Raw genomic sequence first — 56,695 nt, 5'->3', positions numbered from 1 at the left:
CGAGAGCGATGTCGAGCGCTCCGAGGCGGCGCGCGCCGGCGAAGACATGGTGGTGCTGCTGGTGCGCGCGCTTGGCGGCGAGGCCGACAAGCTGGCCATGCTGCGGCGCGCCGAGCACGATCTGCGCGAGCTTCACCTGCTCTACGAAGTCGGCCAGTCGCTGGCCACCAACCTCGAGCTGCACAGCCTGCTCGAAGAGATCAAGCGCCAGGTGCCGGCGGTGATGGGCGCCGAGCGCTGCTCGATCATGCTGCTCGACGAGGCCACCCACGAGCTGATCCTGCACACCACCGACACGCACACCGGCGAGCCACGCGAGTTTCGCATCCCCACCGACCGCGGCATCGCCGGGTGGGTGGCGACCAATGGCATCGGCCAGATTGTCAATGATGTCGAGCAGGATCCGCGCTGGTTCGACGGCGTGGCGCGCGATATCGACTTCGTCACCCGCTCGATCCTGTGCGCGCCCATCCGCCACGGCGAGCGCGTTGTGGGCGTGATGCAGGTGCTGAACAAGCGCAGCGGCGAGCCGTTCAACGAGCAGGATCTGCGCCTGCTGACGACGCTGGCGAGCCAGGCGGCGATCGCCGTGGAGAATGCCCGGCTGGTGCGCAGCCTGAAAGAAGAGCGCGACCGGCTGCTGGCCAAAGAGGCCGAGGTGCGCGCGGCGATCGCGCGCGACCTGCACGACGGCCCGACACAGAGCGTGGCGGCGATCGCCATGAACATCGAGTTCGTCAAAAAGCTGCTGCGCGCCATGCCCGAGCGCGTCGAGAGCGAGCTGAGCGTGCTCGCCGAGCTCGTGCAGAAGACCTCGCAAGACATCCGCACGCTGCTGTTCGAGCTGCGGCCGCTCGGCCTCGAGACCCAAGGGCTGCTCTCGACGCTGCAGCAGTATGTCGGCCGCTTCCGCGACCCCAGCGGGTTCACCCGGCTGCGGATCGAGGCGCCTGCCAGCATCCCGCGCCTGCCCGTCGAGATCGAGGGCGCGATCTTCATTATTGTGCAAGAGGCTGTCAACAACGCCCGCAAGCACGCGCGCTCGCCCGAGGTCGTGATCTACCTGTATGTCGAGGAAGGCCAGCTGGTGGCCAGCGTGCGCGACCGCGGCGAGGGCTTCAACCTGGGCGCGGTCGAGTCGAGCTACAACACTCGCGGCTCGCTCGGCTTGCTGAATATGCGCGAGCGCGCCCAGCTGATCGGCGGCGAGTGCCGCATCCGCTCGGCCGAGGGCGAGGGCACCACCGTCGAGGTGCGCGTGCCGCTGCCGCTATAGCGGCACGCCCCAGATCAGCCGTAGGCCCACCAGCAGCATCACAAAGCACAGCAGCGTTAGCCCCAGGCCAACTCGCGCGAAGTCGCTAAACTTGTAGCCGCCTGGCCCCATCATCAGCACGTTCACCGGGTGGGCAAACGGCGACAGAAATGCCACCGAGCAGGCCATTGCCACCGCCACGCCGGCCGCGGCCGGGTCGATCCGCAGGTTTACCGCCGCGCTCACCGCGAGCGGCCCAACCGTCAGCGCGGCCACCTGCCCGCCCACGAACTGCGTAAGCGCCACTGTGAACAGATACAGCCCGGCGATCAGCGCCAGCGGCCCGGCGCCAGCCAGCTCGTTGCTGAACAGCAGGCCGATCCGGCCGGCTAGGCCAGTGGCCGCCAGGGCGGTGCCAATCGGCAGCATGCCGGCGATCAGCACAACCACGCGCCACTCGATCGCCCGGTAGGCATCCTCCATTGTAAGGCAGCGCGTGAGCACCAGCGCCGCCGCGCCCGCCAGCATCGCCTCGGCCGTTGGCACGAGCCCCAGTGCCGAGAGCAGCAGCACCAGCACGGTGATCAGCACCGCCCAGCGCGCGCGCACTGGGTCGGGCGCGTGGGCGGTGTAGCCCTGGTCGAGCACGATATAGCCCGGCTCGTCGGATAGTGTGCGGACGGCCGAGTTTGGGCCGACCATCAGCAGCGCGTCGCCGGCCTGCAGCACGAAGTCGCCCACGTCGGTACGGTAGCTGCGGCCCTCGCGCCAGAGCGCCACGGTGGTGAGCCCGAACTTGCTGCGGAAGCGCAGATCTTTCAGCGTCTGGCCGATCGCCGGCGAGCGCGGCGCGATCAGCACCTCGGTCAGGTGCACTGGCAGGCCCAGCCGGCGATCGTGCGGCTGCACCGTGCGGCCGATCGTCGTGCCCTGGCTGGCGAGCTGGCGCACCCGGTCTTCGCGGCCCAGCACCAGCAGAATATCATTCGCGGCGATCATGTCGTTGGGCGCGGGCGGGATGCGCGCCTCGCGGCCGTGCCAGATCGCCAGCACCGTGGCGCCAAGCTGCGCGCCGATCACCGAGTTGGACAGCGGCTGGCGCACCAGCGGCGAGTCGGGCTGTACGCGCACTTCCCACAGCCGCTCGGCCAGCTGGTATGTCTGGCTCAGGTCGGCGATCGGCATGGTCGAGCGCACGACCGACTCGCGATCAGGCAGCAGGCGGCGGCCAACCGTCAGCATATAGCCGGCGCCTGCCAGCGCCGTGAGGCCGCCGATCGGCAGGAAGTCGAGCATGGTCAGCGCGCGCTGGCCCTGGGCCTGCAGGCTGCCGCTGATCACGATATTGGCGGTGGTGAACAGCGTGGCCATGCCGCCGAGCAGCGTGCCGAAGGCCAGCGGTATCAGCAGCCGCGCCGGCCGCACTTGCGCGCGGCGCGCCACGCTTACCGCCGCCGGAAGCAGCACTGCCCCGGCGGCGATGTTGTTCATCGCCAGCGAGAGCAGCGCGCCCGCCAGCATGAACACGGCGGTCATGCGCGCTTCGCCGCCGCCGCCAAGCCGCGCGAGCCTGCCGGCCAGCCACTGCACCACGCCGGTGCGCTCGAGCGCTGCGGTGATCGCGAACAGCCCGACGATCGTGATCACCGCGGGCTGGCTGAACCCGGCCAGCGCCTGGTCGGGGCGAATGATTCCGCTGAGCCCGAGCGATAGCAGCACCAGCAGCGCTACCAGGTCGGGGCGCACGCGGTTGCTGACGATCAGCGCCAGCGTGCAGCCGACAATTACCAGCAGCGCGATCTCGTTCGATGTGAGTGTGGGCATCGATCCGCCTTTACATTCGTGGCCGCCCTGCGGCTCACCGGCGCTCCTGCGCCTGCCGGGTATTGTAGCACGCGCGCCGCGCGGCCATGCCATTTGACGCAGCCCCAATTTGCCGCTACAATAAGCAGGTTCAAGCGCGCGTTTCGCCGCTTTTTTGTGTCTAGCAGTAAACGATTGCTATGTTCGAAAGCCTTTCCGACCGCTTACAGACGGTCTTTCAGAAATTGGGTGGCAAGGGCAAGCTCACCGAAGACGATGTCCGCGAGGGCATGAAACAGGTGCGCCTGGCGCTGCTCGAAGCCGACGTCAACTTCAAAGTTGTCAAGGATTTTGTCGCCAAAGTCACCGAGCAGGCGATCGGCGAAGAGGTCACCAAGAGCCTCACGCCAGCGCAGCAGGTGGTCAAGATCGTCCACCAGGAGCTGATCACACTGCTGGGCAGCGCGAATGTGCCGCTGATCGAGGCTAAGCCCGGCCCAACGGTGCTGATGATGGTCGGCCTGCAGGGCTCGGGCAAGACGACGCTCTCGGCCAAGCTGGCGTTGTTTCTGCGCAAAAAGGGCAAGCGCCCGCTGCTGGTGGCCGCCGACGTGTACCGCCCGGCCGCGATCACCCAGCTCGAGTCGCTCGGCAAGCAGCTGAACATCCCGGTGCACTCCGAGGGCACGCAGGCGCGGCCGCCCGAGATCGCGCGCAACGCGCTCCAGCGCGCGCGGGCCGAGGGCCTGAACTATGTGATCGTCGACACCGCCGGCCGCCTGCAGATCGACGACCGCCTGATGGAAGAGCTTGAGGATATTGTCGCGGCGGTGAACCCGGCCGAGAAGCTGCTGGTGGTCGACGCCATGATCGGCCAGGAGGCGGTGAAGGTCGCCGAGGAGTTCAACCGGCGCGTGGCGCTCAGCGGCGTGGTGATGACGAAAGTCGACGGCGACGCGCGCGGCGGCGCGGCCCTGTCGGTGCGCGCCGTCACCGGCGTGCCGATCAAGTTTCTCGGCACCGGCGAGAAGATCGATGCCAATACGCTCGAGCCGTTCTACCCCGAGCGTCTGGCCTCGCGCATCCTAGGAATGGGCGACGTGCTCTCGCTGATCGAGCGCGCCGAGCAGGTGTACGACGAAGAGCAAGCCAAGAAGATGCAGAAGAAGCTCGTCAAGGGCTCCTTCGACTTCGAAGATTTCTTGGGCGCCATGCAGCAGATGCGCAAGCTTGGGCCGCTCCAGCAGATCCTGGCGATGATCCCGGGCATGAGCCAGCTCGCGCGCGACGAAGAGCTTGTCAGCGAGAAGGACATGAAGAAGATCGAGGCGATCATCTTCTCGATGACCAAGCAAGAGCGCCGCAACCCCGATCTGATCAAAGGCCGCCGCAAAGAGCGCATCGCCAAAGGCAGCGGCACGCAGCTGCAGGATGTCACCGCGCTGGTCAGCCAGTTCAAGCAGATGCAGCGCATGATGAAGAAAATCGGCGGCGGCGGCAAGGGCATCGACCCGCGCGAGCTGATGCGAAGAATGCGGTAATGTCTGTACACGGCAATTGCAGATCGCTCTGCAAGCTACAAGCAATTAGGGAGGCAAACACACAATATGGTAGTCATTCGTCTCCGGCGCACTGGTAAAACCAAGCAGCCTAGCTATCGCCTGGTAGTCACCGACAAGCGCTCGCCGCGCGACGGCAAGTTTATCGAGATCGTCGGCCACTACAACCCGGTGCGCCAGCCGAAAGAGCTGGTGGTGAAGAACGAACGCGTGCGCTACTGGCTTGGCGTTGGTGCGCAGCCATCGGATACGGTGGTGCGTCTGCTGAAGCAGGTTAATGTGCTCGACGCCGCCGGCAAGGTTGTGGCCGAGGCTCCTGCCGAGGGCTAGCGCCGCTCGATCCCCGCGACCGGGCGCTCATTATCGAGGTTCTATGAAAGCACTGCTGGAGTACATGGCCCGCAACTTGGTCGATAACCCCGAGGCTGTGCAGATCCGCGAGCGCGTCGGGCGCTATACCGTCACCTACGAGCTGACGGTGGCGCCGGACGAGACGGGCAAGGTGATCGGGCGCAGCGGGCGGGTGGCCAAGTCGATCCGCGATCTCATGAGCGTCGCGGCGGCGCGCCAGAACAAGCGCGTGCACGTCGATATCGAGTAAAAGGCTTTACGCCCTGCCTGCGACAGCTCGGTGATTGGGTATTGGCGTTGTGCGCCAACTTGATCATCGTGTGTGCGGTTTTTCTGCGCTGTGCGCGGAAAAGCCGCACACGTCCAGAAGGCTGAGCACGCCAACTGCGTAAGCCCTTAGATGCAACAGAAATACCGCTCTGCCGAAGTGTGTCGTTTACACTATACGCTTTGCGAAGCGCACAGTGTAAATCTGCTATGACCGAACAAACCCCCACACCCGACAACACCATCCTGGTTGGCCAGATCGTCGCGGCGTTTGGCGTGCGCGGCCAGGTGAAGATGAAAGCGATCACCGACCAGGTCGACCACCTGCGCCGGCGCATTGGCACGCTCTACCTTGGCCCGAAGCTGCAGGCTTACCAGCTCAAGCGCCTGCTCGAGCATAAGCCGGGTCTGCTGGTGCTGACGCTCGGCGGCGTGACGACGCGCGAGCAGGCCGAGGATCTGCGCGGCCAAGAGGTGGCGATCCTCGAGTCGCAGGCCGCGCCGCTCGCCGAGGGCGAGTACTTCATCCACCAGCTGTATGGCCTGAAAGTGCTGACCGAAGCCGGCGACGAGATCGGCACGGTCGGCGAGGTGCTCGAGACCGGTGCGAACGATGTGCTGGTGGTCAAGCGCCCCGGCCAATCCGATGGCCTCATCCCGATGATCCACGATGTCGTGCGCGAGCTGGACACTGCCGGCGGGCGCGTTGTGATCCATCTGCTGCCCGGCTTGCTCGACTAGCCTGCCTGCTCCGAATACTACATCCGGCCGATCACTTGCTTTATGCAAGCTTTCGGGGGCAGCTTCGCCGCCCCCGAAAGCTCGCATTTCAATGCCCTGCGAATCCGGCAAAGCATTGCAAAGCGAAAGCGATCAAACGGTTTCGCCATCATGCTACGAGCGCCGTCAGCAGCCCGCTCGCCCCCAGCGCGATGCTGAATGCCAGCGCCGCGAGCGCCAGCAGCGTGTAGTAGACGCGCTCACCAGCGGACCAGTAGCGGCGCTGCCAGGCCAGCACAGCCCCTGCCAGCACCACCAGCGTCAGCGCGCCGATCAGCGGCGCTAGCGCCAGTGCCGGCAGCGCCGCGCGCGGGAAGCCCAGGTACAGCCTCACCAGGCCGTCGAGGCCGCCCGCAAACAGCGCCATCGCCAGCCCGATCACCAACACTAGCCCGAGCAGCGCCACCAGCGCCAGCGCGGTACTGGCGAGGCGCGCCAGCCCTGGCCGGGGCGCAGGCCGCCGGCCCGCGATCAGCCGGATCAGCCATATGAGCGGCCAGATCAGAAAGAGCGACAGCAGCACCACCAGCGCGACGCCCAGCACAATCGGCCACTGCAGGTTGCGGCCGTTCAGCCAATCGAGCACGCTGGCTGCAGCTGGCGTCATAACTGTGTTCGCGCTGGTCACAAAAGCCGGCGGGCCGAGCGTGGCGATGCAGTTTGCATCGGGGGCACGCGTGGGGTCGCGCCAGAACGCATCGGCGATCGTGCGGGCGCAATCGGCGGAGTTTAGCGCGCCGTGGCCGGTGTTTGGAAAAGTAAAGCTGTAGCTGTGCGGCAGCGTGCTCGCGGCGGCCGCGGCATATGCCGGCGGAGTGATCGGGTCGAAGCGGCCTGAAAGGACCAGCGTGGGAATTGCGCTGTTCACAGGCGCATCAACCGAAGGCCCCAGGTCGCGCACGCCCCAGCTGCCGCACACCTGCTGGGCAAAAGCTGCGTCGGTGCGCGCGTCTTTGGCGAAGATCGGCCGCAGATCGTCGGTCTTGATATCTTCGACACGGTAATCGGCATCCTCGGCGCAGAGCACCGAGTAGTACATCCCGGTGCTCACGGTGCGATCGAACACAAACAGCGGCATGAGCTTCGAGAAGAACGTGAAATCGTCGCGGCGTGCGGCGTCGATCGCCGCCGGCAGCATAGGCACCAGCTCGGTGGCGTAGATCATCTGGAACAGCGCGCCCTCGAGCGTATCACCGTCGAATACCGAGCTGTAGGTCTTGTGCGTGTCGGGGTCGGTCAGCGGCACGCGCGCGGGTGTCTGGTTCAGGCGCTCGATCTGCTGGCTAAGCATCTGCTCGAGGTTCGGGTAGCTGCTGTTGCAGGCCGGTTCGGCCGCGCAGGCTGCGAACAGCTCGCCAAAGGCGCGGTTGGCCGAGCGCGCTACGTCGGGCACGAAATTAATGCTGGTCGGCACCACGGCGTCGATCACGACGCTGCGCAGGCCCTGCGGGTGCTCGCGCATGACGTGCTGGGCCAGCAGCGTGCCATACGATACACCGTACAGGTTGATCTGATCGTAGCCGAGCGCCACGCGCAGGTCGTCGACGTCGGCGGCATTCTCGATGCTGTTGTAGGCCGCCAGGTTCACGCCGCTGTTGCGCAGGCGGTCGCGGCAGGCGGTGAGCATCTCGAGGGTCAGCTGGTTGCTTTCGGTGCGGCTCAGGCGCTGCTCAAGCGTGCGGTCGAGCAGATCGTGCTCTTCGGTGCAGGCCAGCGTGGGTTTCGAGTACAGCGTGCCGCGCTGGTCGAACAGCACGACATCGCGGTTGGCGTGCAGGCTTTGCGCGGTGGTGAGCACGATCTGGGCGTAGGTATCGATCGTCGACCCGCCGGGGCCGCCCTGAAGCATCACGATCGGGTCGGGCTGCCGATCGGCGCTGGTGCTGCGGATGATCATCACCGCCAGCTGGATGGTCGGGCCGGTGGGGTTCTGGTGCAGCTCGGGCACCCTGACGTAGCCGCACTCGACATCGCGGCCTTCGGCCGCGCCATACTGGGCTACATTGACCATACACGGCGCGCTGCTAAATGCCGCCGTGCGCGCCTGAGCCCGCGCCGGTGGCGTATTTCCAAACAGCAGGCCCAGCAGCACGCATACACACATGAGTTGACGCATATATTCCTCTATGTACCCTCGCTCAGCGGCATTATACCAGGGGATCGCGCGGATCGGGGCTTGGTTGATTTTTGCCTCGGCGCGTGCTAGAATCGACGGTGCAGGCGTGAGCCTCGCACGCCCGCTCTTGATCTGCCAGCCTATTCTCACGACCGCCAGCTTCGCGAGAACAACCAGAAGAAAACGCATGCCTCAGCACACCCCTTCTTCCGTGCGTAAAGCCAAACTGCCAGGGTTCGACTCGGAGGCTACCCCGGTTCTCGGGTTTGGGCTGGGCCTGACGGGGCTGCTGCTCGGGCTGAAGCCGCGCCTGGCCGCCTGGCCGCTGGCGCTGACGGCCGTAGCAGCGCTGCTGTACCGCGACCCCGAGCGCACCACACCGGCCGAGGCCCGGCAGGTGTTCGCGCCAGCCGACGGCAGCGTCATCGGCGTGGAAGAGCTCTACGAGCATCGCTTTTTGCACACCGACGCGGTGCGGATCGCGATCGCCGCCTCGCCGTTCGACGTGCCGGTGCACCGCAGCCCGCTCGCCGGCACGATCGCGTACCTGGAGCACGTGCACGGCGAGAACCGGCCGATCTGGGATCTGCGCGCCGCCGATCAGAACGAGCGCCAGTATATTGGCATCAAGAGCGAGTGGGGCCCGATCATGGTGCAGATCATCGGCGGGCCGCTGGCGCGCCGGATCACCCCGCAGGTGGCGCTGAACCAGCGCGTGCGCGCCGGCGAGCGCCTCGGTGTGGCGCGCTTTGGCGCGCGCGCCGACCTGCTGCTGCCCTACGAGCTGATCCAGCAGCTGCCCCCGGTCGGCGCGCGCGTGAGCGCCGGCCTTTCGCCGATTGGGCGCATCGCGGAGCCCTGAGCCGGCCGAGTGAGGCCGCTGCATCACTCGCCTGGCTCAGCGCGCTTGCGCATTGGCGCGCCAGAATTCGGCGACGCGCCGGCCGAGGGCGCGGTCGCGCCAGCGCCGCCACACGCCCACCGGGTAGCCGCTCATTTTCGCCAGATCCCCGACGAGCCGAATCACCGGGATGAGCGCTGCGGCGCGGGCTACCTCACCCCCGCTGAGCGCGGGCGCGCGGCGCAGCAGCCGGCGCAGTGGCGCGCGCGTGTAGGCCAGCGCGCCCGGCAGCAGCAGCGCCGCCAGGGTTGGCCGCCGCCGCGCGGCCAGCAGCAGCACGGCCGCGCCGGCATACGTGCCGTAGCGCAGCGCGTGACGGCGCGGCCACAGCCCGGCCACGCCGTCGCCGCGCGCGTAGAGGAAATACTGCCGGGCAAACGCCGCCAGCGACTCGCGCGGGCGAAAGCGCACCAGCGCCTCGGGCGCGAACGCGAAGCGCGCTGCCTGGCCGCGTAGCGCCAGGTCGAACAGAATATCTTCGCAGTGGCTGGCCCACTCGGGGTAGCCGCCGGCGCGCTCCCAGGCAGCCTTGCGAAACGCCACCGACTGGCCGAACGGCATGAACGTCGCCGGGTCGGTCTCGGCTGCGTCGCGGTAGTTGGTGGCCGCCAGCGCCAGCTCGAACAAGCTGCGCGGCGCGGGCCGGAAGAAGCCACCGACCACATCGGCCTCGCCGCGCTCGATCGGGGCGACGATCCGCGCCAGCCACTCGCGGTCGAGCGTCAGGCCCGCGTCGGTGCAGGCGATGATCGCGCCGCGGGCGTGGCGGATGGCGTTGTTGCGGCCCGAGGGGATGTTGTGGCCGCCACGCACCAGCCGGATGGCGTGGCCGGCCGCGATATAGCGCTCAACAATCGCCGGCGTCTCGTCGCGGCTGTCGCAGTCGTTTACTACAATCTCGTCGGGCGGGCGCGTCTGCGCCAGCATCGAGTCGAGCAGCTCTGCGATATTATCGGCCTCGTCGCGCACCGTGCAGACGAGCGAGACAGCAAAGGCATCCAGCATTGCAGGAAGCTCCGTTATACTATTAGGGCTTACGTGGCGCAGGCAGCCGCGTAGCTCGTAAAGGCCGGTTGTAGCTTGTTGAAAGGAAACCGTATGCTCCGCTCGATCGCGGCGCGCCTGTGGCTGTTCGCGCTGCTGGCGCTGCTTGCCGCATGTGGCAGCGCCTCGGCGCCGCAGGCAGCAGCGCCCACGCCGCTGCGCGCCAAAGCAACCGCCGCGCCCGCCCCTACTGCCGGCCAGGTGGCCACGCCCGCCGGCGTGCCCGAGGGCCTGACACCCGAAGGCTACCACGTGCGTGGCAAGGCCGACGCCCCGGTGACGCTGACGATGTACTCCGACTTCCTCTGAACGGCGTGCGCTTTCCACGTTGTGGAAACCGAACCGCAGATCATCAAGAATTATATCGCCACCGGCAAAGTCAAGCTCGTCTACCGGCACCTGCTGCAGCTCGGCGATGGCTCGGTGCGTACGGCCGAAGCCTCGGAGTGCGCCGCCGATCAGGGCGCGTTCTGGCCAATGCACGATACGCTCTACGCACAGCAGAACGCGGTGTATGGCGCAAGCGACCTCGACGCGACGCTGGCCGGGTTCGCCAAGCAGCTTGGGCTCGACACCGGCACATTCGAGAGCTGCATGCGCGACCATACGCACCTGCAATTCGTGCAGGACGATTATAACGCCAGCAAGCGCGCGGGTGTGCAGTTCCGCCCGGTGTTCGACGTGGCCGGCACGCGGCTCACCGGCGCGCAGCCGTTCGCGGTATTTCAGCAGCAGATCGAGGCGGCGCTGCCCAAATAGACGCGATATTGTGAGCCGGTTGTCATGGTTTCGTCAGGCCGCGCCTTGACGGATGTGGTATAGTCTAGCCTGAAATCGCGCTGGGCGGCCTGCCGCCCGCGCGCCTACGGGCAGGATGCGGGGATGGGGTGCGCCGAGCGGCCGAAAGCCATCTTGCCAGCTTAAAGGAGCTAGGATGTCCCGGCAATCGATCCACAGCCCTCTCAGCATTTTGCTTGCCGGCGTCATTGTGATTGTGGTGCTGCTGGCGGGAGCTGGAGCGAGTACTGGCGCGGTTACGCGCGCGCAAGGCTCGACGCCCACCTGGACGCCTTGCCCCGACGACGAGGAGGATGCCTCGCTGGACTGCCTCGACTTTCGCGACGACCTGACTACTACGGCCGAGGCGGCGACCGACGCCGCCACAGCCACGCCTACCGACGCGGCCTACCCGTACCCATCGCCGAAAACGCCGACGACGACCACGCGCGCCGGCTCGGTTACGCCAACCACTACCGCGCGCGCCGGCGCGGCCACGCCTACGCGCACGCCCGCGAACAGCGGCGCCAGCGCCACCAGTACGCCGCGGGCTACTATCGCGCTCACACCGTTCGAGCAGAATGGCGATGCGACCGAGATCCCGCCAACCGCCACGCCGACGCCGAGCGACGCAATAACCTGCCCGCCCGGCATCCCGGTGCCGATCAGCGGCAGTGGGCCGGCGCACGCGCCGCTGCTGCTGTTCTTCAACCAGCGCGCGGTGGCCGGTGGTAGCGCCGAGGCCGACGGCTCGTTCGCGCTCACGCTGATGATCGAGCGCGAGCGCCCCGGCCAGTACCCGGTGGAAGTGCGCGTGCGCGGCTCGGTGCAGGTGCTGCGCAAGCTCACGTGCACCGTGCCTAATGTGACGCCGACCTCGCAGCCGCTGGCGCGCCAGTAGCTGCGGCAATAGCGCAGCAGATCTACGACAGACCGGCGTAGCCGCTTGCACGGCGCGCCGGTCTGTGCTATGTTCTACAGTAATGAAGGCGCGGGCGGCGCGCTGCTAGCGGGAGCAAATCGGAGTGCCGGCGAATGGTACTGCATGGTTCGAGTGGGCGCCGCTGATCGAGGCGGCCTTACGGCCGGGGGCGCCCGTGCCGCACGAGGATCTCCTGCTGGTGCGCGACAGCGCCGGCCAGCTTGTTCGTCGCTTCGACCCGCCGCCGGGCCTCCAGCCGCGCCTGGGGGCAGTGCTGCTGCTGCTCTACCCCGACGGCGCCGATCTGCGGCTGCCGCTGACGGTGCGCAGCGACCGGTTGCCAAGCCACCGTGGCGAGGTCTCGCTGCCGGGTGGCGCGATCGACCCGGGCGATGCCGGCCCTGAAGACGCAGCGCTGCGCGAATGCTACGAGGAGCTTGGCGTCGACCCGCGCGCTGTGCGCGTGTGGGGCACGCTTTCATCATTCTACATCCAGCCAAGCAATTTTCAGATCACCCCGGTGGTTGGCTTTGCCGAGCAGCCGCCGGTGCTACGCCCGAACGACCAGGAGGTCAGCTCGGTGTTGAGCGTGACTGTGCGCGAGCTGCTTGACCCGGCGCTGGTGGTGACGGAGCAGTGGAACCTGCGCGGCCTGGACGTGATGGTGCCGTTTTTCGCGATCGAGGGGTATAAAGTCTGGGGCGCTACGGCGGTGGTTCTGAGCGAGTTTGTCGCGCGGATCCGCCGGGCGCTGGCTGCTCGTGGCGGCGCACACCCGAGCGGCTGAGCCTGCGCCCCCAAGCGCCGTACGTTGATATGAAATAACATGAGGAGCTGAGCAATGACGATTGACGATGCGATTGCCGACCTCAAAGAGCGTATTCAGGCTGCGAGCTCTGGCGCGGTGATTCGCGTCAAGCGCCGGTCGGCCGAAGAGGCCACTATTCGCGTGTACGCGCCTGCCGACCACGAGGACGCGATCAAGACCGCCACCCAGGAACAGACCTTGCGCCTGCTTACCGAAGATGGCCTCGACGTACAGGTGCTGGTGTACGATATTGCGACGTCGCTGCCGCCCGATCAATAGTGCGGCTCAGGCGCTCGGCGTTTTCGCCTTCGCGCCGACATCGGGGCGCAGAAGCTTGTACGTCCGTGCTTATAGAGGGTGACTATGCCTTCGGTTCGCAAGATAGGCGCGGCCGCTGGCCTGGCGTTGGCGGGGCTGGCGAGCCTGGCCGGGCTGGCCGCGACGGCGGTGCGCCGGCCGCTGCCGCGCGTCTCTGGCCGGCTGAAGCTGCCAGGGCTGGCCGAGCCAGTGCAGGTGCTGCGCGACCGCTGGGGCGTGCCGCATATCTACGCTGCCAGCGCGCGCGATCTGTTTATGGCCCAGGGCTATGTGCATGCCCAGGATCGCCTGTGGCAGATGGAGCTGCAGCGCCGCACCGGCCACGGGCGGCTGGCCGAGCTGTTCGGCGAGATAGCGCTCGACACCGACCGCTTCGTGCGGGTGATGGGCTTTGCCCGCGTGGCGCGCCGCGAGATCGGCACGCTTGGCGACGAGGCGCGCCAGCAGGTCGAGGCCTACGTGGCTGGAGTCAACGCGTATATCGAGCAGAACCGCAAGCGCCTGCCGATTGAGTTCACGATCCTGCGCGCGCGGCCCGAGCTGTGGCAGCCGATCGACGTGGTGGTGTGGGGCAAGATGATGGCCCAGAACCTCGCGCGCGGCTGGATCACCGAGGCGCTGCGCGCCCAGCTGGTGGCGGCGGTTGGCCCCGAGCGCGCCGCCGCGCTCGAGCCGGAGTACCTGGCCGGGCATCCGCTGACGCTGCCGCGCGGCATGCGCTACTCGCGCGACCTGGCCGCCGGCGCGCTGCGTGTCGCCGGCGCGACCAGCCGCTTTATCGGCAGCGGCGAGCTGGGCCAAGGCAGCAACGCCTGGGTGGTGGGCGGCGCGCGCTCGGCCAGCGGCAAGCCGCTGCTGGCCAACGACCCGCACCTGATGCTCCAGATGCCCTCGGTGTGGTACGAGAACCACCTGAGCGGCGGCGACTACCACGTGACCGGCGTGAGCCTGCCGGGCACGCCCGGCGTGGTGATCGGCCACAACGAGCGCATCGCCTGGGGCATCACCAACGGCGAAAACGACGTGCAGGATCTGTTCGTCGAGCGCTTCGACCCGGCTGACCCGGCGCGCTACCAGTTCCGCGGCGAGTGGCTGGCGGCCGAGATTGTGCGCGAGGAGATCGTGGTGAAGGGCCGCGCCGCGCCGCATGTCGAAGAGGTGCGCATCACCCGGCACGGGCCGATTATCTCGGCGCTCATGCCCGCCGACGGCAGCCAGCCGCCTTCGGCGAGCGGCGGCGCTCCTGCCGATGGGCAGCCGGCCGCCAACGAGCAGCTGGCGCTGCGCTGGACCGCGCTCGAGCCGGGCCAGACGCTCGACGCCGCGCTGATGCTCAACCGCGCGCGCGACTGGGCCGAGTTCCGCGCCGCGCTAGCGCGCTGGACATCGCCAACCCTGAACTTCGTGTATGCCGACGTGGCCGGGCACTTCGGCTACGCCTTCGCCGGCCATATGCCGCTGCGCGCCCAGGGCGACGGGCGCCTGCCATCGCCGGGCTGGACCGGCGAGCACGAGTGGACCGGGCTGATCCCTGCCGATGAGCTGCCGCGCGCGCTCGACCCGGCCGAGGGCTTCGTGGTGACGGCGAATAACCGGATCATTGGCGACGACTACCCCTACCCAATGCCCTCGGAGTATTTGCCGGGCTACCGCGCCGCGCGGATCACGCAGCTGATCGAGCAGACCGAGCGCCACGACGCGCGCTCGTTTGGGCGCATCCAGGGCGACCAGCGCAGCTTGCCGGGGCTCGAGCTGGCGGCGCTGGCCGGGCGCCTGCCCGCCGAGACGCCGCTGGCGCGCGCCGCGCGCGACGCGCTTGCGGGCTGGGATGGCGAGCTGACCGCCGACAGCCTGGCTGGCGCGATCTACGCGCGGCTGCGCGAGCACCTGCTGGCGCAGTCCTATGCCGAGGTCGCCGGCCCGCTAGCTCGTACGGCAGGGCTGGGCGCCTTCGCGGGCCTGCTGGGCGAGACATACCTGTGGCGGGCGCTGCCGCTCTTGCTGGCGCGCCTGGCCGCGCGCGACGACGCCTGGCTGCCGGCCGGGCGTAGCGGCGACGACCTGCTGAGCGATGCGTGGGACGCGACGCTGGCCGATCTACGCGCCGAGCTGGGCGAGCAGGTGAGCGAATGGCGCTACGGCCGGCTGCACACGCTGACGCTGCGCCACCCGCTGAGCGCGGTGCCGGCGCTGGCGCGGCTGTTTAACCGTGGCCCGTTCGCGATTGGCGGCGATGCCGACACCGTGCGGATGGGCTTCGCGCCGCGCCATTACGCCGCGCAGCCGTCCTACACGGCGCCGTCGTACCGCCAGATCTGCGATGTAGGCCACTGGGACGCGAGCCAGAGCATTCTGCCGAGCGGGCAATCGGGGCAGCCCGGCAGCCGCCACTACGCCGACCTGGTGCAGCCCTACCTGAAGATGCAGTACCACCCAATGCCCTGGAGCCGCACGCGCGTCGAAGATGCGACCGTGGCACGGCTCATGCTCGTACCGGAGTAGCGCCGCAAACGGCAGCGGCGTGCCACAGCCTAGCGTGACGGAGCGCAGCAATGCCCCCAAAACATATACCCGCGCCTGGCCCCGGCCAGGAATCGGTCTGGTCGTACCCGCGCCCGCCGCGGCTGGAAGACTCTTCCAAGCACATCCAGGTGCTGTTCAACGGCGTGCTGATTGCCGACACCCGCCGCGCCAAGCGCGTGCTCGAGACCAGCCACCCGCCGGTGTACTACATCCCGCCCGCCGACGCGCGCATGGAGTTTTTCTCCCCGGTGACGGGCACAACCTTCTGCGAGTTCAAGGGCGAGGCGGCGTACTATACCATCAGCGTCGGCGAGCGCAGCGCGCCTGGCGCGGCCTGGTACTACCCGCGCCCGGCGCCGCCGTACGCCGCCATGGCCGGCTACATCGCGGTGTACCCTGGCCGCATGGACGCCTGCTACGTCGACGGCGAGCGCGTCACGGCGCAGCCCGGCGACTTCTACGGCGGCTGGATCACCAGCGATATTGTCGGGCCGTTCAAGGGCGCGCCGGGCACCTGGGGCTGGTAGCTCGCTGCGCCGCAGATGCTCGCGGCGCGCTACTCCGAACTCTGCCGGCGACTTGAGTGTGCTCAAGTCGCTGCTGGCGCAGCCTGGCGCCGGCTAGGCACCCGCGCTCTCCCCGGCCAGTTCGCCGGCCACCTGGCGCAGCTGCGCCTGCGCGCCGCTGTTCACCACCCCGCCGTGATAGCAGACGATCGTTTGCACGCCGAGCGCGGCAAGTTTGGCGACCGACTGGCCGGCTGTGGGCATGTCGGGGGTGGCGGCCGGGTTTGGCCCGTGCAGCTGCCCCGAACTGGCGGTCAGCGCGTCGCCGGCGATGATCGACTGGCTCGCCTCGTGGTAAAGGCAAATGTGCCCCGGCGTATGCCCGGGCGTGAAGATTACCCGCACTCCGCCGGCCAGGCCGAGCGTCGCGCCATCTTCCAGCCGCTCGTCTACCGGCGTTGGCTGGAAGCGCTCGGCGGCGGCGCGCAGCTGCGGGTTTTGCGCTAGCGCCTCGGGCCGCGCGAAGCGCGGCGGCTGCGTGCCGTCGATGAACGGCGCCTCGACCGCGTGCGCCAGCACGCGCGCCCCGCTGGCCCGCGCCAGCTCGTGCAGCGACCCGACGTGGTCGATATCCTGGTGCGTCAGAATGATCCGCTTCAGCTCCTCGACCGCCACGCCAGCCTCGGCTAGCAGGCCGGCGATTGCCGCGAATTGCCCTGGCAGGCCGGTATCGACCAGCGTTGGGCCGTGCGTGCTGTCGAGGATCAGGCTGAGGTTGAGGAATGTTGTCTGGCCATCGCGGATGATCGGCACGGGGAGAACGTGAAGCGAGTCGTTCAGCTTCATACAAGCACCTGCTGTTGTTCATCTGCGCCAGCGGCAGCCCGGCGCCACAGCTGTCGCAGATGCAAGAACCAGGCCGGGCAGCCTGGCGTGCGCTACCTGGCGATCGGGCCTACATTCCCGCCAGAATACCTTTCAGCAGCGCGGCGAACTTGGGCTTGGCCGCCTCGCCAGCCTCGAGCACCTCGATATGGTTGGCGGGCGGGCCATCGGGCAGGGCGATATTGGTGATCAGCGAGATGCCCAGCACGCGCATGCCGCCGTGGCGCGCCACCACCACCTCGGGCGCGGTCGACATCCCGACCGCATCGGCAAAGGTGCGGCAGAAGCGCAGCTCGCCGGCGCTCTCGAATGTCGGCCCGGTGAGCATAAAGTAGCAGCCGGCGTGCAGCGTGGTGCCCTGCTCGCGGGCGACGGTATGCGCCAGGGCGGCCAGCTCAGTGTCGAAGGCGTCGACCATGGCCGGGAAGCGCAGGCCGAGCCGATCATCGTTGGGGCCGACGAGCGGGTGATGGCCGGCCATGCCGGGGAAAAAGATCTGATCGGCGATCTGCATCAAATCGCCCACGGCCCAGTCGGCGCGCAGGCCGCCGGCGGCATTGGTGACGATCAGCGTCTCGCAGCCAAGCGCCTTCATGACCCGCACCGGGAAGGTCACCTGCTGCATGCTGTAGCCTTCGTAGAAATGGAAGCGCCCGCGCAGCACCATCACCGGCTGGCCGGCGAGCTGCCCGATCGCCAGCTCGCCACGGTGGCCGTGCACCGTCGAGCGCGGGAAGCCGGGGATCTCGGCGTAGGGGATGACCGTGGCGTTTTCGATCTCGTCGGCGAGGCCGCCCAGGCCCGAGCCGAGGATCATGCCGACGCGCGGTGTGATGCTGGTGCGGCCGGCGATCGCCGCGCGGGCGGTTTCGATCTGGCTGAACAGATCTTCCATGGAGTGCTCCAATTCTATTGAACCTACGCAGTTGCGCTGTTCGGCTTCCTGAAGACGTGCATGGTGCCTGCGGCAGCACGGTGCTTGTCGATCATCGTGTGTCCATTGTCCGCGCGCAGTGCGGACAATGGACACGTCCAAAAGGAGGGGACCGCTCTGCCGAAGGCAGAGCACGCCAACTGCGTTGTCCTATTCTAAACAAGCAACAGCTCAGGAGCCGGCCGGGCGTGAGCAGCTCAAATGCGGTTGAGCAGCTCGCGCTTTTTGGCCTCGAACTCATCGACCGAGAGCAGCCCCTGGTCGCGCAGGTCGGCGAGCTTCTGGAGCGTCTGCTGCAGATCGCCCGAGCCTGCGGCGGGCTGCGTGTAGGCCGTGACGGCGGCAGGGTCGAGGTAGCCGAAGCCGCGCGCGAAGTTGTGCTTGGCCTCGAGCATGGCGCGCTTGAAATCAAGCGGATGCGCGATCTGGCGCATCTCGTTGATGCCGACATCCGAGGCCGTGAGGATCTCGATCGTGCCGTAGTCGAAGATCCGGCCGAGCCAGCTCTGGCGCAGCTCAACATCGTTGATCTTATCGAGCGACGAGTCGATCACATCTTTGTTCAGCACGCCGCGGATCTGAATCACGCGCTGATCGGTGACGATATACTGCTCGTTGTTCCAGCGCAGGTAATCGAAAAACGCGCTGATCAGCACGAACAGGCTGATCAGGCCGCAGCCGGCGAGGATGAGCTGGCCCACCGGCAGGCCCAGCGCAATGCGGTTGGCGAACGCGGTGCTGGCGGTGACACCGGCCGCGATCAGCACGCCGATCAGCACCGTCTCGGTGATAATATTGCCGACCAGCACAAACGTATGCTGGCGGCCATCGTAGAGCACTTTTTCGTCGCGCGCCAATAGTTCGTCGATGTACGCCATGGTCTGCTCCTTGCGCTTTTGCAACGCTGTGCTTGTGTGTTCGGCTCACGCCGCGCTCAGGTGTGCCGGATCTCCGCGAGAAATGCCGCCGATTTCAGATCGCGCTCGAGGATGCGCCGGATGTAGGCGCGCAGCAGCTGCTCGGCTTCGGCGCGCGTGGCCGGCGAAATATTCAGGCGCTCGACCGCGTCGAGCGGCTGGGCTTGCAGGAAGCGCAGCAGCTTGAAGGTGCTCAGGCTCATGGCGAGCGCCGAGCGCTCGTGCGGGGCGCAGCGCGGGCAGAGCACGCCGCCCGCCAGCGCGCTGAAGCGGCCGGCCTCTTCGGTAAGCGTTTCCTGGCAGTTGGCGCAGTGGTACAGCTGTGGCCGGTAGCCCAGGAAGCCGAGTAGCCGCAGCTCGTAGTGGCGCAGCACCAGGTCGATCGCGCGGGTGCTGTCGAGCGCGCCGAGCGTGGCCACCAGCAGGTCGAAAGCCGGGCGGTTCTCGTCGTCTTCCTCGATCAGCCGGTCGATCAGCTCGGCGGCATAGTAGGCCGCGCCGATGCGCTCGAGGTCGGCGCGCAGCGCGTCGAAGCTGTGCACGATCGCGCTCTGGGTGATGATGTCGAAGGTGCGGCCGACCGCCAGCAGCATGGTGGCGTGGGTGAACAGCTCGATATGCCCGGCCAGGCGGCTGGTGGTTTTACGGGCGCCCTTGGCGACAACCCGGCGCTTTCCGGCGGGCGTGATCAGCGTCACCAGCCGGTCGGCCTCGCCGAAATCGCTGCGCCGGATGATCACCGCTTCGGTTCGGTATACTCGCTCTCTCATACGCCTCAGCTGCCCAGGGCAGGTTGAAGAACAAAAGATGTTAGCCTGGCTCTTCGATCTGCACGTTCTCGTTCGGTAACCTCAGGTGCTCGCGTAGCCGTTGCAGTGCCTCGCGGCTCGCCTGGTGGGCGCGGTTGAGCTGCTTTTCGCTCAGCAGCCGGGCCACGCGCTTACGCAGTGCGGCGCTGGCGTCGTGTTCGAGCGCGAGCGCGGCGCAGGCCTGGGCGTAGAATTCGAGCGCGGCCATGGCGACGGTCAGATCGTGCTCGCGCAGCGGCGCACCGGCTGGCTCGGCCTGGTTAGCGACGCCGTAGCCGGCTTTGCTCAGCCGCTCGGCCAGTGCGGGAGCATCGGCCGGGCGCAGCAGCCAGGCGCGCTCGCCCAGCTGCTCGACACGCGGCAGGCGCACGCGCCGGTCGCGGCGGATCTGCTCGAGCAGCAGCGCGTCGTCGGCCTCGAGCAAGGTGCCGTGGCGCAGGCTCACGCGGCCATACTGGCCGGCCCACTCGCGCAACGTGGCAGAAACATTCGATGGTACGTCGGTGGCGCTGTGCTCGCGCAGGAAGCGGAGCAGATCATCAACCAGTATACCGCGTTGCAATGCCCTATGGATACTCTGGCGGGTCAGGCGATAGGTTTCGGCGGGCTGTGCGCTGCCGCGCTCGGCGAAGCGCCCGAGCTGAAAGCGCGCGTAGAGCGTGGCGTAGGGCGGCGCGAGCACCTCGAAGTTGGCCTGCACGAGCAGCGGCTCGGGCGGCGGCTCGGGCGGCGGCTCGGCGCCACTCAGCAGCGCGGCGCCTGCCGGCGTGAGGCAGAAGGCCAGCGCGCGCGCCTCGGCAAACGCCAGGCTCGCCAGGCCCAGCCAGTGCAGCGGGCCGGCCACGATCGCGCGCAGCTGCTGGCCCTCGACGCGCTCCCAGTGCACAAAGCCGTCGAGCGGCTGGCGCGCGCGCCCCAGCAGCCCCCAGGTGTCGTAGCGCCCGTCGGGCCGCGCGAAGTCGGGCTCGACCTGGCGCACCTGGGCGACAAGCTCGTCGAGGGCGTACCACTGGCCGGCCGCGGCCTGGCCTAGCAGCGCGAGCGCGGCACGGCGCGCGGCCGGCAGGTCGCGCAGCATCGGGCGCTGCACCGTCACGCCGGCCAGCTCGGCCAGCTCGTCCCATGGCGATTCGATCCAAGCCTCGAGCAGCCGGCGCGTGCGCTCGATCGCCGGTGCGCGCAGCCACTCGATCGCGGCGCGGGCCGGGCGCGGCGTGTCGTCGACGCCGAGCTTGAGCAGGCTGGCGCCAAGCGCGCTGGCATACAGCCAGCGCGGGTAGTGCGGGCTGGCGCCGGCGGGAAGCTGCGCGGCGATCTGCTTCAGCGCGGCGCGGCCGGGGGCCTCGGCGGTGCCGGCCAGGCCGCCATCCTGCGCCAGCGCCAGCAGCCGCAGCAGCGCGCTTTCGAGCTGGGCCGGGCTGGCTATAGCCTGTGAGGCGGGCGGTTCAATCGGCGAGAGGCCGAGCTGGTGCTGGCGCGCTGGCGCGGGCGGCAGCAGCGCCTGCAGCTCGGCTGGGATGCTGTAGACGCGCGCCGGGCGGTCGGGCGGGGTGAGCAGCAGGCCCAGCGCCCACAGGCGCTCGGTGGGCGCGAGTGGCTGCTCGAGCGCCAGCAAGTAGGCCCGCGGGTTGGGGTAGCTGGCGAGCGCGCGCACCGCGCCAAACTCGCGCTCGAGTATCGGCGCGGCGATGCTGCCGCCATGCTGCTGCACCAGTGTCAGCGCAGCGCGCTCGCGCGGGCGCAGCGCCGCAAGCACGCGGCCGAGCGCCGCAGGATCGCACATAGCTTGGGCCAGCGCCGCGCCCGACTGCGCCACGCTTTCGGGCAGTGCCCACAGGCGCGCCAGCGTGGCGCGCTCCGAGCCGCTGCGCGTATCGAGCCAGCGCTCCAGCGCTATCGCCGCGTGTTCGTGTTTCAGCGTCTCGGTATACAGCGTGAGACCCCCAACTACACCTGGGCGTATTGAGCCTGTATTATAGGCGATTGGCCGCGCCGAGGTCAACCGCGCCGGGCTCTCTGCTAGCCAAGCTCGTATTGTACCAGGCTTCGGGCGGGCGTGCCGGGGAGGCAGGGAGACTTGCTTGGCTTTGTGGTGCGGTCGCGCCGCGGCCGCACCACAAAGCAGATGTATTTCCCCTCCCCTGTCAGGGGAGGGGGTAGGAGGAGGGGTCGAAAGACGCTGCACGAGCCCTGGCTCTCTGCTAGCCAAGCTCGTATTGTACCAGGCTTCGGGCGGGCGTGCCGGGGAGGCAGGGAGACGCAGAGGCGGGCGGCCGAATTCGGCGTCTCTTTGCCTCCCGGCCTTGCGTCTCAGCCCCAGAGCGTGCGCAGAAAGCTGATCTGGGCCTGCTTCTGGTAGGTGCCGCCGCCCTCGTGGTGGTTGTAGCGCCAGATCGTGATATCTTTCGGCCCGGCGTAGTGGTTATAGGCCGCGAACACCGTCGACGGCGGGCAGATCTCGTCCATCAGGCCCACCGAAAACAGCGCGTTGGCGCGCGCGCGCGCCGCAAAGTTCAGGCCGTCGAAGTAGGCCAGCGTGCCAAACACCTGCGCGTCTTTGTCGCGCTGGATCATGAGGTAGCGCGCGATCTCCTGGTAGGGGTAGCCGTCGGTGATCTCGGTGGCGCGGCGGTAGTGGCACAGAAACGGCACGTCGGGCATAGCTGCCTGTACGTCGGGCACCAGGCCGCTCACCGCCAGCGCGATGCCGCCGCCCTGGCTGCCGCCGCACACGGCGACGCGCGCGGCGTCGACGGCCGGGTGCGCGCGTGCCGCCGCCACAGCCCGCGCCGCGTCGGCGAACACCCGGCGGTAGTAGTAGGTGCTAGGCTTCAGGATGCCGCGCGTCATGAAGCCGGGATGCTGCGGGTTGCCGCCGTCGACCTCGGGGTCGGGCGTGTCGCCCTTGAGCCAGGCGCTGCCCTGGCCGCGCGTATCCATGATCAGGTGCGCGTAGCCCGCCCCGCTCCACACCAGCCAGTCGGTCGGGAAGCCGCGCCCGCCGCCATAGCCGATGTACTCGACCACGCAGGGCAGCGCGCCCTCGCGCTGGCGCGGCAGCAGGAACCAGCCTTTGATCGGCTGGCCGCCATAGCCGTTGAACGTCACGTCGAACACCTCGACGGTGCGCAGCCCACACTCGAACGGCTCGAAGCGCGCGTCGAGCGGCCAGCGCTCGGTTTCGGCCAGCGTGTCGCGCCAGAATGCGTCGAAGTCGGCTGGCTCGTCGCGCGGCGGCAGGTAGGTGCGAAGCTGGTCGAGCGACAGGTCGAAGAAGGCCATGGTTCCTCCTCTGGTGCGGTGGCGGCGGCGCGCCCGGCTGAAAGCCGCAGCATATACTACCGCGAAAATCGCGCGCTGCGGCAGGCGGTTGCGAGAAACCAAACTTGTAGTATGCTTACGCCCATTCCGCTCAGTGGAGAAAGCAGCTCATGAACTATGGCACAATTCCTGGGGTTTCCAAGCCGGTGGCGCGGGTCGTGCAGGGCACGATCATGCTGCGCACGAGCGAGCGCGAGCGCAGCTTCGACTTGCTCGACGCCGTGTTTGCGCAGGGCGGCACCACCTTCGATACCGCGCACACCTACGGCCAGGGCGATGTCGAGCGCGCGCTAGGCGCCTGGATTGGCGCGCGCGGCGTGCGCGAGCAGGTGGTGATCATTGGCAAGGGCGCGCACCCCATGCAGGGGCGCCAGCGCGTCACGCCCGCCGATATCGCCAGTGATATCGGCGAGTCGCTCGAGCGCCTGGGCACGAGCTACATCGACCTGTACCTGCTTCACCGCGACGACCCGCGCCTGCCGGTCGGGCCAATCGTCGAGGCGCTGAACGAGCACCAGCGCGCCGGCCGCATCCACGCATTCGGCGGCTCGAACTGGGCGCCCGAGCGGCTGGTGGCAGCGAACGAGTATGCCGCCGCGCATGGCCTGACGCCATTCGTGGCCAGCAGCCCGAACCTGAGCCTGGCCACGCAGGCGTTCGCGCCGTGGGAGGGCTGCCTGAGCGTCAGCGGGGCCGAGGGGCGCGCCGCGCGCGAGTGGCACGCCGCCGCAGGCATGCCGCTGCTCACCTGGTCGAGCCTGGCCGGCGGCTTTTTCTCGGGGCGCTTCCGGCGCGATAACCTGGGCACGTTCGAGAGCTATTTAGATAAGCTCTGCGCCGAGGTGTACGGCAGCGAGGCCAACTTTGCCCGGCTCGACCGCGCGGCCGAGCTGGCGGCGCAGCGCGGCCTGACGCCGGCGCAGGTGGCGCTTGCCTATGTGCTGAGCCAGCCGCTCGAGGTGTATGCGCTGGTGGGCTGCCAGACCGGCGCCGAGTTCCGTGAGAACGCGGCCGCGTGCGACCTGCGGCTGACGCCCGCAGAGCTGGCGTGGCTCGAAGAAGGCGCGCCGCGCTAGCGGGCCTGGCGCGCCTGCGCGGAAAATTGCGCACGGCTCAAATGTGCTGAAGGCTACAAAAGCAGAACAGGGCGCGGCTGCGCCACCATCGTGGATAGTCAAGCAAGAAGGTGCATCATGCCAATCAAGCCAGTGAACGTAGGGATCGTCGGCTGTGGCAACATCAGCGGGATCTACCTGGAGGCCGGGCAGAAGTTCGATATTCTCAACATCGTGGCGTGCGCCGACATCGACCTGGCGCGCGCGCAGGCCCAGGCGGCTAAGTATGGCGTGCCGAAAGCCTGCAGCGTGGCCGAGCTGCTGGCCGACCCGGCGATCGAGGTAGTGCTCAACCTGACGGTGCCGGGCGCGCACGCCGAGGTGGCGCTGGCCGCGATCGAGGCCGGCAAATCGGTGTACAACGAGAAGCCGCTGGCGATCGAGCGCGCCGACGCCGAGCGCATGCTGGCGCTGGCCGAGGGCAAGGGGCTGCGGGTGGGCTGCGCCCCCGATACCTTTCTCGGCGGCGGGCTGCAGACATGCCGCGCGCTGATCGACGCCGGCGCGATCGGCGTGCCGGTGGCCGCCACCGCGTTCATGCTCGGCCACGGGCCTGAGGGCTGGCACCCCAACCCCGATTTCTTCTACCAGCCCGGCGCCGGGCCGATGTTCGACATGGGCCCGTACTACCTCACCGCGCTGATCAGCCTGCTCGGCCCGGTGCGGCGCGCCACCGGCTCGGTGCAGATCTCGTTCGCCGAGCGGACGATCACCAGCCAGCCGCTGCACGGCACGAAGATCGCCGTCAATACGCCCACGCACGTAGCCGGCGTGCTCGATTTCGCGGCCGGCGCGGTGGCGACGCTGGTGACGAGCTTCGACGTATGGGCCGCCGAGGTGCCGCGGATCGAGATCTACGGCTCGCTCGGCACGCTCAGCCTGCCCGACCCTAACACGTTTGGCGGGCCGGTGCGGCTGCGGCTGGCCACCGACAAGGAGTGGCGCGAGCAGCCGATCGCGCATGGCTACACCGCCAACAGCCGCGGCCTGGGCCTGGCCGACATGGCCTATGCGCTGCGGAGCGGCCGCCCGCACCGCGCCAACGGTGCGCTGGCCTACCACGTGCTCGACCTGATGCACGCCTTTCACGATGCCTCGCGCGCGGGCCGGCATGTCGAGCTGGCCAGCAGCTGCGAGCGCCCGGCGGCGCTGCCGCAGGTGTGGCCAGGCGAGGCGGAAGAGGCGTAGGCACGCGCGGCCAGATGCATCCTATCACTTTCTTTTTGTGGTGCCCTGCCCGGCTTCGCCGGGTAGGGCATCCCAATAACAGGACTTACGCGGTGCGCGTTTTTGCCTTGCTGCCGCAGGCAGAACAAGCCCGTATCGCAGGCGACCGCGTAAGTGCTGACAATAAGAAACTTCAGAGGCGGCAGTGCCGCCCCGAACCCCCGCAAGGAGGGCATCGCAAAAAGAAAATTCGGGGGCGGCAGCGCCACTCCCGAACTCCAAGCAGAAAGCAAGCGATCAGCCGGATGCGGTATCAGCTCTCGTCTTCGGCCTCGCTCGACCGGGCGACGAGCCAGTCGGCCAGGTGGGGCCACAGCTGCTGCGGGGCGTCGAGGCCGGCCACAATGCTGGTGTGGCCGCCGGGGAACTCGAAGACGGCCTTATCGGGGCTGGCGACCAGCTCGTTCAGCACCTTCGACGACTGGGGCGGGCAGATCATGTCGCGGGTGGCCACCACTGTCAGCAGCGGCGCCTCGATCTGCCCAAGGTCGACGCGCCGGCCGCCCACCACCAGCCGGCCCTGCACCAGGTGGTTTTCCTGGTAGCACTCTTTGATATAGGTGCGGTAGGCCTCGCCGAGGAACGGAATATTGTCGTCGAGCCACAGCTGCATGGCTAGGAAATCCTGCACTGCGTCGGTGTCGCCGAACTGCTCGGCCAGCGCGATCTGCTGGCTGATCTGGTACGTCGGCTTGAGCATGCGGAAGCTGGCCTGCATCAGCGACACCGGCAGCGCGCCCAGGGTATCGACCACCAAGTCGACATTAAAGCGATCTTTGCGCGTCCACTGCGAGAGAATGCCGTCGTCATGGAAGTCGATCGGCGCGGCCACCTGCACCAGGTTGGCGACATAGCGGCCGTATAGCGCGCTGAAGATCGCCGTGAGTGTGCCGCCCATGCTGTAGCCGAGCATGCTCAGCCGCTCCTGGCCGCTGATCGCGCGCACGCGCTGGGCCGCGCGGCGCAGGTAGCCGGTGACGTAGTGATCAAAAGTGGTGCCGCGGTCTTCGGGGCCGGGCGCGCCCCAGTCGATCACGAACACGTCGAGGTTGCGGCTCACCAGGTACTCGATCAGACTGCGGCCGGGCACCAAGTCGAGCAGGTAGTAGCGGTTGATCAGCGAGGGGACGATCAGCAGCGGGATGGGCAGGCGCCGGCCAGCTGGCGCGCGGTAGCGCAGCAGCCGCAGCTTGCCCTCGCCATAGACCTCGTCGGCCGGAGTTTTGGCCACGCTCTGTGGGTCGCCGTGCAGCATAAGCTTGAAGATCCCACCGAAGCGATCTTGCATGTGCTCGAGCTCGTGCTGGAGCTTTTGCACCATTGCGCTAGTTGTGGCCGACGGCAAGCCCCAGAGACGTGGTAGCATGATATTTTCGCGAATATGCGTACGCCAGGCTACATGTGATTATACGCGATGTCGCGATTTTTTGCAGCCTCGGCGGCGCGACGAGCGACGACCGACGGCCGACCACGAGCGCCGCACACACGTGGCCGGTCGCCGGTCGTCGCTCGTCGGATGGGCGGTAGGCAAGGCCAGGGAGGGCGGCAGCCGCGGCCGCGGCCCTCCCTGGCGCTCAGCAGCTTAGGCAGGGTTCTATTACTTTCCGGTTCATTGCCCCGAAGCCGTAGGGGCGCGATAGAGCGCGCCCGTACCGTGCCACGCCGAAACTTCGGGGGTGAGCCGCGCCTTAGTGGAACTGCTCTTCCTCGGTCGAGCCGGTGAGCGCGGTGGTCGAGGCCGCGCCGCCGGCAATCACCTGGGCCACCTCGTCGAAGTAGCCAGTGCCGACTTCACGCTGGTGCTTGGTCGCGGTGTAGCCAAACTGCTCGCTGGCGAACTCGGCCTGCTGGAGCTCGGAGTAGGCCGCCATGCCGCGATCCTTGTAGCCGCGCGCCAGCTCGAACATGCTGTAGTTGAGCGCGTGGAAGCCCGCCAGCGTAACGAACTGGAACTTGTAGCCCATGGCGCCCAGCTCGCGCTGGAACTTGGCGATGGTGGTATCGTCGAGCTTCTTCTTCCAGTTAAACGACGGCGAGCAGTTGTAGGCCAGCAGCTTGCCCGGGAACTGCTTGTGGATCGCCTCGGCGAAGCGCTGGGCCTCGGCCAGGTTCGGCTCGGAGGTTTCGCACCACACCAAGTCGGCAACCGGCGCGTAGGCCAGCCCGCGGGCGATCGCCTGGTCGAGGCCGGCGCGCACGCGGTAGAAGCCCTCGACGGTGCGCTCGCCGGTGCAGAACGGCTTGTCGCGGTCGTCGATGTCGCTGGTGAGCAGGTTGGCGCCATTCGCGTCGGTGCGCGCGATGATCACCGTGGGCACGCCCATCACGTCGGCGGCCAGCCGCGCGGCCGCGAGGTTCTTCACGGCCTGCTGCGAGGGGATCAGCACCTTGCCGCCCATGTGGCCGCACTTCTTCTCCGAGGCCAGCTGATCTTCGAAGTGCACGCCGGCCGCGCCGGCCTCGATCAGCGCCTTGGTCAGCTCGAACACATTCAGCGGCCCGCCGAAGCCCGCCTCGCCGTCGGCCACGATCGGCGCGAACCAGTAGGTATCGCCCTTGCCCTCGCTGTGCTGGATCTGGTCGGCGCGCTGGAGCGCCTGGTTGATCCGCTTCACCACGCTCGGTACGCTATTCGCCGGGTAAAGGCTTTGGTCGGGGTACATCTGGCCCGCCAGGTTGGCGTCGGCCGCGACCTGCCAGCCGCTGAGGTAGATCGCCTTGAGGCCGGCCTTGACCTGCTGCACGGCCTGGTTGCCGGTGAGCGCACCCAGAGCGGCCACGTAATCTTCGGTGTTCAGCAGCGCCCAGAGCCGCTCGGCACCGAGCCGCGCCAGCGTCTGCTCGATCAGGATCGACCCGCGCAGCCGTACCACATCCTCGGCCGTATATGCACGCTCGATGCCCTGCCACCGTGAGTCGCTCATCCAGCTCGCCGCCAGCGCCTCGGTCTGTTGGTCACGCGTCATTGCCTTTACCCTTTCTCCATCGGCGTCTTGTGATCTCGATAGTATGGTGCAAGATTGCAGTAGGTCTGGGAACGGGTTGCGTCCCCAGACCTATTCATGCCTGTGCTGAGCGGCTTGTGCGCCGCGTGCGGCTAGCCTTGGAAGCTGCTTGAGTTTGTGGCCGCGGCCCGCCAGAAAGGGATGCGCGAGGGGCATCGCCCCTCGCACTCCTTCTTCTTCAAACAGGCTCTTAGTTTTTGCTCAGGCGGGCGACCAGCTCGTTCACGCCCTGCATGTAGCCCTGCCAGGTCTTCATGCCGTCCTGGTAAAACTGGCGGTAGTTGGCCAGCGCCTCCTGGGCGATCTTCTCGGCCTGCGCGCCGAGCTCCTGGTTGTAGCGCAGCCCCTGCTCGAAGGCCTGGAAGCTATACTCGGTGGTGGTGGTGGCCAAGTCGGCCCATACGCGCATGGCGTTTCCGGCGGCATTCTCGACGACTTTATACTGCTCTTGGGCGAATTGCTGGGCGGTTTTTTGCTCGGCCATGAAGGGTTCTCCTATTCTTTTCCGCTTTGTAATGCGGTAAATGCGTGTTGGCTAACTGGCCGCATCGTAGCATCGCATAGTTACAATCAAGTTCAGGTTGGGCGGCGCGCGGCGCAGTTTGAGTTACAGCGCGCGAGGCCGGCCGCCACAGCGGCTGCGCGGTGTCGCACCGAAGGTGCTACAATAGGGCCGTTCAACCACCTCGCGAGCATACACGGCCATGTTTGGTGATGAGATTGTCGTCTATACCCGGCTGATGCCGCCACGCCTGCCGCGCCGGTGGCTGCGCCGCCCGCGGCTCGACCGGCTGCTGGCCGATGCGGTCGAGTACCCGGTGTCGCTGATGCGCGCCAGCGCCGGCTATGGCAAGAGCAGCGCGCTGGCCTCGTTTGCGGCGCGCGGCGGCTGGCCGGTGATCTGGTACAGCATGAGCGAGGGCGTGCCCGACCCGCTCGTGTTTCTGCTGCACTTGGCGCACGCCTGCCGCAATGTAGCGCCGCGCGCCGGCGAGCGCACGATCGCGCTGCTCGAGCAGCATGCGCAGGGTAAGCAGTCGTGGATGCAGGCGCTCGACGTGCTGATCAACGACCTGACGCGCATGCTCGACGACGAGACGATCCTGGTGCTCGACGATTACCACACCGTCGACGATCAGCCCGAGATCGGCGCGCTGGTCGAGCGCCTGGTGAACCAGCTGCCGCCGCGCCTGCACCTGCTGCTGGCCAGCCGCCAGTGGCCGCAGCTGGCCGCGCTGCCGATCTTGCAGGCGCGCGGCGAGCTGTTCGTCGTCGACGAGGCCGACCTGGCCTTCACCGAAGACGAAGTCGTGATGCTGCTCGAGGTCGACGACGACGATGCCGCCGGCATATCGAAGGCCGCCGAGGTGAGCGAGCAGACGCGCGGCTGGCCTATCGCGCTGCAGCTGATCTCGCAGGGGGCGCAGAAAGCGCCGGCCGACGAAAGCCCCGAGGCGCCGGCGTGGCTGGTGAGCGGCCAGCCGCTGCTGTCGCACGAGGTGCTGTTCACCTACCTGGCCCACGAGGTGCTGGCCGGCCAGCCGCCCGACGTGCAGGTGTTTCTGCTGCGCACCGCCGTGCTGGCCGAGCTCGACCCGCCGGCCTGCGACGATCTGCTGGGCATCGCGAGCTCGGCCGAGTGGCTGCGCCGGCTGTATCGCGGCGGGCTGTTTCTGACCGCGCTCGGCGCCGACCAGTATCGCTATCACCCGCTGTTCCACGCGTTTCTGCAGCAGCGCGGGCGCGCCGGCCTGCCCGAGTGGGCCGAGCTGCACGCGCGCGCCGCGGCCTACTACCGCTCGATTGGCGCCGGCGAGCGCGTGCTCTACCACCTCATGGCGCTCGACGACCACGTGGCGATCGCCGCCGAGCTCGAGCGGCTGGCGCAGCCCTGGATCGACGCCGGCCGGCTGGTGACGCTGATCGACTGGCTCGACCGCGTGCCGCCGGCGGTGCTGGTCGAGCACCCGCAGCTGCTGATCGCCCGCGGCGACGCCGAGCGGCTGCTGGCGCGCTTCGACCAGGCGCTGGCCGCGTATGCCAGCGCCGAGCAGCGCTACGCCGCGCTCGACGACCCGATCGGCCAGTCGCGCGCGCTCAAGGGCCAGGCCCAGATCTACCTCGATACCGTGCGCCCGGCGCCGGCAACCAGCCTGCTGCGCCGGGCCTACAGGCTGCTGCCGCCCGACCAGGCCGGGTCGCGGATTGCGCTGCTGCGCCGGATCGCCGAGAATCGGCTCAACGCCGGCCGCGCCGACCAGGCCATGCGCCTGTATCGCCTGGCCGAGCGCGTGAGCGGCACGCCGCAGACCGACCCGCGCGTGTTTTTGCGGCTGGGCCAGCTCAACGAAGCGCGCGAGCTGCTCGAGCGCCAGCTCAAGCACGATCGCGCGGCCGCCTATGCGCGCAGCCCCGAGGCGCACCGCGAGCCGACGCTGCTGCTCTCGCTGGTGTGCTCGCTGCTGGGCGACTCGGCGGCCGCGCTGCACTACGCCGAGGCGGGCCTCGAGTCGGCGCGCCATCTCGGCTCGTCGCTATCCGAGGCGGTGGCGCACATCCGCATCGGCCACGCGCGCCAGCTGCAGAGCCCGCCCGACTACGCCGACGCCAACGGGCAGTATTTGCAGGCCATGGCCCTGGCCGACGCCTTCACTGTGCAGCGCACCAAGGCGGCCGCCTACCTGGGCCTGGCGCTGCTGCACGGCTTCAACGGCGACATCGACGCCGCGCGCGTGGCCGCCCGCGAGGGCCTGGCGATCGTCGAGCAGACTGGCGATAGCTGGACGGCGGCGCGGCTGTGGACGGCGCTTGGCGCGGCTGGCGCCTCGAGCGGCGTGCCCGAGGCCGGCGCCTGGCTCGACGAGGCATGGCGCCGCCACGTGGCCTGCAAAGATACCTACAGCCAGACGGTGGTGCAGCTCAGCCTGGCGATCTGGTATCACCGCGCCGGCCGGCTTGACATGGCGCAGCAGCACGCGCGCGAGACACTGCGCTGCGCCCAACGCGGCGGCTACGCCGGCCTGCTCACCCGCCCTACGCTGTTTGGCCCGCGCGACCGCATGGCGCTGGTGCCGGTGCTGCTGGCCGGCCGCGCCGTGCCCGAGCTGCGCGCCTGGTCGCAAGAGCTGCTGGCCCAGGGCTTCCCGGCGATCGCCGCCGACGAGGCGACCCAGAGCTACCACCCCGGCAGCACGCTGCGCATCCAGGTGCTCGAACGCCTGCGCGTCTGGCGCGGCACCGAAGAGGTCGACCCGCGCGCCTGGCAGCGCAAGAAGGCCCAGCAGATGCTGGCGCTGCTGGTGACGAACCGCCACCGCTGGCTGCTGCGCGAGCAGATCTGCGATTGGCTGTGGGCCGAAGACAGCGAGGCCGACGCCGAGACGCAGTTCAAGGTGACGCTGAACGCGCTCAATGCCGTGCTCGAGCCCTCGCGCCCGCCGCGCACGCCGCCGTTCTACATCCGCCGCCAGGGCGGCGCGTACCGCTTCTGCCCGCCCGACGGTGTGTGGATCGACGTGGCCGAGTTCGAAGAGCGGCTTGACGCCGCGCGCCGGCGCGTAGCCCTGGGCGAGAGCGATAGCGCCGAGGTGCACGAGCAGCTCGCGCTCGCGCTCGGCTTGTACCAGGGCGAATACCTCGGCGACTACCTGTACGAAGATTGGACGCGCGAAGAGCGCGAGCGCCTATCGAACCGCTACCTCGAGGCCGCCACGCTGCTGGCCGAGCTGCTGCTGAAGCGCGGCCAGCTCGCCGAAGCCATCCGCTTCTGCGAGGGCATCCTCGCGCGCGACCCGTGCTGGGAAGATGCCTACCGCCTGCTGATGCGCGCCTACGCCCGCCAGGGCAACCGCCGCCAGGCTATGGCCACCTACGATCGCTGCGTGCGCAACCTGCGCACCCACCTCGACGTCGCGCCGCTGCCGCAGACTACCAAGGTCTACGACGAGGTGCGAGTCTAGAATATCGCATGTAACCTTCATGTAACCTTGCACACATATACTCAGCCAGCAATTGTATTCCCCACTGTCTGATTCTTCACCGTACAGGAGCAAGGCGATGATCGACCAACAGATCGCGACGCCGCGAATGACGCTCCGGAATGGCCGGGACGTAACAATTCGCCCGCTCGGCGAGCATGATCGGGCGAAGTTGTTGGCCTTCGGGCAGAAGCTGCCACACGACGATTTGCTCTACCTCGAAGACGATTTCCAGAGCGCCGATATCATCGCTCGCCTGGTGAATGCCTACCAGGCCGAAAACTGGCGCCAGTTTGTCGTCGAGGCCGGCGACGAGATTGTCGGCTACAGCTCGGCGCGCCGCCTGGTCGGCTGGTCGAGCCATGTCGCCGATATTGTGCTGCTGGTGAGCCCCGAGTGGCGGCGCGCGGGCGTGGGCGTGGCGCTGGCCCAGGCGATCTTCGACGCCGCGCGCGACCTGGGCGTTAGCAAGGTGATCGTCGAGATGCTCGAGGAGCAGCAGTCGGGCCGCGCGATCTTCGAGCGCCTCGGCTTCAGCGTCGAAGGAACCCTCACGCGCCACTCGCGCGACCGCCACGGCAATTTCCACAATTTGCTGATTTTGTCGTATCATATAGCCTGACGGCTATACGGTAGCGAGCAGCAGCTCTTTCCATACCCTCTTCCCTGTGCCCCTCGCCGTTTCGGCGAGGGGAACTGAATCATTGGGGTGGCCGTGCGGCATCTTGCCGCCATACGGCCATCCCGGCAGGCTACGCTATGCCCCAGGCTGCCGCCAGCATACGACCCGACACAAGCGCAAGGAGAAACGCAATGACGCAGGCCGACCAGGTGTACCGAAGTTTGATGACACCCGTGAGCTTTCTGCGCCGGAGCGCCTACATCTACCCCGATAAGACGGCGGTGGTGCACGGCGACCGGCGCTATTCGTATCGCGAGCTGGAAGAGCGCGTGAATCGCCTGGCCGCGCGCCTGCGCGCCGATGGCCTGCGCAAGGGCGATCGCGTCGCGTTCCTCTGCACAAACATTCCGCCTATGCTCGAGGCCCACTTCGGCGTGCCGGCCGCCGGCGGCGTGCTGGTGGCGATCAATACGCGCCTCAGCAGCGGCGAGATCGAGTACATCCTGCATCACTCCGGCGCGTCATTCCTGTTCGTCGACGCCGAGCTGGCGCCGCTGGTGCAGCCGCTCGACCTCGCGGCCCTCAAGGTGGTGCGCATCGATGATACCGGCGCGCCGGGCGACCCGTACGAAGATTACCTGGCCGGCGCCGCGCCCGAGCCGGTGGCAAGCTGGCTCGAGGATGAAGACGAGACGATCTCGATCAACTATACCTCGGGCACCACCGGCCGCCCTAAGGGCGTGATGTACACCTACCGCGGCGCCTACCTCAACGCGCTGGCCCAGGTGGCCGAGCCGGCGCTGACGCCTGGCTCGGTGTACCTGTGGACGCTGCCGATGTTCCACTGCAACGGCTGGACGTTCCCGTGGGCGATTGCTGCGATCGGCGCTACCAGCGTCTGCCTGCGCCGCTTCGACCCTGGCCACGTCTGGCAGCTGTTCGACGCCGAGGGCGTGACGCACTACTGCGGCGCGCCGACGGTGCAGCTGGCGATTATCAACCATCCCAGCGCCCACCACCTCGAGCGCCCGGTGACGGTGCTGGTGGCCGCCGCCCCGCCCTCGCCTACGCTGCTGGCCGCGCTGCGCGAGTGCAACTTGCACCCCATCCACGTGTACGGGCTGACGGAGACATACGGCCCGATCACGATCTGCGCCTGGCACCGCGAGTGGGACGCCCTGTCGCTCGCCGAGCAGGCGCGGCTGAACGCGCGCCAGGGACAGGGCAACATCCTCTCCGACCTGGTGCGCGTGGTCGATGACCAGATGAACGACGTGCCGCGCGACGGCGAGACGATGGGCGAAGTCGTGATGCGCGGCAATATCGTGATGAAGGGCTACTACGCCCAGCCCGAGGCCACCGCCGACGCGTTTCGCGGCGGCTGGTTTCACAGCGGCGACCTGGGGGTGTGGCACCCCGATGGCTATATCGAGCTGCGCGACCGCAAGAAAGATATCATCATCTCGGGCGGCGAGAATATCTCGACGATCGAGGTCGAGCAGACGGTGGCCAAGCACCCCGCCGTGCTGGAGTGCGCCGTGGTGGCCATCCCCGACGAAAAGTGGGGCGAGCGCCCCAAGGCGTTCGTGACGCTCAAGCCTGGCGCGAGCGCCACCGAGCAGGAGATCATCGAGTTCTGCCGCCAGCATATCGCGCGCTTCAAGTGCCCGGCTGCGGTTGAGTTCATCGACCTGCCCAAAACCTCGACTGGCAAAGTGCAGAAGTTCGTGCTGCGCGATAAAGAGTGGGGCGGAAAGACGAAGCGGATTAACTAAGAGTAGGGGCACTTGCGCTCTTCGGCTTCCTCGAGCGACGAGATTGCGCCTGCGGCAGCTCTGATAGCGGAGTATTCGATTATGATCGACACAACACAAACCTACCGCCACATTCTGTTCGAGCGCGAGGGCGCGATTGGCTATGTGACGATGAACCGCCCGGCCAAGCGCAACGCGCTTTCGATCGAGCATATGCAGGAGCTGACCGAGTGCTTCAGGGCGATTGGCAGCGCTCGCGAGCTGGCCGTGGTGATCCTGCGCGGCAATGGCCCGGTGTTCAGCGCCGGGCACGATCTGGCCGAGATGCTTGGCCAGCCGGCCGAGTTCTACCAGCACGAGTTTGATGTCTGCACCGACCTGATGGAGACGATTGTCGGCATGCCGCAGCCGGTGATCGCCCAGGTGCACGGCATCGCCACGGCGGCCGGCTGCCAGCTCGTGGCCACCTGCGACCTGGTGGTAGCCGCCGAAGAGGCGCGCTTCGCTACGCCTGGCGTGAAGATCGGCCTGTTCTGCTCGACGCCGATGGTGGCGCTGAGCCGCGCGATTGGCCAGAAGAAGGCCATGGAGATGCTGCTGACCGGCGATTTCGTCTCGGCGCACGAGGCGCGCGAGGCCGGGCTAGTGAACCGCGTGGTGCCGGCCGATCAGCTGGCCGCCGCTACCCGCGCCCTGGCCGAGCAGATTGCCGCCGCCAGCCCGCTGGTGGTTGGCATCGGCAAGCAGGCGTTCTATCGCCAGCGCGACATGCCGCTGCACGAGGCCTACCGCTACGCCAGCGATGTGATGGCTTCGAATGCCCAACTCGCCGACGCTCAGGAGGGCATGTGCGCGTTTCTTGAGAAGCGCAAACCGCAGTGGCGCGGCCAATAGTGCCAGCTCCGTTTGACCGCTTTTTATTTACACGAGTGATGCGGCGCCCTCGCGCGTGGGAGGTTTGGAGGGCGCGAGCCCTCAATATCACTCTTTTTGGCTGGTCGCGGCCACCGCCGTGGCCACGACCAGCCAAAGGAAGTTTTCGGGGCAGCAAGCTGCCCCCGAAACTGCTACGGCGCGGCGATGCTCGCCACTGTGAATGGCAGCACCGGCTTGGCATTCGCGCCGCGCTTATCGAACTGCGAGTTTACCACCAGCAGCCGGTCGCCGGCCTTGGCGATCGTAGTCGGGTAGGCCAGCGCCGGGTCGCCGCTGCTCGAAACCACCGTGCCGCTGGCGAAATCGGCGGCCATGCTTACCTTCACGATCAGCCCGTTCTGGTTGCGCACCACGTACAGCGTCTGCCCGTCGAGCAGAATGCCGTCGCCGTTGGTCACGCTTTGGCCGCCCAGGCTGATCTCGCTCACCGCTTTGCTGGCCGTGCTGATGCGGAACAGCTTGCCGGTGTTCGACTGCACCACGATCAGGTAGGCGCCGTCGCCGGTGGCCGCGATGCCGTTCAGGTTGAAGCCCTGCCCGTACTGGATCGGCGTGCCGCTCAGGTCGAGCCAGCCCTCGCTGGCGAGCTTGCCGGCTGTGTCGGTGAACACGCGGTACAGTACCGGGCTCTGCGAGTCGGTGAAGAATGCATCGCCATTGGGCGTGAGCGCAACGTCGTTGATAAACGTCGGCTGGCGCAGGCCGCTGAACTTACCAAGCAGCGTGCCGTCGGCGCTGCTATAGACGAACATCTGGCCAGTGCTGCCGCCCGACACGAACAACCGGCCGCTGGCGTCGATCTTCATGCCCGTGGCGGTGGTGCGGCCATCGCCGCCGCCCGCCAGAAACACCTGGGCTGCGGCTGGGCGCGCGGCGTTCGCCCGCATGATCGTGCCGTCGGTCGTGCTGCTCACGAAGAAGTCGCCGCTCGAGGCCTGGTAGGCGATGCCTTCGGGGAACACCTGGCTGCCCGGCAGCACCCAGCGGTTCATGTTTGCCGCCATCTCGGCGTTCAGGCGGCCGAGCAGCACATTATAGGGCGGCTGGTTCTCGGGGTGCAGCTCGAAGCGGCCGCGCTCGAACCACTGCACGTCGTACAGCTTGCCCTCAATGCTCTCCTGCATCTGGCCGCTGAGCGGCAGGCCGAACAGCGCCAGGCTCTCGGCCTCGCTTACGCCGCGCTTGCCGTCGAACTCCAGGCCGCTGGCGCGCCAGGCTTTCAGAATATCGCCGCAGACATTGTGGCCGGTTTCGGCGAAGAAGCGGCAGCCGGCCTGCGGCTCGCTCTTGGGGAAGCTAAACCAGTCGCGGCCGTCTTGCGCCAGCCGGTCGGCGCCGATGCGCCCCAGCAGCACATCGTAGGGGCGCGCATTCTCGGGGTGCAGCTCCAGGCGCGTGCGCTCGAACTGCTGGGCCTGGTAGGTTTTGCCTTCGATCTGCACCGCCTGCTGGGCGCCGAGCGGCAGGCCAAACACCGCCAGCCCGCCATTTGCCTCCCAGAACTCGCGGATGCGGCCGCTGATACAGCTGCCGGTTTCGGCAAAGCAGCGCTCGGCCGCCTGCGCTCCCGCCGCAGCGGGCAGCAGCGCCAGCAGCAGCGCCAGCAGCAGCGGCGATAGCGCCAGGCCTCGCCGTATGCGCGGCGTCGCGTTGGTCGCATCAACCTTCATCGGTAACCCTCCTGTTTGGCCGGCTCCAGAGCGCCGTAGGTGGCGCGGGCGGAAGTGGGGCCGGCGTGCTGCGAGTGGCGCGCGGCTTTGCCGCTGTCGCCTCGCCGATGGGCAGTGCTGCAAGGTTGGTGCCACAAACAATGCCTCGCGCGGCGCGCAAAGCTTCGCCGCGCGCCGCACAAGAAAAAAGCTCGGGGGCAGCGCCCCCGAACTTCTCGCGCGACTTTGCCGTAGGGCTTGGTTAGCCCCACGGAGTTGGTATTATATCAACTCCGTTTGATTACTTGTGTTTTCTTGTGCGGCGCCCGGCAAAGCCGGGCCCGCACAAGAAGAAAGTTTGGGGGCGGCGAAGCCGCCCCCAAACCCCACCAAAGTGTCAGTCATCAAACGAATTTGGTATTAATCGGCGCGCTTCGACAGCCAGGCGTCGATGTGCGGCCAGGTATTCTTCTCGGCGCCGCTGCCGGCCATGATGCCAATATGGCCGCCGCGCACGCGGAAGATCTCTTTGTCGGTGCTGCCGATCTTCTCCATCGCCTTCTCCGACTGGCACGGCGGCGTGATATGGTCGGATTCGGCGATCACATTCAGCAGGCTGGCGCGCAGGTTCGCCAGGCTCACGCGCTCGCCGCGCACCACCAGCGTGCCCTCCATCAGCCGGTTCTCTTTGTAGAACTCGTTGATCAGCTGCCGGTAGGCCCCGCCCGCCATCGGGATGATCTCGCGCACCCAGGTGTTCATGGCGTGCCACGCCTCGACGACCTTGGGATTGCTGATGTTGTCCCAAAGATTGACATAATTGCTTACGTAGTTCTCGACTGGCTTGAGCGCCTTGGCGCCGTAGTCGATCATCTCGCCGGGGATATTGCCGAAGGTATCGACGATCCGGTCGGCATTAAAGGCCTTCTCGCTGGTCCAGCGGATGAACCCACCGGCCTTTTTGTCGGAGAAGTCGAGCGGCGCCGTCAGCAGCATAAGGTTCTTCAGGCCTTCGTCGGGCCGCAGGCTGGCGTACAGCGTGCTGATCAGCGCGCCCAGGCACCAGCCGAGCATGCTGAACTCATCGGAGCCCGAGGTAGCCTTGACCTTGCGCACCACGCGCGGCAGGTACTCAAGCGCGTAGTCGTCGAACTTCAGGTTGCGGTCCTCGGGGCCGGGGATGCCCCAGTCGAGCAGGTAGACGTCGTAGCCCTTCTTGAGCATATACTCGACGAAGCTGTGGCCGGGGCGCAAGTCGAGCACGTGCGGCCGGTTCATGATCGCGAACACCAGCAGCAGCGGGATGCGGTGGCGCTTCTCGGCCGGCAGCACTGGAGCATAGCGGTACAGCTTGGCTTTATTCAGCGTCCAGATCAGCTCTTTGGGCGTCTGGCCAATGCGTGCGTCGGTGGTCAGCAGCCGGCCGAAGGTACGGGCATTTTCGGCAATCTGCTCAAGCTCGGTGTAGAGCTCGGTCAGCGTCGGCATTGGGTTTTCAGTTACAGTCATTCCGCAATCTCCCGAATCATACGGGCCGCTACCAGCGTGTGGCGTGCGCGGGGTAGCTAGGCTGGTAGCGGCAACACGAATAGCCGGCTTGGTGGTTAGGCTGGCTCTTTTGGCTCTTTGGGCTTGGCTGCGGCGGCCTGCTTGCGCGTAGCGCGCACTGCCTCGTCGAGCTTGCCCTCGAGGTCATCGAGCCGCAGCTCAATGTTCGTCAGCCGCTCGGCCAGGCTGGTGACGTCGCCGCGCGTCGGCATGTTCAGGTTGGTCAGCACCTGCGTCATAGTCGACTCAAGCGCTTTGCGGAAAGGCGTCGAGGTAGCCAGCCAGGTATCGAGCATCGTGCCGGTGGCCTGCGAGTAGGCGTCGGTGTTCACCATCTGGATCATCAATTTCGACCAGGTGTCGATGCTGGCGTCGCGCATGCTCTTGATCATGCCGGTGGGGTCGAGCAGGTTCGTATGCTCATTATTCTGGCTCATGAGGAGCTCCTTTTGTAATGTGGTGGCTACAGTATAGGCGCCGAAAGTTACACTCGGGTTTCACAAAAACATTCTAGAACATGTACAGCTCCTGTGCAGCGCTCGCATCACTTATTTTACACGAGTTACGCAGTGTCCTCCCACGTGGGAGGCTTGGAGGCACAAGCCCTCCAAAATCACTCTTTTTGGCTGGTCGCGGCCGCCGGTGGCCGCGACCAGCAAAGGAAGTTTTCGGGGGCGGCGCGCACCCCGAGACCCCACCGCGTAACTCGTGTTATTTTAAGGGTGCGCGAGGGGCATAGCCCCCGCACTTCCTTTCTGGCGGGTGGCTGCCACGATGCTGTGGCAGCCACCCGCCAGAACAGACAGCTTTAATAAATACTACGCGGGCGACGTGGTAGTGCGGCCACCACGTCGCCCGCATGAAGGTGCGGCGCGGAGCATCACATATACGCGCCGCCGTTGATATTGATCGTCTGGCCGGTGATATAGTCGCCGCCTTCCACCAGGAAGGTCACGGCCTTGGCCATATCGGCGGGCGTGCCGAAGCGCCCGAGCGGGATGCGCGCCTTGATCTGATCCTGAATATTCGTCGGCACCTTCGCCAGCATATCGGTGAGCGTAAAGCCGGGGCAGATCGCGTTCACGGTGATATTGAAGCGCGCCAGCTCGAGCGCGGCGGTTTTGGTGAAGGCGATGATCCCGCCTTTGCTGGCGCCGTAGTTGGCCTGGCCGAACGCGCCGGTCTGGCCGTTCATCGAGCTGATATTGATGATTCGGCCGTAGTTTTGCTCGATCATCACCGGGGTCGCCGCCGAAGTGCAGAAGAACACCGCGTTCAGGTTGGTCTGCACCACTTCGAGCCAGTCGTCGTCGGTCATCTTGCGCAGCGATTTATCGCGGGTAATGCCGGCGTTGTTCACCAGAACGTCGAGCCGGCCGAACTGCTCGACCACGCGCTTGACCATATCGCGCGCCTCTTTCGGGTCGGCGACATTGGCCTTCGCGAGCATACACGTCGCGCCCAGTTTGGCGATCTCGTCCGCAAGCTCTTGCGCGCGGGCATCGCTGCTCTGGTAGTTCAGCGCTACTTTGGCGCCCTCTTGCGCTAGCTCCAGCGCAATCTCCCGCCCGATCCCGCGCGACGCGCCCGTAACCAGCGCGGTCTTGCCGTCCAGTCGACCCATGGTGTTCCTCCTCTTGTAAAGTAATATTACAAGCGCTCGAAGATCGCCGCGATGCCCTGGCCACCGCCAATGCACATCGTTACCAGCGCGTAGCGGCCGCCGCTGCGCTGAAGCTCGTAGAGCGCTTTTACCGTCAGGATCGCCCCCGTCGCGCCGATCGGGTGGCCGAGCGAGATGCCGCTGCCGTTCGGGTTGACTTTATCGGCGGGCAGGTCGAGGTCGCGCACCACTGCCAGCGCCTGCGCGGCGAAGGCCTCGTTGACCTCGAACACGTCGATGTCGTTCAGGCTCAGGCCGGTTTTCGCCAGCAGGCTGCGCACCGCCGGCACCGGCCCGATGCCCATGTACTTCGGCTCGACGCCGGCGTGGCTGTAGGCCACCAGCCGCCCAAGCGGCTTGTAGCCGCGCGCCTCGGCGGTCTTGCGCTCCATCAGCACCACGGCCGCCGCCGCGTCGTTGATGCTCGAGGCGTTGCCGGCCGTCACCGTGCCGCTCTTGTCGAACACCGGCCGCAGCTTGGCCATTTTGTCGAGGCTGGCGTCGCGGCGCACATTCTCGTCGGTGTCGAACAGTGCCGTGCCGCCCTTGACCTTCACCTCGACCGGCAGGATCTGCTCTTTGAAGCGGCCGGCATCGATCGCCGCCGCTGCGCGCTTGTGGCTTTCCACCGCGAGCGCGTCCTGGTCTTCGCGGCTGATCTCCCAGCGCTTGGCCACGTTCTCGGCCGTCACGCCCATATGGCAGTCGTCGAAGGGGTCGCTCAGCGCGCCGACCATCACGTCCACCATTTTGGCGTCGTTCATGCGCGCGCCCCAGCGCAGGCTTGGCACGATGTACGGGCTGCGGCTCATGTTTTCGGCGCCGCCGGCTACCGCCGCGTCGGTATCGCCCAGCAGAATGCTCTGCGCGGCCGAGACCACCGCTTGGAGCCCGCTGCCGCACAGCCGGTTCAGCGTCAGCGCGGGCGCCTCGACGGGCAGGCCGCCCTTGACGCCGGCCACGCGCGCCAGGTAGTGGTCGTGCACATCGGTGTGGATGACATTGCCGAATACCACGTGGCCGATCTCTTTTGGCTCAACGCCGGCGCGGCCGACTGCCTCGCGCACCACAAGCGCGGCCAGGTCGCTCGGCGCGATATCTTTGAGGCCGCCGCCAAATGTGCCGATCGCGGTGCGTACGCCGCTCAATACCACGACTTCACGAGGATCGCTCATAGATAGGCTCCTTTAGGATTGTGGGTTGTGCGTGGTGGTACGATGGGAGGGTTGAAGACGCAAGCTCATTATCCGCGCCGGTAGGCCGGATGCATGTTGCCAATTCCTAACCCGCAGTGGAAGTATCGCAAGCAAGCCGGCGACGGGCCGGTTTGGATGTGGCGGCAGCGCGCAGCAAGTGGCTGGCGGCGAGCAGCCGGCCGCCACTCGCCGCCGGCTGCTCGCATTGCCGAGCGCTATGCCTCAAGCGTGCTGGTGTCGCCTTCGGGCAGGCCCAGCGCGCGCGCCTTCAGCACGCGCCGCATGATCTTGCCCGAGCGCGTCTTCGGCAGGCCCGGCACGAAGTTGATCGTCTCCGGCCGCGCGATCGGCCCCATCTCCTTGCCCACGTGCTGGCGCAGCTCGTCGGCCAGCGCGTCGCTCGGCTCGAAGCCCTGCCGCAGGATCACATAGGTGTGGATGGCCTGGCCCTTCAGCTCGTGCGGCAGGCCGATCGCCGCTGCCTCGGCCACGGCCGGGTGCGACACCAGCGCCGATTCGACCTCGGCGGTGCCCAGGCGGTAGCCCGAGACCTTGATCACGTCGTCGATGCGGCCGATCACCCAGAAGTAGCCGTCTTCGTCCTTGCGCGCCGCGTCGCCGGCGGTGTAGAAGCCCGGCAGGCGCGTCCAGTACTGCTGCACATAGCGCTGCGGGTCGCCGTAGATTGTGCGCAGCATCGAGGGCCAGGGCTTCTTGATCACCAGCAGACCGTCGTCAGCGCCGCTGGCCGGCTCGCCCTCTTCGGTCAGCACGTCGCACTCGATCCCGAGGAACGGCTTGGTGCCCGACCCGGGCTTGAGCGGCGTGGTCGGGTTCGGCGTGATCATGAACGCGCCGGTCTCGGTCTGCCACCAGGTATCCATGATCGGGCAGCGGTCTTTGCCGATCACGTGGTGGTACCAGCGCCAGGCCTCGGGGTTAATTGGCTCGCCCACCGAGCCGAGCAGCCGCAGCTTCGACATATCGTACTTGTTCGGCCAGTCTTCGCCGAAGCGCATGAGGCCGCGAATCGCCGTCGGCGCGGTGTACAGGATGGTCACGCCGTACTTCTCGGCCACGCTCCACCAGCGGCCGGGGTTGGGGTAGCTTGGCGCGCCCTCGTAGATCACCTCGGTGGCGCCCAGGATCAGCGGGCCGTAGACGATATACGAGTGCCCGGTGATCCAGCCTGGGTCGGCGGCGCACCAGTACACGTCGTCGGGCTTGATGTCGAACACGAAGTTCAGCGTGGTGGCCACCTGCACCTGGTAGCCGCCGCAGGTATGCACGAGGCCCTTGGGCGCGCCGGTGGTGCCCGAGGTGTACAGCATGAACATGGGATCCTCGGCGTCCATCGGCTCGGTCGGGCACGGGTCGTTCATGCCGGGCAAGGCCGCCAGCTCGTGCCACCACACGTCGCGGCCCTCTTTCATGAAGATCTCGTGGCCGGTGCGCTTGAGCACGATCACCTTCTGCACGATCTCGTGAGCGCGGTCCACCGCCTCGTCGGTGATCTTCTTCAGCTCGACGATCTTGTTGTTCATCCAGCCGCCGTCGCCGGTGATCAGCACCTTCGACTGCGCGTCTTCGATGCGCGAGTGCAGCGCCTCGGTGCTGAAGCCGCCGTACACCACCGAGTGGATGGCGCCGATCTTGACGATGCCGAGCATCGCGATCACCAGCTCGGGCACGCGCGAGAGGTACACCGTCACGCGGTCGCCCTTCTGCACGCCCTGCGATTTCAGGATGTTGGCGAAGCGGTTCACCTCGGCGGCCAGCTGGGCGTAGGTATAGGTTCGCGTCTCGCCCTGCTCCGACTCCCAGATGATTGCGAGCTTGTCTTTGTTCGGGCCGCTGGCGTGCCGGTCGATCGCATTATGCACGACGTTGGTTTTTGCGCCGGTGAACCATTTGAAGAACGGCGCGTTTGAGTCGTCCAGCACCTGATCCCACGGCTGGTACCATTCGAGCAGGCGTGTGGCCATTTCGCCCCAGAACTGCTGCGGGTTCGCGATCGTCCACGCGTACAGCTCGTCGGCGTTGGCAAAGCCTTTTTCGCGCGCATACGCGGTGATGTTGGCGTTCTGCACCACGTCGTCGCTGGGGTAGTAGAACTTGGGGTGTTCGCTCTCGTGTGCGCCAGTCGTAGTATGCTGCTGGTTCGCAGTCATTGCTCGGGCTCCTTCCTGTGTACCCTACCAATCCGCGTCGTTGTGATTGGATCAACCAGTGTTCGGTTGTGGCCGGCTGCGTGCACTCGCAGCCGGCCACAGGCAGCCTGCGGCTGCACGCTAGCGGCTGACTTCGCTGCGCAGCGCTTCGAAGGCGTGGCGCGCCTCTTCCACCGAGCTCTCGTCCTCGATCGTCGAGGTATCGCCGGGCGGCACGCCCATCGTCACGGCCTTCAGCACACGCCGCATGATCTTGCCCGAGCGCGTCTTCGGCAGCATATTCACAAACTCGATGTCGCCGATCACCGCCACCGGGCCAAGCTCGCCGCGCACGGTCTCGATCAGATCTTTACGCAGCTGTTCGGAGGGCTGCTGGCCCTGCTTGAGCACAATAAAGGCCGAGACCACCTCGCCGCGCAGCTCGTCGGGCCGGCCGGTCACGCCGGCCTCGGCCACGGCCGGGTGCTTCAGGAACGCCGTCTCGACCTCGATCGTGCCCAGGCGGTGCGCGGCGATCTTGATGATCTCGTCGGCGCGCCCGGCGAACCAGACATAGCCGTCTTCGTCGATGTGCGCCGAGTCGCCGGTCGAGTACACGCCCGAGATGCGCTCCCAGTAGTCGCGGCCGTAGCGCTCGGGCTCGCCCCACAGCTCGGCGATCAGGCCGGGGAACGGCCGCTTGATCGCCATGATGCCTTTCTCGCCGGCCGGCACCGGCTGGCCGTCGGCGGTAAGGATGGCCGCCTCGATGCCCGGCAGCGGCACGCCCGACGAGCCGGGCTTGATCGGCAGTATGCCCAGGCCGTAGGGGTTGCCGAAGATCGGCCCGCCGGTCTCGGTCTGCCACATGTGGTCGATCACCGGGATGCGGTCGTTCAGCACGACCTTCTGCAGCCACTCCCAGGCCGGCGCGTTCAGCACCTCGCCGGCGCAGAACACGCGGTCGAGCGACGAGAGGTCGCTGCCCTGGGCGAACTTTTCGCCGTAGCGCATCAGCAGGCGCACGGCGGTTGGCGAGGTAAACAGGCCGGTGACGCCGAACTCTTCGATCAGCTCCCAGATCAGCGCGGGTGTGGGGTAATCGATCGAGCCCTCGAAGGCGATCGTGGTGGCGCCGCGCAGCAGTGGCGCGTAGACAATGTACGAGTGGCCGACGATCCAGCCGATATCCGAGGTGGCCCACCACACGTCGGTCTCTTTCAGGCCGAACACCCAGCTGCCCATGCTATGGATGTGCACCTGGTAGCCGCCGTGCTTATGGATCGCCAGCTTGGGCTTGGCGGTGGTGCCCGATGTGGCCAGAATAAACGCCGGGGTGTTCGACTCAACCGGCTCGTAGGCGCTGCTCTGGCCCTCGCCGCGCGCCAGGAAATCGTCCCAGCTGATGTCGCGCTCGCGCACGGGCGCGTCGACGCCGCCGCGCTGCAGCACCACCACGTGCTCGACCGCGTCGCAGTCCATGTCGATCGCCGCGTCGACCAGGCCCTTCAGCGGTACGTCTTTGCCCTTGCGGTAGGTCTTGTCGGTGGTGAACACCAGCCGCGACCCGCTGGCCTTCACCCGGTCGGCCAGCGCGCCCGAGCCGAAGCCCGCGAACACCACCGAGTGAATCGCGCCAATGCGCACCGTCGCGAGCATCAGCATGATCGACTCGGGGCACACCGGCATGTAGATCGTCAGGCGGTCGCCCTTCTGAATGCCCATGCCCCGCAGCGCGGCGGCGATGCGCTCGACCTGGTGCAGCATCATGGCATAGGTAAACACCCGGCGCTCGCCGCGCTCGGTGGCGTAGATCAGGGCGGCGTGGCCGCCCCAGCCGCGCTGAACGTGGTGGTCGAGCGCGCTGTAGGCCAGGTTCGTCTGCCCGCCGATGAACCAGCGAAACGTGGGGTAGTCCCATTCGAACACAGTATCCCACTGGCGTAGCCAGGGTAGCTGTGCGGCCGCACGGCCCCAGAATTCCTCAGGATGCTCGGTGGCCTCCTGCCGCCAGCGACGCACGATCGGATTGATCGGTTGCATCATCGCACCTCTTTCTCACATCATCCTTGGAGCACGCGCAAGGATATCGGCTACTCTGCGACGATTACGTGATAGTATGGAGCTGTTGTGCTGGAATATTAGGGTGACTATACGCCACTTGTATCAAGCGCGATCAAGGTTTTGGTGAATTTTGTGTAAATGTGATTTCGCGCACAATACACGTATGGGCAGCAGTACGTATAGGCGCGGCAGGTGCATATATTATATGTAAAGAATCAGTAATGGCAACTGCCGAGGGGGCGTATGTCCGATGTTGAGATCCGGCCGCTCGTGGCGGCCGACCGCGCGTGGGTTGCGCAATTTATCGTAGAGCAGTGGGGCGATGCCATGGTGGTGGCGCACGGGCGGGTGTACTACCCGGCCGAGCTGCCGGGCTTTGCGGCGTTCGCCGATGGCCGCTGCGTTGGCCTGCTGAGCTACGAGCTTGCCGGCGACGCCTGCGAGATCGTGACGCTCGACAGCCTGCTTGAGGGCCGGGGCATTGGCTCGCGGCTGATCGCCGCAGTGCTAGCGGCGGCGCGCGCGGCTGGCTGCGCGCGGCTGTGGCTGATTACCACCAACGATAATATGCGCGCGCTGCACTTCTACCAGAAACGCGGCTTCGCGCTGGTGGCGGTGCACCGTGGCGCCGTCGATCGGGCGCGCGCGCTCAAGCCGGCCATTCCGACGCTCGGCTTCGGTGGCATCCCGCTGCACGATGAGATCGAGCTGGAGCGCTGGCTGTAGTGTGCCGAGCACACGCGCGGCGAATAGCTGCTAAAAAGAAGAATACCTGGAGGGCTTGCGGCCCTCCAGGTATTCCCGCGCGGTGGCGACCGTGTACAGTCTGTAAAGTAGGGGCTACGTACCCAACACAAGCCCGCCGTCGACGCTCAGCACGGTGCCGTTGATAAAGCTGGCTGCCTCCGACCCCAGGAACAGGTACGCGTTGGCGATGTCGCGCGGCTCGCCCATGCGGCCAACCGGCGTGCGCTCGACCATCGCGGCCAGCACTCTGTCGGGCATGCCGCGGGTCATGTCGGTGGCAATGAAGCCCGGCGCCACCGCATTCACCGTAATGCCGCGCTTGCCCAGCTCGCGCGCCCAGACTTTGGTCATGCCGATCACCGCAGACTTGGTGGCCACATAGTTCGTCTGCCCGAAGTTGCCGTACAGCGCCACCACCGACGCAGCGTTGATGATCCGGCCGTAGCCCTGGCGCACCATCACCGGGGCGATCGACTGGGTGCAGATGAACACGCCCTTCAGGTTCACGTTCAGCACCGCGTCGAACTCGGCCTCGCTCATCTTGCCAACCACCTCGCCGTCTTTGATCTTGATCAGCTGGGAGTCGCGGGTGATTCCGGCGTTGTTCACCAGAATGTCGATCCGGCCAAATCGGTCGAGCGTCGTGGCCACCGCCGCCTCTACCTCGCTGGTCGAAGTGACATTCACATGTTGGAATACTGCCTGGCCGCCGCCGGCATTGATCTCGTCTGCCAGCGCCAGCCCGGCCTGGTCGACCATGTCCCAGATCGCTACTGCTGCGCCGGCCTCGGCAAATGCCAGCGCGGTGGAGCGGCCAATGCCATTTGCGCCGCCGGTGATCACCGCCACCCGTTGTCGTAGCTCAATGCTCATGGCAGTATACTCGCTTCTCATAATTCGCCTCTACATAATGCAAACTATAGCAACCGAATGTTACATCAGAGTTACATGAAGCGCTCTTTTTATAATGCGGCGCGTCACGGCGCGCTATTCGGTTTCTTAAGAGCTTTTCTGTTTGGCGGGTATCGGCCACATTCGTGGCCGATACCCGCCAAAAAGCGAAATGTCGGGGGCGGCGTTGCCGCCCCCGAACCCCCACCACAAGAGAAATGTCAGGGCGATATCGCCGCCCCTAACCCCACAACCCCACAAGAGAAAGTCCGGGCGGCAACGCCGCCCCCATGCGCATTAAGCTTACGCCACACAGCTATCGGTACTCATCAAAAACCGCTGGAAGGTACACGGATGTTTCCTGCGTCGGTTCTTGCGGCAGCCTGCTTGAATACAGCGTGCCAGCGTCGTCAGCGCGTCCCGCAGCCGTGCGGGCTGCCCCATCGCCGTTGCCAGCGCGATCCAATGCGTACGAATTGTCTGTGCCGCTTTGCCCCAACTCCGTGCGGGCGCATCCCACCCGCTCACGAGCAGCAGCCAATGCTGCACAATTTGATTGAGCAAGCGTCCATACAATTCACACAGCACCCGCCACGGCTGCACGTCCCGTACCAGATCAATCTGCCCGTGGCTTTTCCACAGCTTAAACAGCAGTTCGATCTGCCAGCGCGCCCGCGCCAGCACCAGCGCCTCCGTCACGGTCAGTCCGTCCGGCGGATGGTGGTCACAAACACGCTCCACGCCGCCAAGGCCAAGCGCAGCGCTGACCATCTGGCCCTGCGCTTTGGCTTCCTCCCGCAAGCGGCGGCGGCGCTGGTCGACCACCTCCTGCGGTGCCCGCACTGCCAGCAAGCGCGCCCGCACCTGCGCCTCCCGCCCCAGCCGCACCGGCAGATCGAGCGTTGCCTGGCATGGCGGCCAGCAGGTCGTGCAGGCGCCACCAGCGTCCATCGTCCGTTTGCAGGCTGGCCGTGCCTGATGCGCGAGAACCAGGACACGCCCCGCGCGTCCAACTCCGCCAGCAGGGCGAGGTCAAAATAGCCCAAATCCACCAGCCGGACCGCGCCCTGCGGCAGATCGTGATGCAGGGTGGCGTGAGCATCCGACTCGCGGCCATCGTGCAGGGTCGGCCGCGCAAGCGCCCGTGCGCAGGTCGAGGGCGACCTGGAGCTTAAGCGCCGCGTTGCCGGCGTCGGGCGTGCCATTACCGCAGCCGGTCCAGACCGCAGCGAGCGCCTCGGGCAAGGCGATCGTGGTACTATCTTGCACCACCACCTCGGCGAAGCGGTCGAGGATGGGCAAGCTGAGTGGGTCAGCACACAGCACCTCGCCAATCGCAGCCCCGAGCACGTGTTCCAGACAGGTGGCGGCGGTTCGGTCAAACCGCTGATGCAAGGCTTCGGGCGAGATGGTTACGCCCAAGGCGGCACTCGTCTGCGTCAGGGCGCTCAAGCTCGCCTGCGGGTCGGCACCGAGGCCAAACACGAGCGTTTGCACGAACACACCGCCGGTCAGTTTGGCGTCCGAGCGCTGAACAAAGCCGGTCTGGCGGCCGGCACGGTCGGCTTCCTCGGTCAACACCGCCGCAAGCGTGGCGGCCAGCTGTGGTATAGTCGTCATCAGGGCGGCTCCTGTCGGTGTTTGGTTGTGGTTTGGCGACAACAACCATACCACAAGAGCTGTCCTTGTCTACTACGCTTAATGCGTATGGGGGCGGCAACGCCGCCCCCGGATCCCCGCCCCGTAAGTCGTGCTCATCGCCACTGGTTAGCGCCAGGGGTTAGGGCCTGCAGTCGGGACCTTGGTAGCCGTGCTGGTGGGCGCGCTCGTCGGGGCTTTGGTGGGCGTGCTGGTGGCCGCGCTCGTTGGTGCGCTTGTTGGCGTGTTGGTCGGCACGTCGGTTGGCACGTCGGTGGGCACGTCGGTGGGCACGTCGGTTGGCACGTCGGTGGGCACGTCGGTGGGCACGTCGGTGGGCACATCAGTCGGCACGTTGGTTGGCGTATTGGTAGGCTTGGGCGTGTGCGTCGGCCTGGGAGTGCGGGTTGGCGTGCTGGTGGGCTCGATGGTTGGTGTGCTGGTGGTTGTGCTGGTAGGCGGCACGCGCGTGGGAACCGCAGTGCTGGTGGGCGGCACGCGCGTAGGAACCGCGGTGCTGGTGGGCGGTGCGCTGGTGTTCGTCGCGCTGGGCTGCGCCGTGGCAGTGCTCGTGGCAGGCTGGCGCGTCGCGCGCTGCTCGGGCGTTTTGGCCGTTGCCGAAGGCTCGGCCGTGGCTGAGGCGGAAGGCTCGGCCGTGCTGCCGGTGAGCGTTGGCGACGGCGACGCGCCGCTCAGCGTGGCGGTGGCGCTGGCCGAGGGGCTGGCGGTTGGCGTGGTTGTGCCGGGGGTCGCCGACGGCGTAGGCGTAGGCGATGGCGTACTATCATAGAATGGATCTGGCGTGGCGGTGACTTCCTGGATCGTCGAGCCATCGTCGTTTGTCAGACCAACAAAGTCTGAGAGCGAATCGAGCAGCGAGGGAGTCGCTGTGACCCGCGCGGCGGAGAGATCGACCGCACCCATTCCGCCCGAGCGGTACGGTACGACGGTGATGTGCTGGGCGAGCAGTGGGTGAACCGTCGGCGTGCTCTGCGGGGTGGCGGCCGTGGCGCCGATCGAGCACCCGCTCAGCAGCATGCCGCCGCCAAGGCCAACCAGCAGTGAGACGAACAGACGGGACAGGGTCTTTGTTCGCACGGTGCGATATCTTTCTACGCAGGCGGGCATGTTTGGATGTCTAGTTAGATACCGTGCGCGCAATGGCGAAGATACCTACGCGCTGGTTTAGTATCGATTGCAAGCTTGCGCATTTGCGGCTATCATAGGCGCAATCGCTGTCACGAAGGAAGGTAGTATGACGACGCGCATCGACGTGTGGTCGGATTTCGTCTGACCGTACTGTTTTCTCGTAGCCTCCAGTTTGGATCGGCTCAAGCAACATCACAATGTACAGATCAACTGGCGCGCGTTTGAGCTGCGGCCGAAGGGCTCGCCGCCGATGCCGCCAGCGCTGCGCGCGCGGATCGAGGCCGGCCGCCCGCGCTTCGAGGCGATGGCGCTGCAGCAGTATGGCCTGGCGATCAACTCAGGCCCATTTGGCATCGACAGCCGCGCCGCGCTGATTGGCGAGGCCTACGCCGCAGCGCGCGGCATGGGCGATGCTTTCCACGACGCGGTGGCGGCGGCCTACTGGCAGCAGGCTCAGGCGATCGACGACCCGCAGGTGCTGGCCGATCTGGCGGCCTCGGTGGGCCTGGATCGCGACGAGTTTCTGGCGGCGCTCGGCCAGCCCGAGTACGAGCGTGCGGTGGACGAAGATATCGCCTGGGCGCAAGCGCACGGCCTCAGCGGCGTGCCCGCGGTGGTGTTCGCCGAGCGCTACCTGGTGATGGGCGCGCAGCCCTACGAGGTGTTCGAGCAGGTGCTGCAGCGCTGCGAGGGCGAGGCCGGCGCCGCGCCGTAGCCGGCGGAGGTGAGTATGGCGGCCGAGCGTGCGCGCGCGGTGGTGTTCGACGCCTATGGGACGCTGTTCGACGTGGCGGCGGTGCGCGCGGCCTGTGCCGGCATCGCCGCCGAGCCTGCTGCGTTTGTGGCGCTGTGGCGCGCCAAGCAGCTTGAGTACGCATTTCTGCGCTCGCTGATGGGCCGCTACGCCGATTTCGCGCAGGTGACGCGCGACGCGCTGCGCTATGCCGCGGCCGCCACCAGCACCTCGCTCGCGCCCGCGGCCGAGGCGGCGCTGCTCGACGCCTGGTTTGCGGTGGCGCCATTCCCCGACGCCGAGCCGGCGCTGCGCGCGCTCAAAGCGCGCGGCCTCACGCTGGCGATTCTGTCGAACGGCACGCCGGCCATGCTCGAGCGGCTGGTGCGCGCGACCGGCCTGCAGACTGTGTTCGACCAGCTGCTGAGCGTCGATGCCGTGCGGCGCTACAAGCCCGACCCGGCGGTGTACGCGCTGGTCGATCAGCTTGGCGTGGCGCGCGCCGAGGTGCTGTTCGTCTCGTCGAACGGCTGGGACGCGGCCGGCGCGCGCGCGTTTGGCTTGCGGGTATGCTGGGTCAATCGTGCCGGCGCCCCGCCCGACGAGCTAGGCCACCCGCCCGACTACACCGTCGCTAGCCTGAGCGACCTGCCCGCACTGCTATAGAGCAGAGCGGTAGGCTGATTGATCCTGTTCGGTGATCCCCAAGCGCATCAGGGCGGCTGCCTGGGCAGCGGCCATCCTGTGGTATCCTGTGCTCTCCCGGCCCCCACGTTTGCCTGGCCGGCCACACAGCAGGTGCTACCGTGCCTTTCAACCTCAAGCTCACCCCCAGCTTTCGCGGCGCGCTGTTCTACCTGGCCTACTGGGGCGCCGTCGGCGTATACATGCCCTTTATCAATGTCGAGTTCGCGCGGCAAGGCCTGAGCGGCAGCCAGATCGGCCTGCTGAACGCGCTGCTGCCGCTGATGACGCTGCTGCTGGCGCCGGGCCTGGCGGCGCTCGGCGACCGCCGCGGCATTCGCGTGCGGATCCTGACGCTGTCGCTGGCCGGGCTGGCGCTGGCGCTGCTGCTGCTGAGCTTCCCTAGCGGCTTTGCGGCGCTGGCGCCGATCATGCTGCTGCTGGCTCTGGCGCGCTGCCCGGTGGGGCCGATCGGCGACAGCCTGATTGCGCGCATGGCGGTGCGCCACCGGCTCGACTTTGGCGGCATGCGGCTGTGGGGCTCGCTGGGGTTCGCGCTTGTCGCTACGGCGTTTGGCGCGATCTGGCAGCGCGCCGGCTACACCTGGATGTTCCCGACGGCGGCGCTGCTGTTTGTGCCGTCGGTGCTGGCGGCCACGCGGCTCGAGGAAGGCCCGGTGATCGAGCGCGGCGCACGCCGGCCGCTGCGCGACGTGACGCGCGACCGCGGGCTGATGGTGATCCTGGCGGCTACGTTTCTGGTAGGCGGCTCGCTGGGCATGGACGGCGGCTTCCAGGGGATCTATGTCGAGTACCTTGGCGGCGGCGGGTTTCTGGTGGGTGCGCTGTTTGGCGTCTCGGCGTTCAGCGAGCTGCCGGCCATGCGCTTTGCCACGGCGCTGGCGCGGCGGCTTGGGCCGGCCGCCACGCTGCTGCTGGCCTACGCGCTGCTCGAGGTGAACTACATTGGCTTCGCGCTGGCGCGCGCGCCGCTGCTGCTCGTGCCGCTGACGATCATCAAGGGCGTGGGCTTCGGCGTGTACTTCATCAACACTGTGCGGCTGATCGACGAGCGCACGCCGCCCGAGTGGGCTTCGACGGTCCAGGCACTTATGAACGCGGGTGCGGCCGGGCTGGCGCCGCTGCTGGCCAGCCTGCTCGGCGGCGTGCTGATCGACCTGTTCGGGCCGCCGGCGATCTACGTGGCCTGCCTGGTGCTGATCAGCCTGGCGATGCTGACGCTCGGCGTCGCGGCGGCGCGCGGCGTATTTCGCGCCTAGCCGGCCAGCCGCGCGGCTGCCGATACCGTGGCGAAGTGAATATCGACGGTGTCGGCGATGTCGCGGGCGTAGCCGCCGGCCATGCTGATCGCCACCGGCAGCCCGGCGCCGCGGCAGTACTCAAACACCATGCGGTCGCGCTCGGCCAGGCCGCGCTTGCTGAGCTTCAGCCGGCCAAGCTTGTCGTCCTCGAACGGGTCGGCGCCGGCGAGGTAGATCGCCAGGTCGGCGCGCGATGACTCGATCGCCTGGCACAGCCCGCGGTCGAGCGCGTCGAGGTAGGCTTCGTCGGCGGCGCCGTCGGGCAGGGCGATGTCGAGGTCGCTCTGCTCTTTGTGGAACGGGAAGTTGTTGGCGCCGTGGATCGAGAAGGTGTAGATCGTGTCGTCGCCGGCGAGGATGGCGGCGCTGCCGTTGCCCTGGTGTACGTCGCAGTCGATGATCACCACGCGGCGGGCGCGGCCCTCGGCCTGCATGGCCCGCGCGGCCACCGCGCTGTCGTTGAAGACGCAGTAGCCCTCGCCGTGGCCGGCGTAGGCGTGGTGCGTGCCGCCGGCCTGGTTGGCCGCGAAGCCGTCGCGCAGCGCCGCCCGGCAGGCGCCGATCGTCGCCCCCGACGATCGGCGCGAGCGCTCGACCATTCCAGGCGACCAGGGGAAGCCGATCCGCCGCACCTCCTGCGGCGTCAGCTCGCCGCGCTGCACCCGGCGAATATACGCACCGTCGTGCGCTCGGCCCAGCTGCTCGTCGCTGGCCGGCTCGGGCAGGCGCAGATCGCTCGGTGCCACAATGCCGGCCGCGGCCACGCGCTGGCGCAGCAGCGCATACTTCTGCATTGGGAAGCGATGCCCCTCGGGCAGCGGCAGCACAAAGGTGTCGGAGTAGAAGATCTGCATGGCGGTGCGGATCAGCGGGCCGGCGGCTTGGCGATGCGCACAAATGCGTCGGTGGCGTCGCTGTAGATCCGGCGCTCGGTGATGGTGAAATCGGCGCCGTAGGCCCGCGCCGCGCCGGCGACGATCCGCTCGAGCTGCGGCCGGGGCAGAAAGGTGATCGCGCCGATCTTGTGGGCCTGCTGGTAGTTACCCTGCGAGCGATCGACCTCGGTAATCATGTTGAACACCACGTAGCGGTTGGCCAGGCCCAGCATCTTCTCGACACATGCCGCCACGTAGGCCGGGTAGGCGATCACCCGCGACACCATCACGCCCATGCTCACCACCAGGTCGTAGCGCTCGCCCGGCGCGAACCGCTGGGTGACGAAATTGGCGCGCTCGAAGCGGTAGGGCGCTGGGTGCGTCGCCTGGCAATGGTCGAGAAAGCCCTGCACCAAGTCGACTCCAAGGTAGCTGCCGGGCGTGATCTGGCGCGCCTCCAGGAAGGCCAGCAGGTCGCCCATGCCGCAGCCGATGTCGAGCACCGACAGGCCCGGCTCGAGCGCGAGGCCGTCGAGCAGCTGGTGGTAGAAGGCACGGTCTTTGTCTTCGGCGCGCTCGGCCAGCGCCTGCGGCGCGAGGCCGTGGGTCGCGAGCAGCTGGTTGTAGTAGTGTGTGACGCGAGCGCCGCTATAGGCCCAGGCTGGCGCCAGCAGGGCGTTGCGCACGGCGCCGAGCCCGCGTATCAGCGGCGAGCGGCGGGCGGATGTGGGGCTGAGTGCTGCCATAGCTTGCCTAACAAAACTGCGAACCAGGCCGCCAGAGCGAGCGGCCGCACGGGCAACAAACGTGCCGGCTGCGAAACGGCAGCGGAGCCGGCGGGGCATATTTATACTACGCGGCGTGCGCGCCACCGGATTGCCGGCATTGTCGCGGCGCGCCTGCCGGGCCGCGTGGCGCTAGGCGCCGCCGGCGAGAAACGCCTGGTACAGCCGGGTGGTGTGCTCGTAGGGCCGCTCGTAGAACTGCTCGGGCGTCATGCCGAGGGCGACCGAGCGGCGCGCCGGCTGGATGCTCGGCCCCGTCGCGGCGAACTGGCGGATCACATCGGCGTGCGGCTTGAGCGTGCCGTCGGGCCGCACCAGGCCGAAAAAGCGTTCGTGCTGGGCCTCGTCGCACGGTGGCCGATCCCACAGCTCGGGCGCGTAGTCGGCGTAGCACCACAGCATCGCGCCGGTGGCGCCCACTTCCACGAGGTTGGGCAGCACCTGGGCCAGGTACTCGGCCAGTGCCTCCTCGGCGGCCATAAACTGCTGGCGCGGCTTGCCGTAGGCCGCCCACTTCCACACCGACGACGGCCGGCCCGGCGCCTCGGTGCAGCCGCCAAACTCCTCCATCAGCGTCGGCTTGCCGCACAGCGCGCTGGTGAGCGCGCACAGAAACGGCACAAACTGTGGGTCGAGCGGCCCCGCCGACCAATCGGCGTACATCGGGTAGCCGTGGATGGCCGGGACGTCGACCTCGGCGAAGATGTCGTTGGCGCGCAGCCCGAGGTCTTCGGTCAAGTCGGGCACGTGCAGCCCGCAGGTGATCGGCGTGGCCTGGTCGATCGCGCGGATCGCCGCGACCATTCGGCGCGCCCAGGCGCGGCCGGCGGCGGGGCTAGGCGGCCGGGCGAACAGGTCGGGCTCGTTGCCGAGGTTCCACATGCCCACGGCCGGGTGGCCGTGGTAGCGCGCCACCACCGTGCGCAGCAGCAGCTCCTCGGCCGCGAGCGCCACGGCGTCGGTGTAGGGGTTGAGGTGGCCGCAGTTCACCACCTTGCCGCCGCTGACCACCTGGCGCACGCCGGGGAGCATCGGCTCGCCGGGCAGCAGCATCCAGCCCGGCGCCCACGACGGCCCGCTCATATGCCCGGTGAAGAATGTGATGTCGAGCTTTAGGCCCAGCCCGGCGGCGATATCGCACACCGTGCCGAGGTTGCCGAGCGCGTCGGGGTCGACGGAATCGGGGGTGGGCTGCCAATCTTCCCAGAGCAGAAAGATGCGCACCAGCGACATGCCGATGCTCTTGATCACCGTGAACTCCTCGCGCACCTCGGCGGCGTCGAAGCTGCGCCACCAGTACATGGCCTTGCGGCGCGGCCAGTAGTTGACGCCCAGGATAAAGGGTTGGTGTGACATGCGGCCCCCGGCTGTCTGTCCGATGCGTACCGCCAGAGTATACCGCTAATCGCGGATCTGTGCACCTTGCTGTTTGCTGCTCTAGCGGCCAAACAGGCAGGTATCATTCTTGCTTGCATGCTTGGCTCATAGAGATAGAGCTTGCGCAGTTGCGCTGTTCGGCTTCCGGAAGCCGTGCATAGTGCCTGCGACAGCGTGATCATTTTGTGTGCGGTTTTTCCGCGTGGCAAAATCGTACACTTCAAGACGTAAAGTACCGCTCTGCTCTGCCGAAGGCTGAGCATGCCAACTTCGAAAGAACAAGGAGGCGCTATCATGGCAAACGAACAGCTTTCACTTCTCCCGTTCTATGCGGGTTGGGGTGCCTATAATCAGCGCCTTGTCGCGGCAATTGCGCCGCTTACACAAGCGCAGCTGGCCTTGCGCACCACGCCGCAACACTGGTCGATTGGCATGTACGTGACGCATATTGTCGCAAATCGCGCCTGGTGGTTTCACGCGCGGATGGGCGAGGGGGGCGACGATCTGACGCCGCTCGAGCTGTGGGCTTTGGGGGTCTGCGAGGCGGATGTGGATCCGGGCCACACGGCGGCAGAGCTGGTTGCCGGGCTTGAGAAGACCTGGCAGATGATCGAGGATGTGCTTGCCCGCCGGACTCCCGCTGACCTTGAGCAGGTTTTCCCGCCGCTGGATCAGGCGGAGCGCGTGCGCCACGCCAAGCTGGTCGAGCCTGCGCTTCAGCCATACGCCCAGATGTGGCTGGATGCGTCGGCTCGCTCCGGGGAAGTGCGGCCTGCAGTTTCGTGCCAGCAG

At 67.3% G+C, this 56,695-nt stretch carries 48 protein-coding genes and 1 pseudogene (2 of these 49 cut by a window edge); 23 read left to right on the top strand and 26 right to left on the bottom strand.

Annotation, left to right across the window (positions count from 1 at the left end; genetic code table 11):
- A protein-coding gene (locus U0177_RS19400; RefSeq protein ID WP_409572316.1) for a GAF domain-containing protein crosses the window boundary here: on the top strand, positions 1-1,276 show its 3' portion. It extends 362 nt beyond the left edge of the window; 1,276 of the gene's 1,638 nt are visible here — the last part of the coding sequence; its start codon lies beyond the left edge, outside the window; its stop codon occupies positions 1,274-1,276.
- Here the strand turns inward: U0177_RS19400 and U0177_RS19395 are convergent.
- The gene (locus tag U0177_RS19395; protein WP_409572315.1) at positions 1,271-3,079 is read right to left on the bottom strand and encodes an SLC13 family permease; all 1,809 of its coding nucleotides are present in this window, start codon (positions 3,077-3,079) and stop codon (positions 1,271-1,273) included. The two genes, U0177_RS19400 and U0177_RS19395, sit on opposite strands and share 6 nt — an antisense overlap.
- Positions 3,080-3,258: 179 nt before the next feature.
- Here U0177_RS19395 and ffh point away from each other — a divergent pair, with 179 nt between their 5' ends.
- From ffh to rimM, 4 genes are all read left to right on the top strand, one after another.
- Positions 3,259-4,599 (top strand): signal recognition particle protein, encoded by a 1,341-nt coding sequence (gene ffh, locus U0177_RS19390; RefSeq protein ID WP_409572314.1) that lies wholly within the window; start codon positions 3,259-3,261, stop codon positions 4,597-4,599.
- Between the two features lie 66 nt (positions 4,600-4,665).
- Entirely contained in the window at positions 4,666-4,947 is a 282-nt protein-coding gene (gene rpsP, locus U0177_RS19385; protein WP_409572313.1) for a 30S ribosomal protein S16, read from the top strand.
- A 43-nt stretch (positions 4,948-4,990) separates the two neighbouring features.
- Positions 4,991-5,218: a KH domain-containing protein gene (locus U0177_RS19380; protein WP_409572312.1), complete on the top strand. Its 228-nt coding sequence runs from the start codon at positions 4,991-4,993 to the stop codon at positions 5,216-5,218.
- Positions 5,219-5,445: 227 nt separating this feature from the next.
- On the top strand, positions 5,446-5,976 hold the full coding sequence (gene rimM, locus U0177_RS19375) for a ribosome maturation factor RimM (protein WP_409572311.1): 531 nt from the start codon (positions 5,446-5,448) through the stop codon (positions 5,974-5,976).
- A gap of 148 nt (positions 5,977-6,124) precedes the next feature.
- Here the strand turns inward: rimM and U0177_RS19370 are convergent, their stop codons facing one another.
- Positions 6,125-8,131, bottom strand: coding sequence for an alpha/beta hydrolase (locus U0177_RS19370; RefSeq protein ID WP_409572310.1), 2,007 nt, complete (start codon positions 8,129-8,131; stop codon positions 6,125-6,127).
- Positions 8,132-8,318: 187 nt separating this feature from the next.
- Here U0177_RS19370 and U0177_RS19365 point away from each other — a divergent pair, with 187 nt between their 5' ends.
- Positions 8,319-8,993, top strand: coding sequence for a phosphatidylserine decarboxylase (locus U0177_RS19365; RefSeq protein ID WP_409572309.1), 675 nt, complete (start codon positions 8,319-8,321; stop codon positions 8,991-8,993).
- Between the two features lie 36 nt (positions 8,994-9,029).
- On the opposite strand, the gene U0177_RS19360 is transcribed toward U0177_RS19365, so the two are convergent.
- Positions 9,030-10,037 carry a glycosyltransferase gene (locus tag U0177_RS19360; RefSeq protein WP_409572308.1) on the bottom strand — a complete coding sequence of 336 codons (1,008 nt, stop codon included), beginning with the start codon at positions 10,035-10,037 and terminating at the stop codon, positions 9,030-9,032.
- Positions 10,038-10,130: 93 nt separating this feature from the next.
- Here U0177_RS19360 and U0177_RS19355 point away from each other — a divergent pair, with 93 nt between their 5' ends.
- From U0177_RS19355 to U0177_RS19330, 6 genes are all read left to right on the top strand, one after another.
- A complete protein-coding gene (locus tag U0177_RS19355; protein ID WP_409572307.1) occupies positions 10,131-10,835 on the top strand; it encodes an Rcas_1661 family thioredoxin-like (seleno)lipoprotein in 705 nt (234 codons plus the stop codon).
- Positions 10,836-11,010: 175 nt separating this feature from the next.
- Positions 11,011-11,754: a hypothetical protein gene (locus tag U0177_RS19350; protein ID WP_409572306.1), complete on the top strand. Its 744-nt coding sequence runs from the start codon at positions 11,011-11,013 to the stop codon at positions 11,752-11,754.
- Between the two features lie 124 nt (positions 11,755-11,878).
- Positions 11,879-12,562, top strand: a complete 684-nt coding sequence (locus U0177_RS19345) for an NUDIX hydrolase (RefSeq protein WP_409572305.1) — start codon at positions 11,879-11,881, stop codon at positions 12,560-12,562.
- Positions 12,563-12,616: 54 nt separating this feature from the next.
- A complete protein-coding gene (locus U0177_RS19340; protein ID WP_409572304.1) occupies positions 12,617-12,862 on the top strand; it encodes a hypothetical protein in 246 nt (81 codons plus the stop codon).
- 84 nt (positions 12,863-12,946) lie between these two features.
- Positions 12,947-15,403 (top strand): penicillin acylase family protein, encoded by a 2,457-nt coding sequence (locus tag U0177_RS19335; protein ID WP_409572303.1) that lies wholly within the window; start codon positions 12,947-12,949, stop codon positions 15,401-15,403.
- 50 nt (positions 15,404-15,453) lie between these two features.
- Positions 15,454-15,951 (top strand): DUF427 domain-containing protein, encoded by a 498-nt coding sequence (locus U0177_RS19330; RefSeq protein ID WP_409572302.1) that lies wholly within the window; start codon positions 15,454-15,456, stop codon positions 15,949-15,951.
- 93 nt (positions 15,952-16,044) lie between these two features.
- Here U0177_RS19330 and U0177_RS19325 read toward each other — a convergent pair whose 3' ends face one another.
- The 6 genes from U0177_RS19325 to U0177_RS19300 all read right to left on the bottom strand — a co-directional run bounded on the left by U0177_RS19325 (position 16,045) and on the right by U0177_RS19300 (position 22,757).
- A complete protein-coding gene (locus U0177_RS19325) occupies positions 16,045-16,776 on the bottom strand; it encodes an MBL fold metallo-hydrolase (protein ID WP_409572301.1) in 732 nt (243 codons plus the stop codon).
- A gap of 109 nt (positions 16,777-16,885) precedes the next feature.
- Positions 16,886-17,710 carry a purine-nucleoside phosphorylase gene (locus U0177_RS19320; RefSeq protein ID WP_409572300.1) on the bottom strand — a complete coding sequence of 275 codons (825 nt, stop codon included), beginning with the start codon at positions 17,708-17,710 and terminating at the stop codon, positions 16,886-16,888.
- 236 nt (positions 17,711-17,946) lie between these two features.
- A complete protein-coding gene (locus U0177_RS19315; RefSeq protein ID WP_409572299.1) occupies positions 17,947-18,627 on the bottom strand; it encodes a PH domain-containing protein in 681 nt (226 codons plus the stop codon).
- A 56-nt stretch (positions 18,628-18,683) separates the two neighbouring features.
- Positions 18,684-19,436, bottom strand: a complete 753-nt coding sequence (gene recO, locus U0177_RS19310; protein ID WP_409572298.1) for a DNA repair protein RecO — start codon at positions 19,434-19,436, stop codon at positions 18,684-18,686.
- Positions 19,437-19,476: 40 nt separating this feature from the next.
- Positions 19,477-21,477 (bottom strand): helicase-associated domain-containing protein, encoded by a 2,001-nt coding sequence (locus U0177_RS19305; protein WP_409572297.1) that lies wholly within the window; start codon positions 21,475-21,477, stop codon positions 19,477-19,479.
- A gap of 308 nt (positions 21,478-21,785) precedes the next feature.
- A complete protein-coding gene (locus U0177_RS19300) occupies positions 21,786-22,757 on the bottom strand; it encodes an acetylxylan esterase (RefSeq protein ID WP_409572296.1) in 972 nt (323 codons plus the stop codon).
- A 149-nt stretch (positions 22,758-22,906) separates the two neighbouring features.
- Between U0177_RS19300 and U0177_RS19295 the strand changes: the two genes are divergently transcribed.
- A complete protein-coding gene (locus tag U0177_RS19295; protein WP_409572295.1) occupies positions 22,907-23,872 on the top strand; it encodes an aldo/keto reductase in 966 nt (321 codons plus the stop codon).
- Between the two features lie 117 nt (positions 23,873-23,989).
- Positions 23,990-25,099: a Gfo/Idh/MocA family protein gene (locus tag U0177_RS19290; protein WP_409572294.1), complete on the top strand. Its 1,110-nt coding sequence runs from the start codon at positions 23,990-23,992 to the stop codon at positions 25,097-25,099.
- 292 nt (positions 25,100-25,391) lie between these two features.
- On the opposite strand, the gene U0177_RS19285 is transcribed toward U0177_RS19290, so the two are convergent.
- The 3 genes from U0177_RS19285 to U0177_RS19275 all read right to left on the bottom strand — a co-directional run bounded on the left by U0177_RS19285 (position 25,392) and on the right by U0177_RS19275 (position 28,627).
- Positions 25,392-26,504 carry a PHA/PHB synthase family protein gene (locus tag U0177_RS19285; protein ID WP_409572293.1) on the bottom strand — a complete coding sequence of 371 codons (1,113 nt, stop codon included), beginning with the start codon at positions 26,502-26,504 and terminating at the stop codon, positions 25,392-25,394.
- A gap of 322 nt (positions 26,505-26,826) precedes the next feature.
- Positions 26,827-28,104: an isocitrate lyase gene (gene aceA, locus U0177_RS19280; protein WP_409572292.1), complete on the bottom strand. Its 1,278-nt coding sequence runs from the start codon at positions 28,102-28,104 to the stop codon at positions 26,827-26,829.
- 229 nt (positions 28,105-28,333) lie between these two features.
- Positions 28,334-28,627, bottom strand: coding sequence for a hypothetical protein (locus U0177_RS19275; protein ID WP_409572291.1), 294 nt, complete (start codon positions 28,625-28,627; stop codon positions 28,334-28,336).
- A gap of 220 nt (positions 28,628-28,847) precedes the next feature.
- Between U0177_RS19275 and U0177_RS19270 the strand changes: the two genes are divergently transcribed.
- The 4 genes from U0177_RS19270 (at position 28,848) to U0177_RS19255 (ending at position 35,390) form a co-directional block, all read left to right on the top strand.
- Complete coding sequence (locus U0177_RS19270) at positions 28,848-32,102, top strand: BTAD domain-containing putative transcriptional regulator (RefSeq protein WP_409572290.1); 3,255 nt, start codon at positions 28,848-28,850, stop codon at positions 32,100-32,102.
- A gap of 97 nt (positions 32,103-32,199) precedes the next feature.
- Positions 32,200-32,742 (top strand): N-acetyltransferase family protein, encoded by a 543-nt coding sequence (locus U0177_RS19265; protein ID WP_409572289.1) that lies wholly within the window; start codon positions 32,200-32,202, stop codon positions 32,740-32,742.
- Between the two features lie 191 nt (positions 32,743-32,933).
- Complete coding sequence (locus U0177_RS19260) at positions 32,934-34,517, top strand: acyl--CoA ligase family protein (RefSeq protein ID WP_409572288.1); 1,584 nt, start codon at positions 32,934-32,936, stop codon at positions 34,515-34,517.
- A gap of 81 nt (positions 34,518-34,598) precedes the next feature.
- Complete coding sequence (locus U0177_RS19255) at positions 34,599-35,390, top strand: enoyl-CoA hydratase (RefSeq protein WP_409572287.1); 792 nt, start codon at positions 34,599-34,601, stop codon at positions 35,388-35,390.
- Positions 35,391-35,563: 173 nt separating this feature from the next.
- Here U0177_RS19255 and U0177_RS19250 read toward each other — a convergent pair whose 3' ends face one another.
- From U0177_RS19250 to U0177_RS19220, 7 genes are all read right to left on the bottom strand, one after another.
- A complete protein-coding gene (locus U0177_RS19250) occupies positions 35,564-37,102 on the bottom strand; it encodes an SMP-30/gluconolactonase/LRE family protein (RefSeq protein ID WP_409572286.1) in 1,539 nt (512 codons plus the stop codon).
- Positions 37,103-37,501: 399 nt separating this feature from the next.
- Positions 37,502-38,590: an alpha/beta fold hydrolase gene (locus U0177_RS19245; RefSeq protein WP_409572285.1), complete on the bottom strand. Its 1,089-nt coding sequence runs from the start codon at positions 38,588-38,590 to the stop codon at positions 37,502-37,504.
- 95 nt (positions 38,591-38,685) lie between these two features.
- On the bottom strand, positions 38,686-39,066 hold the full coding sequence (locus U0177_RS19240; protein WP_409572284.1) for a hypothetical protein: 381 nt from the start codon (positions 39,064-39,066) through the stop codon (positions 38,686-38,688).
- Between the two features lie 443 nt (positions 39,067-39,509).
- Positions 39,510-40,253: a 3-oxoacyl-ACP reductase family protein gene (locus tag U0177_RS19235; RefSeq protein ID WP_409572283.1), complete on the bottom strand. Its 744-nt coding sequence runs from the start codon at positions 40,251-40,253 to the stop codon at positions 39,510-39,512.
- A gap of 26 nt (positions 40,254-40,279) precedes the next feature.
- Positions 40,280-41,467 carry an acetyl-CoA C-acyltransferase family protein gene (locus U0177_RS19230; protein ID WP_409572282.1) on the bottom strand — a complete coding sequence of 396 codons (1,188 nt, stop codon included), beginning with the start codon at positions 41,465-41,467 and terminating at the stop codon, positions 40,280-40,282.
- Positions 41,468-41,703: 236 nt separating this feature from the next.
- On the bottom strand, positions 41,704-43,659 hold the full coding sequence (acs, locus tag U0177_RS19225) for an acetate--CoA ligase (protein ID WP_409572281.1): 1,956 nt from the start codon (positions 43,657-43,659) through the stop codon (positions 41,704-41,706).
- A 120-nt stretch (positions 43,660-43,779) separates the two neighbouring features.
- The gene (locus U0177_RS19220; RefSeq protein WP_409572280.1) at positions 43,780-45,684 is read right to left on the bottom strand and encodes an acetate--CoA ligase; all 1,905 of its coding nucleotides are present in this window, start codon (positions 45,682-45,684) and stop codon (positions 43,780-43,782) included.
- Between the two features lie 261 nt (positions 45,685-45,945).
- Between U0177_RS19220 and U0177_RS19215 the strand changes: the two genes are divergently transcribed.
- Entirely contained in the window at positions 45,946-46,428 is a 483-nt protein-coding gene (locus U0177_RS19215) for a GNAT family N-acetyltransferase (RefSeq protein WP_409572279.1), read from the top strand.
- Positions 46,429-46,542: 114 nt separating this feature from the next.
- Here the strand turns inward: U0177_RS19215 and fabG are convergent, their stop codons facing one another.
- The 4 genes from fabG to U0177_RS19195 all read right to left on the bottom strand — a co-directional run bounded on the left by fabG (position 46,543) and on the right by U0177_RS19195 (position 50,076).
- Positions 46,543-47,322 (bottom strand): 3-oxoacyl-ACP reductase FabG, encoded by a 780-nt coding sequence (gene fabG, locus U0177_RS19210; RefSeq protein ID WP_409572278.1) that lies wholly within the window; start codon positions 47,320-47,322, stop codon positions 46,543-46,545.
- Between the two features lie 321 nt (positions 47,323-47,643).
- A complete protein-coding gene (locus U0177_RS19205; protein ID WP_409572277.1) occupies positions 47,644-48,291 on the bottom strand; it encodes a hypothetical protein in 648 nt (215 codons plus the stop codon).
- 81 nt (positions 48,292-48,372) lie between these two features.
- On the bottom strand, positions 48,373-48,960 hold the full coding sequence (locus U0177_RS19200) for a hypothetical protein (RefSeq protein WP_409572276.1): 588 nt from the start codon (positions 48,958-48,960) through the stop codon (positions 48,373-48,375).
- A gap of 147 nt (positions 48,961-49,107) precedes the next feature.
- Positions 49,108-50,076: a hypothetical protein gene (locus U0177_RS19195; protein ID WP_409572275.1), complete on the bottom strand. Its 969-nt coding sequence runs from the start codon at positions 50,074-50,076 to the stop codon at positions 49,108-49,110.
- Positions 50,077-50,284: 208 nt separating this feature from the next.
- Here U0177_RS19195 and U0177_RS19190 point away from each other — a divergent pair.
- The 3 genes and pseudogenes from U0177_RS19190 to U0177_RS19180 form a co-directional block, all read left to right on the top strand.
- Positions 50,285-50,842: pseudogene (locus tag U0177_RS19190) on the top strand (DsbA family protein); the annotation flags it as partial.
- 15 nt (positions 50,843-50,857) lie between these two features.
- Positions 50,858-51,526, top strand: coding sequence for a haloacid dehalogenase type II (locus U0177_RS19185; protein ID WP_409572274.1), 669 nt, complete (start codon positions 50,858-50,860; stop codon positions 51,524-51,526).
- A 140-nt stretch (positions 51,527-51,666) separates the two neighbouring features.
- Entirely contained in the window at positions 51,667-52,824 is a 1,158-nt protein-coding gene (locus U0177_RS19180) for an MFS transporter (RefSeq protein WP_409572273.1), read from the top strand.
- Here U0177_RS19180 and U0177_RS19175 read toward each other — a convergent pair.
- The 3 genes from U0177_RS19175 to U0177_RS19165 form a co-directional block, all read right to left on the bottom strand.
- On the bottom strand, positions 52,821-53,720 hold the full coding sequence (locus U0177_RS19175) for a histone deacetylase (RefSeq protein ID WP_409572272.1): 900 nt from the start codon (positions 53,718-53,720) through the stop codon (positions 52,821-52,823). The two genes, U0177_RS19180 and U0177_RS19175, sit on opposite strands and share 4 nt — an antisense overlap.
- Before the next feature lie 11 nt (positions 53,721-53,731).
- Positions 53,732-54,487, bottom strand: coding sequence for a methyltransferase domain-containing protein (locus U0177_RS19170; RefSeq protein WP_409572271.1), 756 nt, complete (start codon positions 54,485-54,487; stop codon positions 53,732-53,734).
- Between the two features lie 171 nt (positions 54,488-54,658).
- The gene (locus tag U0177_RS19165; protein WP_409572270.1) at positions 54,659-55,882 is read right to left on the bottom strand and encodes a glycoside hydrolase 5 family protein; all 1,224 of its coding nucleotides are present in this window, start codon (positions 55,880-55,882) and stop codon (positions 54,659-54,661) included.
- 315 nt (positions 55,883-56,197) lie between these two features.
- Here U0177_RS19165 and U0177_RS19160 point away from each other — a divergent pair, with 315 nt between their 5' ends.
- Positions 56,198-56,695, top strand: partial view of a DinB family protein gene (locus tag U0177_RS19160; protein WP_409572269.1) — the 5' portion only. It continues 96 nt past the right edge of the window; the window shows 498 of its 594 coding nt (coding positions 1-498); the start codon lies at positions 56,198-56,200; the stop codon falls past the right edge of the window.

Origin of the sequence: Kouleothrix sp. (genome assembly GCF_046328425.1) — a bacterium.
In the GTDB taxonomy this organism is placed as follows: domain Bacteria; phylum Chloroflexota; class Chloroflexia; order Chloroflexales; family Roseiflexaceae; genus Kouleothrix.
Note: the sequence above shows the minus strand (reverse complement) of the source record. Positions and strands in the feature narration are given on the sequence as shown.

What these genes read in the sequence shown, in the direction of transcription:
- U0177_RS19395 (WP_409572315.1), bottom strand. Translation starts at nt 3,079, where the DNA reads ATGCCCACACTCACATCGAACGAGATCGCGCTGCTGGTAATTGTCGGC.
- ffh (WP_409572314.1), top strand. Translation starts at nt 3,259, where the DNA reads ATGTTCGAAAGCCTTTCCGACCGCTTACAGACGGTCTTTCAGAAATTG.
- rpsP (WP_409572313.1), top strand. Translation starts at nt 4,666, where the DNA reads ATGGTAGTCATTCGTCTCCGGCGCACTGGTAAAACCAAGCAGCCTAGC.
- U0177_RS19380 (WP_409572312.1), top strand. Translation starts at nt 4,991, where the DNA reads ATGAAAGCACTGCTGGAGTACATGGCCCGCAACTTGGTCGATAACCCC.
- rimM (WP_409572311.1), top strand. Translation starts at nt 5,446, where the DNA reads ATGACCGAACAAACCCCCACACCCGACAACACCATCCTGGTTGGCCAG.
- U0177_RS19370 (WP_409572310.1), bottom strand. Translation starts at nt 8,131, where the DNA reads ATGCGTCAACTCATGTGTGTATGCGTGCTGCTGGGCCTGCTGTTTGGA.
- U0177_RS19365 (WP_409572309.1), top strand. Translation starts at nt 8,319, where the DNA reads ATGCCTCAGCACACCCCTTCTTCCGTGCGTAAAGCCAAACTGCCAGGG.
- U0177_RS19360 (WP_409572308.1), bottom strand. Translation starts at nt 10,037, where the DNA reads ATGCTGGATGCCTTTGCTGTCTCGCTCGTCTGCACGGTGCGCGACGAG.
- U0177_RS19350 (WP_409572306.1), top strand. Translation starts at nt 11,011, where the DNA reads ATGTCCCGGCAATCGATCCACAGCCCTCTCAGCATTTTGCTTGCCGGC.
- U0177_RS19340 (WP_409572304.1), top strand. Translation starts at nt 12,617, where the DNA reads ATGACGATTGACGATGCGATTGCCGACCTCAAAGAGCGTATTCAGGCT.
- U0177_RS19335 (WP_409572303.1), top strand. Translation starts at nt 12,947, where the DNA reads ATGCCTTCGGTTCGCAAGATAGGCGCGGCCGCTGGCCTGGCGTTGGCG.
- U0177_RS19330 (WP_409572302.1), top strand. Translation starts at nt 15,454, where the DNA reads ATGCCCCCAAAACATATACCCGCGCCTGGCCCCGGCCAGGAATCGGTC.
- U0177_RS19325 (WP_409572301.1), bottom strand. Translation starts at nt 16,776, where the DNA reads ATGAAGCTGAACGACTCGCTTCACGTTCTCCCCGTGCCGATCATCCGC.
- U0177_RS19320 (WP_409572300.1), bottom strand. Translation starts at nt 17,710, where the DNA reads ATGGAAGATCTGTTCAGCCAGATCGAAACCGCCCGCGCGGCGATCGCC.
- U0177_RS19315 (WP_409572299.1), bottom strand. Translation starts at nt 18,627, where the DNA reads ATGGCGTACATCGACGAACTATTGGCGCGCGACGAAAAAGTGCTCTAC.
- recO (WP_409572298.1), bottom strand. Translation starts at nt 19,436, where the DNA reads ATGAGAGAGCGAGTATACCGAACCGAAGCGGTGATCATCCGGCGCAGC.
- U0177_RS19300 (WP_409572296.1), bottom strand. Translation starts at nt 22,757, where the DNA reads ATGGCCTTCTTCGACCTGTCGCTCGACCAGCTTCGCACCTACCTGCCG.
- U0177_RS19295 (WP_409572295.1), top strand. Translation starts at nt 22,907, where the DNA reads ATGAACTATGGCACAATTCCTGGGGTTTCCAAGCCGGTGGCGCGGGTC.
- U0177_RS19290 (WP_409572294.1), top strand. Translation starts at nt 23,990, where the DNA reads ATGCCAATCAAGCCAGTGAACGTAGGGATCGTCGGCTGTGGCAACATC.
- U0177_RS19285 (WP_409572293.1), bottom strand. Translation starts at nt 26,504, where the DNA reads ATGCTACCACGTCTCTGGGGCTTGCCGTCGGCCACAACTAGCGCAATG.
- aceA (WP_409572292.1), bottom strand. Translation starts at nt 28,104, where the DNA reads ATGACGCGTGACCAACAGACCGAGGCGCTGGCGGCGAGCTGGATGAGC.
- U0177_RS19275 (WP_409572291.1), bottom strand. Translation starts at nt 28,627, where the DNA reads ATGGCCGAGCAAAAAACCGCCCAGCAATTCGCCCAAGAGCAGTATAAA.
- U0177_RS19270 (WP_409572290.1), top strand. Translation starts at nt 28,848, where the DNA reads ATGTTTGGTGATGAGATTGTCGTCTATACCCGGCTGATGCCGCCACGC.
- U0177_RS19265 (WP_409572289.1), top strand. Translation starts at nt 32,200, where the DNA reads ATGATCGACCAACAGATCGCGACGCCGCGAATGACGCTCCGGAATGGC.
- U0177_RS19260 (WP_409572288.1), top strand. Translation starts at nt 32,934, where the DNA reads ATGACGCAGGCCGACCAGGTGTACCGAAGTTTGATGACACCCGTGAGC.
- U0177_RS19255 (WP_409572287.1), top strand. Translation starts at nt 34,599, where the DNA reads ATGATCGACACAACACAAACCTACCGCCACATTCTGTTCGAGCGCGAG.
- U0177_RS19250 (WP_409572286.1), bottom strand. Translation starts at nt 37,102, where the DNA reads ATGAAGGTTGATGCGACCAACGCGACGCCGCGCATACGGCGAGGCCTG.
- U0177_RS19245 (WP_409572285.1), bottom strand. Translation starts at nt 38,590, where the DNA reads ATGACTGTAACTGAAAACCCAATGCCGACGCTGACCGAGCTCTACACC.
- U0177_RS19240 (WP_409572284.1), bottom strand. Translation starts at nt 39,066, where the DNA reads ATGAGCCAGAATAATGAGCATACGAACCTGCTCGACCCCACCGGCATG.
- U0177_RS19235 (WP_409572283.1), bottom strand. Translation starts at nt 40,253, where the DNA reads ATGGGTCGACTGGACGGCAAGACCGCGCTGGTTACGGGCGCGTCGCGC.
- U0177_RS19230 (WP_409572282.1), bottom strand. Translation starts at nt 41,467, where the DNA reads ATGAGCGATCCTCGTGAAGTCGTGGTATTGAGCGGCGTACGCACCGCG.
- acs (WP_409572281.1), bottom strand. Translation starts at nt 43,659, where the DNA reads ATGACTGCGAACCAGCAGCATACTACGACTGGCGCACACGAGAGCGAA.
- U0177_RS19220 (WP_409572280.1), bottom strand. Translation starts at nt 45,684, where the DNA reads ATGATGCAACCGATCAATCCGATCGTGCGTCGCTGGCGGCAGGAGGCC.
- U0177_RS19215 (WP_409572279.1), top strand. Translation starts at nt 45,946, where the DNA reads ATGTCCGATGTTGAGATCCGGCCGCTCGTGGCGGCCGACCGCGCGTGG.
- fabG (WP_409572278.1), bottom strand. Translation starts at nt 47,322, where the DNA reads ATGAGCATTGAGCTACGACAACGGGTGGCGGTGATCACCGGCGGCGCA.
- U0177_RS19205 (WP_409572277.1), bottom strand. Translation starts at nt 48,291, where the DNA reads ATGGACGCTGGTGGCGCCTGCACGACCTGCTGGCCGCCATGCCAGGCA.
- U0177_RS19200 (WP_409572276.1), bottom strand. Translation starts at nt 48,960, where the DNA reads ATGACGACTATACCACAGCTGGCCGCCACGCTTGCGGCGGTGTTGACC.
- U0177_RS19185 (WP_409572274.1), top strand. Translation starts at nt 50,858, where the DNA reads ATGGCGGCCGAGCGTGCGCGCGCGGTGGTGTTCGACGCCTATGGGACG.
- U0177_RS19175 (WP_409572272.1), bottom strand. Translation starts at nt 53,720, where the DNA reads ATGCAGATCTTCTACTCCGACACCTTTGTGCTGCCGCTGCCCGAGGGG.
- U0177_RS19170 (WP_409572271.1), bottom strand. Translation starts at nt 54,487, where the DNA reads ATGGCAGCACTCAGCCCCACATCCGCCCGCCGCTCGCCGCTGATACGC.
- U0177_RS19165 (WP_409572270.1), bottom strand. Translation starts at nt 55,882, where the DNA reads ATGTCACACCAACCCTTTATCCTGGGCGTCAACTACTGGCCGCGCCGC.